Raw genomic sequence first — 45,526 nt, forward strand, 5'->3', positions numbered from 1 at the left:
CGCATTCCGACCTTGCGCGAGCTGTTCGCGCTGGTGCGCAAATCCGGCAACACGCGCGTGCGCTTTAACATCGAGACCAAGATCGATCCCAACCATCCGAACGAGACGCTCGATCCGCAAGCTTTCGTTACCAGGCTGCTCGGCGTGGTCGAAGCCGCAAAATTCTCCGACCGCGTCATGATCCAGTCGTTCGACTGGCGGACCCTGCAGCTGGTCCAGCAGCGGGCACCGAAGATGCCGACGGTGTACCTGACGCTCCAGCGCGGCTCGGGCCAAACGGTGGCGCTGGACAAGGCGACCAATTGGACGGCGGGATTCAGCCCGGCCGATCATGGCGGGTCGCTGCCCCGAACCATCAAGGCGGCGGGCGGCGCGGTCTGGTCGCCCTATTTCGGCGATGTGACCGCGGCGCTGGTCGCCGAGGCCCATGCGCTCGGGCTGCGCGTCGTGGTCTGGACGGTCAACAAGCCTGAGGACATGGCGCGCATGATCGAGATCGGCGTCGACGGCATCATCTCCGACAGGCCCGATTTGTTGCGACAGGTCGCGGGCGAGAAGGGAATTGCGTTGCCCGCGGGGACACCGGTGGAGCCTTAAGACCAGGTCTCGTGTCCCGGACGCGGTGCAGCGTGCAACGCTGCTCCGCAGAGCCGGGACCCAGAAGTTGCGATGGGCCCCGGCTCTGCTGCGCATCACTTCGTGCTGCGCAGCGTCCGGGGCACGAGACCATGAGTGGCGCGAAGCCTACTCCCCGTCCCGCAAGCGCCGGTACAGCGCGCCCAAAATGTTGGAGTAATCGTCGGTCCAGACCCGCACCCTGTCGTCGGCTTCGGTCTGCTCCCATGATTTCGACGATGCGAGCCTGCCGACGTCGGCATCCTCGCGGGCGGAGATGACGACGTCGGTCGAGAAGATGTAGTCGCCGTCGCGCCCCGAATCCTCGTTGTAGACCCAACTCTTGAGATCGTTGGCGTCGGCGATGCCGACCACGACGGTCTCGAGATCGAGGTGGCGGTTGGACACGTGCATCACCACGGCGCCGTGCGGAGCGAGCTTGTCCTTGTAGATCTTCATCGCCTCTTCGGTGGCAAGATGGATCGGGATCGCATCCGACGAATAGGCATCGACGATAATGAGATCATAGGCGCCGTCCGGCTCCTTCGCGAAGGTGAGACGCGCATCGCCGATCACCGGCTTCAGGCCCGGCATGCAGCTCGAGATGTAGCGGAAATTCTTCGGATCGCTTGCCGCGTCGACCATGGACTGATCGATCTCGAAGAAGGTCCAGCTTTCGCCCGGCTCGGCGGCGCAGGCGAGCGTGCCCGATCCGACGCCGATTGCGGCAACCTTCAGCGGCGCGCCCTTGCGCTCGCGGATCGCGGTGACGGCCTGACCGATGCCGCCATCCCTGTGATAGTAGGTGATCGGTTCGGGCCGGCCGGTGACGGGCGTGCCGTCATTGTTGAGGAAACGCTCGGCGCCGTGGATCGTGGTGCCGTGCATCAGCACATGGAAATAGCCGCCGGGCGTCACCACGATCTTGTGCACGCCGAAGAAGCTGCGCACCGTGGTGACGCGGCCTTCGTCCGCCGGATAAACCCGGATCAAGGCCAGCGCGAGCACGACGGTGGCGAATATCTTCCAGCGGTCGGCGTTGACCGCCAGCGCCAGCAGCGCGGCGACCACGCCCACGCCGCCGGCCGTCCAGACCCGGTGATCCTCGAACCATGTCGACAGCCCACCCGTCGTGGTGGACGGCACAACGAGCACGACGGCAAGCGCGGCAAGCGCCAGCCAGTACCATTTGACGATGCCCGCCAGCCGCTCGTTCGCGGGCGGCCGACACAGCGCGGCAAGCGCAACCAGGATCGGATATTCGGCGATCCAGGAGAATGTGAACGGCGCGACGAGCCCTGCGAACAGGCCGCCGACCATGCCGCCGAACGACAGCGCGACATAGAAACCGGTGAGATATTTGGCGGCAGGCCGGGTCCGCGCCAATTCGCCGTGGCAGGCCATGGCGATGACGAAGAAGCACAATTGATGGCCACCGAGCGTCAGCAGCAGGTTCTGCTCGCCGCCGAACGCCAGCAGGAAGACGATGCCCGCGATCGCGACCGGCTGGAGCATCAGCATCCATTTGTGCGGCAGCAGCGGCCGCGACTGGAACACCACTACCCAGGTCAAGAGGTACAGCGACAACGGCAGCACCCACAGCAGCGGCGCCGCCGCGACGTCGGTCGAGATGTGCGCGGTGACGGCGATGAGCAGGCCGGACGGCACTCCGGCGAGGAATATCCAGCGCAGCCGCGTCATGAAACCGGGCGCCGGCGCGTTGATATCCTCGGTGCGCGCATCGACCATGGCCAGCTTCGGCGAGCGCAAGAGCAGCACGCCACATGCCGCGATCAGGACGATCAGAATGCCGTAACCGCCGGTCCAGAGCCGGTTCTGCGTGTGCAGCGTGAACATCGGCTCCAGCAGGAACGGATAGGACAGCAGGGCGAGAAAGCTGCCGATGTTGGAGGACGCATAGAGGAAATAGGGATCATGTCCGGCAGGATGCCCGGTGCGGACGAACCAGGCCTGCAGCAACGGATTGTTGGCGGCGAGCGCGAAAAACGGCAGCCCGATCGAGATCACGAACAGGCCGAGCAGCCAGATCGCGTAGCCCGAGCCGGGCGGCTCGCCATAGGCCGAGGCGATGCCGAGCGGCAACGTGACGAAGGCTGCGATCAGCAGCAGCAGATGCACCACCACCGGAACGATGCGGTTCCTCACCTGCATCAACACATGCGCATAGGCGTAGCCCGCCAGCAGCAGCGACTGGAAGAACACCATCGCCACCGACCACACCGCCGGCGAGCCGCCGAGCCGCGGCAGGACCATCTTCGTGAACAGCGGCTGCACCGAGAACAGCAACAGCGCGCTGACGAAGATCGCGGCGGTGTAGACCGTCAGCAGCAGCCGGTTGCGTGACGAAGACGGCTGCTCCGTGGCGGCGGGTTGCACGATCGAATCCATGGAAGCTCCGGCATAATCCCGGCGGGCGCCGGGCGCGCGCAATGGAGCACAAGGCGCCTGAACGGGCAATAAAGGGTCTCGTGATGTTGCAGCGGGGAATGCTTGATATAAGACGGTCGTTCCGGAGCGATGCGACGGGCGCGAAGCGCGGCCCGGAGCATCGAACCCGGAACCTCGAGATTCTCCGGTGCGGAGCCCGCACCACAGTTCGCGCTTCGCGCACGCCGGAATGACACCACCAGGGACGCATGATCGAAACCGACGTCGTCATCATCGGCGCTGGCCATAACGGCCTCACCTGCGCGGCCTATCTCGCGATGGCCGGCTTGCGCGTGCGCGTGGTCGAGCGCCGCAAGGTGGTCGGCGGGGCCGCGGTCACGGAGGAGTTTCATCCCGGCTTCCGCAATTCGGTCGCGGCCTACACCGTGAGCCTGCTCAATCCGCAGGTGATCCGCGACCTCAAGCTGGCCGAGCAGGGCCTGCGGATCGTCGAACGGCGCGCGCAGAATTTTCTGCCCGCGGCGGACGGCAGCTATCTCCTCACCGGCGAGGGGCGGACGCAGGCGTCCGTCGCACGGCTGAGCGCGCATGATGCAAACGCGCTCGACGGGTTTTCGCGCGAGCTGGAAGAGATCGCCGACGTGCTCCGGCAGTTCGTGCTGCGCGCGCCGCCAAACCTGCTCGACGGTTTCGGCACGGCCTCGATCCGCGAAGCCGTGAACGCGTTCCAGAGCGCCAACATCCTTCGTGGGTTATCGCTGGAGCAGAACCGCAGCCTGCTCGATCTCTTCACCCGCTCGGCCGGCGAGATGCTGGATGAACGTTTCGAGCATGATCTGGTCAAGGCGCTGTTCGGCTTCGATGCCATCGTCGGCAATTATGCCAGCCCCTACGCCGCAGGCTCTGCCTATGTGATGCTGCATCACGCCTTCGGCGAGGTGAACGGCAAGAAGGGCGTCTGGGGTCACGCCATCGGCGGCATGGGCGCGATCACGCAAGCGATGGCGCGCGCCGCACGCGACCGCGGCGTCGTGATCGACACCGATGCGGGCGTGCGCGAGGTCATCATCGAGCGCGACCGCGCGGTCGGCGTGGCGCTGGAGAACGGCACGACCATCCGCTCGAAATATGTTGCAGCCAACGTCAATCCGAAGCTGCTCTATACGCGGCTGGTCGCCGCCGATGCGCTTCCCCAAAACTTCCTCGACCGCATCCGGCACTGGAAGAACGGCTCCGGCACCTTCCGCATGAACGTGGCGCTGGACCGCCTGCCCTCCTTCACGGCGCTGCCAGGCGACGGCGATCATCTCACCTCGGGCATTATCCTGGCCCCTGATCTCGGCTACATGGACCGCGCCTTCCTCGATGCCCGGGCGCACGGCTGGAGCCGAGAGCCCGTCGTGGAAATGCTGATCCCCTCGACGCTCGACGATACCCTCGCGCCCGCAGGACAACATGTCGCGAGCCTGTTCTGCCAGCATGTCGCGCCGGAGCTTCCCGATGGAAAGTCGTGGGACGACCATCGCGACGAGGTCGCCGACCTCATGATCGCGACGGTGGACAAATACGCGCCGGGTTTTGCGGCAAGCGTGCTCGGCCGCCAGATCCTGTCACCGCTCGATCTCGAACGGCAGTTCGGCCTGCTCGGCGGCGACATCTTCCACGGCGCGCTGACGCTGAACCAGCTGTTCTCGGCGCGGCCGATGCTGGGCCACGCCGATTATCGCGGACCCGTAAGAGGCCTCTATCACTGCGGCTCCGGCGCCCACCCCGGCGGCGGCGTTACCGGCGCCCCCGGCCACAACGCCGCGCAGGCGATCCTGCGGGATCACCGGTCGCTGTTCGGAAGCCGTGGATAAGCCCGTGGATAAGCTGTGGACAGGTTGTTGGCAGAGCTGTGGAAGAGGGGTGGGTTACGCCCGTCCATGCCTGGTACAAGTTGGTGGAAAATCCGGGGATGAGCGGCGGGACAATCTGTGGCCAATGTCCGGACAAGCGAGCGGATAGCCTGTGGGGCATTCTGTGAAAGCCACCCCCAAAAACGACGTCGCCCGCCAGGGGGCAATTCCCCCCGGCGGGCGCTGGTCGAAAGCAGTCGTATGGAGAAATGGCCCCGCCGGAAATGGGAGGCGGAAATTACTTCAAGGAGGTGCTAATCGAGGTGAACTTCTCGTTCATCGTGGTGCCCAGGCCGTTCACCACGGTGATGATCGCCAGCGCGATACCTGCTGCGATCAGGCCGTATTCGATTGCGGTTGCACCTGAATCGTCGGTCCAGAACTTCAAAATCATGCGCTTCAAGTCTCGCCTCCTATTCCATTTCGAGCTGTGTGGTTTGCCCAACATCCGCAAATTTACGTCCTACAACCTGCGGTCGGGTTAATCTCAAGAATGCAAGTTATGCGAAAAATTGGGAACAAAAGTTCCAAAAATTGAACCGGACGGAACCCTGAGAATGCAGCCCTCCACCCATCGCGCCAGTTTTTCGATTGGCAGCGAGATCGCCGCCAGGCGCATTGTCGACGTCCTCACCGAAATGTTCTTCGAGGACGATGCGGCGGTCGCCGCCTTCGAGCAGCCTAACGGACAGTGGGACGTCGCGCTGCATTTCGCGAACGCGCCGGACCGGGCGTGGCTTCGCGAACTCGTTGCAACCTCAGCAGGAAATGAGATCGCGGACACGCTGGCCTTCGACACCGTCGAAGCCAGGGACTGGGTCAAATCAAGCCTGGAAGATCTCGTCCCGGTGCCGGCCGGGCGCTTCGTCGTCCACGGCAGCCATGACCGCGACTGCGTGCCGCCAAACAAGCTCGCCATCGAGATCGAGGCCGCTCTCGCCTTCGGCACCGGCCATCACGGCACCACACGCGGCTGTTTACTCCTGCTTGACCATGTCCTGAAAAGCACCCGGCCCGGCCGCGTGCTCGACCTCGGCACCGGGACCGGCGTGCTCGGGATAGCGGCGGCGAAGGCGCTGCATCACGCGGTGCTGGCCTCCGACATCGACCCGGCCTCGGTCAAGGTGGCAGCCGAGAACGCCTTGTTGAACGAGGTCGGTCACCATGTGCGAGTGATCCGCGCCACCGGCTTCGCTGCGGCTGATTTCGGCAGATGCGGCCCGTTCGACCTGGTGCTGGCCAACATCCTTGCCAATCCGTTACGGCAATTGGCGGGCCCGTTGACGCGGCACCTCGCCCCTGGCGGGCGCGTCATCCTCTCCGGCCTGTTGACGCCCCAGGTCCCCGCCGTGATCGCCGCCTACCGCGCGCGCGGCCTCGTGCCTCTGAAGCACCTGCGGATCGAAGGGTGGAGCAGCCTGCTGCTGCGGAAGATGGGGTGAGTACGGGTGCTGCAGTAGATGCCGCTACTTTGCGGCCTTCTCGTCCCGGCGCATCGGGCGCTCGGCCTGCGAGGCGCGCCTCGCACGGCGCTCGGCAAAACGGTCGATCATCTGGCTGATGAGGCCGCGCGGTTTCTTCGGTGTCGCCGCAGCCGGAGCGCGGCGCACCGGCGGCGTAATCTTCTCAAACGTGAACGCTGGCATCGAGTGTCCCCTCGTCGTTGAGATGAACAACTTGCTCGAATTTCCCTGTTATCCGGACGAAGCGCAACTGCCGCATCCTGTACTCCACTCAATTCGAATGGAACTTGTTCAAGCACAGTCCATGCCAGATGCGACCTCAAATGCGTCTACATTGCGGACTGATCCGCATGATCCTAAAGTGATCCACCATGTTCGAAGCTCACTTCCAGACATTCGAGGAGCCCGAGGCCGGCGTCGCATTGACGGCCCGGCTGGCCGCGCTCCGTGAAGAACTCGCCCGCCGCAAGCTGACCGGTTTCGTGATTCCACGCGCCGATCAGCAGCAGAATGAGTATGTGCCGCCGTCGGAAGAGCGCCTGGCCTGGCTGACAGGTTTTACGGGCTCGGCGGGACTGGCGGTGGTGCTGACGCACGAGGCAGCATTGTTCGTCGATGGACGCTACACGATCCAGGCGGCCAAGCAGGTCGATTCAAGGGCCTGGGCCGTGGAATCTCTGATCGATCCCCCGCCGGAAAGCTGGATCTCGGCACACCTGAAGGCCGGCGACCGCCTCGGATTTGATCCGTGGCTGCACACTTTTGCGGCAGCCGAGCGTTTGTCCGCCGCCTGCACCAAGGCCGGTGCCGAGCTGGTCGCGGTCGACAGCAATCCGGTCGATGCGATCTGGCAGGACCGGCCACAGCCGCCGATTGCACCGGTCGCGGTGCATGGGATGCAACATGCCGGCGTGACTGAGGCCGAGAAGCTGACGCAGATCATGAGCGAAATCGTCAAGCTCGGCGTCGATGCGTTGGTGCTGTCCGACAGCCATGCCGTGGCCTGGACGTTCAACATCCGCGGCGCCGACGTCGCGCATACGCCGCTGCCGCTGTCCTATGCGCTGGTGCCGAAGGACGGCCGTCCCACCATCTTCATCGATCACCGTAAGCTCTCCAATCTGACCCGCGACCATCTCGAGCAGTCTGCCGACGTGCGCGAGCCCGATGCGATGGCGCCGACGCTGATGGCGCTCGCCAAGAGCGGTGGATCGATCGCGCTCGACAATGCGACCGCGGCCGACGCCCTCAGCCGGCTGATCACGGGTGCCGGCGGCAAGCCGGTGCGCGGCAGCGATCCGATCGCGCTGCTCAAGGCGGTCAAGAACATGACCGAGATCAAGGGCACGCAAACGGCGCACCGGCGCGACGCCGTGGCGCTGGCACGCTTCCTCGCCTTCATCGACCGCGAGGCGGCAAGCGGCAAGCTCACCGAGATCGACGCGGTCGAGGCACTGGAGACGTTCCGCCGCGACACCGGCGCGCTCAAGGACGTGTCGTTCCCGACCATATCGGGCACCGGCCCGAATGGCGCCATCGTGCACTACCGCGTCACCCGCAAGAGCAACCGGCGGATCGTGCCCGGCGATCTGCTGCTGATCGATTCAGGTGCACAATACGAAGACGGCACCACCGACGTCACCCGCACCATGGCCGTGGGCGAGCCCACCGACGAGATGCGCGACCGTTTCACGCGTGTGCTGCGCGGCCACATCGCGATCGCGCGGGCGATCTTTCCAGACGGCGCCACCGGCGCGCAGCTCGACACACTCGCACGGCAATATCTCTGGGCCGCCGGCGTCGATTTCGAGCATGGCACCGGCCACGGCGTCGGCAGCTATCTCTCGGTGCACGAAGGACCGGCGCGGATATCGAAGCTCGGCACCACGCCGCTGAAGCGCGGCATGATCCTGTCCAACGAGCCCGGCTACTACAAGACCGACGGTTTCGGCATCCGCATCGAGAACCTCGAACTGGTGGTCGCAGCCGACATCAAGGGTGCGGAAAAATCGATGAACGCGTTCGAGACGCTGACCCTGGCGCCGATCGACCGCCGGCTGATCGATGTGGCCATGCTGGGCAAGGACGAGCTCGACTGGCTCAACGCCTATCACGCGCGCGTCAGGACCGAGGTGCGGCCAGCGCTGGACGAGACGACGAAGGCCTGGCTGGACCAGGCCACGGCGGAGTTGAAGGCGTAAGCGCGTCGTCGCGAAGCCGCATGGCACTACGCGATTTGCGCAGGGCTGCTTCTCCACCCGCGCTGTCATTCCCCGCGAAGGCGGGGAATCCAGTATTCCAGAGACAGCAAACGTATGCGGAGAAGCCGCGGCGTACTGGATCGGCCGGTCAAGCCGGGCGATGACACCAACTTTCTGGCACGAACATCGCGCCCAATCGGTCGCCATCGTGCCCTCATCACAACCGTCCCGGAATCCGTATAGCCGCATTCCGAAACGCCGATATGCGTCATGTGCCAGCACGCTAGAGTCCGATTCGAATTTCTACCAGACGGACACGCATGCACGGCATGATCAGCACGCCGCCGGAAACGGCGAAGAGCCTCGCGACCTCGCGCGTGGTGTTGCTGCTGCTCGTCGTCATGACCGGCATCGCGCCGATCTCGCTTTACATGCTGGTTCCGGCGCTGCCGGTGCTGGCGACGACATTTGGCAGCGACATCTCGGTCGCGCAGATGACGGTGTCGCTGTACATGGTCGGCATCGCGCTGTCGCAACTCATCATGGGCCCGCTGTCGGACCGTTTCGGGCGACGCCCGGTGCTGCTCGGAGGACTGGCGCTGATGGTCGTCGCCAACGTCGCCTGCATCTTCGCGGAAACGCTGCCGCAGCTGATCGCCGCGCGCTTCTTCCAGGCATTGGGCGGCGCCGCCGGCATGGTGGTGAGCCGCGCCATCATCCGCGACATCTACGAGCGCGACCGCGTCGCCTCGATGATCAGCCTCGTCGTCGCGGCGCTGATGATCGGGCAGATGGTCTCCCCGCTCACCGGCGGCCTGATCGAAACCGCATTCGGCTGGCGCGCGATCTTCTACGCCATCACCGTCGCCGCGATCATCGTCGCCGTCGGCATCGCGATCGCGCTGCCCGAGACCCGCCGAGACCGCGCCGCCGGCAGCGGCTTTCGCGGCGACGTCGGCATCCTGATCCGCAACCGCGCCTTCGTCGGCTACGTGATGTGCCAGGTGCTGGCCTCGCAGATCATCTTCACCTTCGCCGGCGGCGGGCCCTATATCGTGGTGACGCAGATGGGCAGGACCAGCGCCGAATACGGCGCGTGGTTCGCGACGACGGGTTTTGCGTATCTCGTCGGCAATCTGCTTTGTGTGCGCTTTGCGCCCAGGCACTCGCTGGAGAAGTTGATCTGGTTCGGCCTCGCGCTCCAGCTTTGCGGCAGCCTGTTGAACCTGCTCTGGAGCTTCGCCGGCTGGAACGAGGCACCCGCCTGGCTGTTCGGCACGCAGATGATCGTGATGGTCGGCAATGCCTTCGTAATGGCGAACTCGGCCGCCGGCGCGATCAGCATCCGTCCCGAGGCCGCCGGCACGGCGTCAGGTGCGATGGGCTTCCTCCAGCAAGGCATCGGCGCGCTGATGTCGCAATTCGGCGCCTATCTCGGCGGCCATTCCGCGACCACGCTGCCGCTTACCGCCGCGGTGCTGGCGATCTCCCTGCTCTGCGCCTGCACGATGATCTTCGTCGTCCCCCGCCGCGAGATCATGGTGAGCGAGACGCTGATCGGGCAGGCGGAAGAGGAAGAGAGCGGGATGATGTAAGGGATGGCGATCGCCACGACCTCGGTGTCATCCCCCGCGAAAGCGGGGGATCCAGTACGCCGCGGCTTTTCCGTATCCTCGCACTGTCTCTGGAATACTGGATTCCCCGCCTTCGCGGGGAATGACAGCGGAGCGAGACGCGCCAGCGCGCCCTCCTCACTCCCCGATCAGCGCCAGCCACTCGTCCTCGGTCAGCACCTTGACGCCATGCTTGTTGGCTTCCGCGAGCTTCGAACCCGCGCCGGGGCCGGCGACGACGAGATCGGTTTTCTTGGACACCGATCCGGACACTTTTGCGCCTAACCGCTCAGCGGTGGCCTTGGCCTCGTCACGCGTCATCTTCTCCAGCGAGCCCGTGAACACCACGGTCTTGCCGGCGACGGCGGAATTGCTCTTCGGCTTCTCGGCGTCGATGATCTCGACCTCCTTGGTCAGCCGCTCGACGATGCCGCGATTGTGACTCTCGCCGAAATAATCGGCGATGCTCTTGATCACGGTCTCGCCGATCTGGTCGAGCGCATCCATCTCGGCCATCGCCTCCTCGTCGCCCCTGGCGACCTTGAGGCTGGCGTCGTGGAAGGCGTCCCAGGAGCCATAGCCGCGTGCCAGTGCCAGCCCCGTGGTCTCGCCGATATGGCGCATGCCGAGCGCGTAGATAAAGCGCTCCAGTGCAATCTTGCGACGGCTCTCGATCGCGCTGAACAAATTGCGCACCGACGTTGCGCCGTAACCCTCGATGTCCTCGAGCTTGAGTTTCGAATTGCGCTTTTCCAGCGTGAAGATGTCCGCTGGCTCCTTCACAAAACCCTCGTCGAAGAAATACTGGAGCTGCTTCTCGCCAAGACCGTCGATGTCGAAGGCGCGCCGCGACACGAACAGCTTCAGATGTTCGATTTTCTGATAGGGGCAGGCGAACTCGCCGGTGCAGCGGGCGCGTGAGCCCTCCTCTCCCGCCGCCGTTTCCTCGCGCGTGACATCGGTGTGCAGCGGGCACGGGCACTTCTTCGGAAACTGGAATTCCTTGGCAGCCTTCGGCCGCTTGTCGAGGACGACGTCGACCACCTGCGGGATGACGTCGCCGGCGCGCTGGATCACGACGGTGTCGCCAATCCTGATGTCGCGGCCCTCGCGCAGCACCTCGCCCTTGTTGCCGATGCCCTTGATGTAGTCCTCGTTGTGCAGCGTGACGTTCTGCACGATTACGCCGCCGACGCCGACCGGCTCGAGCTTGCCCACCGGCGTGAACGAGCCGGTGCGGCCGACCTGGATCTCGATGTCGCGCAACACCGTCATGGCGCGTTCGGCCGGGAATTTGTGGGCGATGCCCCAGCGCGGCGTGCGCGAGACGAAGCCGAGCCGTTCCTGCCAGTCGATGCGGTCGACCTTGTAGACGACGCCGTCGATGTCGTAGTCGAGCTTTGCGCGCTGCTCCTCGATCGAACGATGAAACGCCAGCAGTTCCTCGACGGAGTGACAGAGTTGGGTCAGTGGATTGGTCTTGAAGCCGCAGCGCTCGAACCAGCCGATCATGCCGCTCTGCGTACCCTCGGGCATCGCGCTCATCTCGCCCCAGGCATAGGCGAAGAAGCCGAGGGGGCGCGAGGCGGTGATGGTCGGATCCTTCTGCCGGAGCGAGCCCGCGGCCGAGTTGCGCGGATTGGCGAAGATGGTGCTGCCTTCCGCCTTCTGCCGCTCGTTGAGCGCGAGGAAGGCCTTCTTGGTCATGTAGACCTCGCCGCGCACCTCGCAGATATCGGGGACGTTGCGTCCCCTAAGCTTTTGCGGCACGTCTTCGAGCGTGCGGATGTTGGCGGTGACGTCCTCGCCTTCAGCGCCGTCGCCGCGCGTCGCGGCGGTGACGAGCTCGCCACCCTCATAGCGCAGCGACATCGAGAGGCCGTCGATCTTCGGCTCGGCGGAGAAATCGATCCTGTCGTCCTCGAGCTTCAGGAAGCGCACGATGCGGCCGACGAAGTCGCGCAGATCCTCTTCCGCAAAGGCGTTGTCGAGCGACAGCATGGGGACCGAATGCCGCACTTTCTTGAAGCGGCCTGACGGTGCAGCACCGACTTTCTGCGACGGCGAGTCCGCGCTGACGAATTCCGGAAAGCGCTTCTCGATCGCGTTAAAGCGCTGGCGCAGCGCGTCATACTCGGCATCCGTGACGGTGGGCGCGTCCTCCTGATAGTAGCGTTCGTTATGCCCCTCGATTTCGAGCGCAAGCCGCATGTGCTCGACCTTGGCCTGCGCCTTGGTGAGGTCGACGACGTCGCGAAGCGGTGTTGCTTTGGATTTTACTGCTCTGGCCATGGTGCTTGAATACGACGGAGCGGACGGGAGGGTAAAGGCAGGTTGAAGTCTCGCGCCCCGGACTCAGCGCAGCGCTTCTTTAGCGGTGCGCTGCAGAGCCGGGGCCCATCGGGGGCGACATTCTGGGTCCCGGCTCGCGCTACGCGCGTCCGGAACGACAAATCAAGCCGTCGCTGCCTTGAGCAGCCGGTCCGCGGCAGCCCTCGCCTCGGCGGTGATCTCGGCGCCGGCGAGCATCCGCGCGATCTCCTCGCGGCGGTGGTCGGCGGCGAGCGCATTGACACGAGTGGCGACGCGCTTGCCCTTGTCCAGGGCGTCCTTGGAGATCAGCAAATGCTGGTCGGCACGGGCGGCGACCTGCGGGGCGTGGGTGACGGCCATCACCTGGACCTTGCCGGCGAGCCGCGCCAGCCGTCCGCCGATGGCGTCCGCGACCGCGCCGCCGACGCCGGTGTCGATCTCGTCGAAGACCAGGGTCGGCGCCGAGCCGCGGTCGGACAGCACGACCTTCAGCGCCAGCAGGAAACGCGACAGCTCGCCGCCGGAAGCGACCTTCATCATCGGCCCCGGCTTGGTGCCCGGGTTGGTCTGCACCCAGAACTCGACGCGGTCGAACCCTTGCGGACCCGGCGTGGCCTCGTCGGTCTGGACCTGGGTCATGAACTTGGCGCGTTCGAGTTTGAGCGGCGCGAGCTCGACGTTGACCGCCTTGTTGAGCTTCTCCGCCGATTTCTGCCGCGCCATCGACAGCTTCTTGGCGGCCGCGGCATAGCGCGCATCGGCCTCGATCGCGGCCTGCTCCAGCTTCTTCAGCCGTGAGGCGCCGGCATCGATCAGGACGACATCGGCGGCGTATCTGGCAGCAAGCGCGGCGAGCCCATCGACCGGTGTGGAATATTTGCGCGAGGCGGCGCGCAACGCGAACAGTCGCTCCTCGATGCGTTCGAGCTCTGAGGGGTCGAAATCGGTCGCGGCAAGCGCCGCCTGGAGATGCTGGTCGGCCTCCTCCAGCGCGTTGATCGCGATGTCGATCGCCCTCACCGCGGGCTCGACCAGCGCCGGCGAGTTGACGCCGCGGCGCTCCAGCCGGCGCACGGCGGCCGACAGCGAGGCGACCGGCGAATGGTGGCCGCCGACCGCCTCCTGCGCCTCGCGCAGGTCGGAGGCGATCTTCTCGCCCTGCATCATGGTGGTCCGACGGGACGCCAGCGAGGTCTCCTCGCCGTCCTTGGGCGCGAGCTGCTTCAATTCGTCGGAGGCGTGACGAAGGTAATCGGCTTCGCGCGCGGCGCGCTCCATGCCGGCGCGATGCTCGTCCAGCGCTGTGTTGGCGGTGCGGCGGGCGTCCCAGAGCGCTTCGACCGCCGAGACGTCCTTTTCGAGGCCGGCGAAGGCGTCGAGGAGGCGGCGGTGGGTGGCGGCATCGACCAGAGCACGCTCGTCGTGCTGGCCGTGGATCTCGACCAGGGCAGCACCGACCGCCTTCAGCGTCTGCACGCTGATCGCCTGGTCGTTGATGAAGGCGCGGGTGCGGCCGTCGGCGAGCTGGACCCGGCGGAGAATCATCTCGCCAGTATCCTCCAGCCCGTTCTCCGCGAGGATTTTCGCTGCAGGGTGATTCTTGGGGATATCGAACACGGCAGTAACCTGCCCCTGCTCCACGCCATGGCGCACGAGGCCGGCATCGCCGCGGCCGCCGAGCGCCAACGCAAAGGCATCGAGCAGGATGGATTTGCCCGCACCGGTCTCGCCGGTCAAAACCGCGAGGCCCGGTGCGAATTCGATATCGAGCCGTTCGATCAGGACGATGTCACGGATCGACAGACGCGCCAGCATGGAATTCTATTTCCTAGCCGAGACCCATTTTCTTGAAGGTCTTGCTAATCCAGGACCCCTGATTCTCGCTCGGTTCGAGACCGCCTGATTTTACAAGATTATAGGCGTCCTTGTACCAGCGACTGTCAGGAAAATTGTGCCCGAGCACGGCGGCGGCCGTCTGGGCCTCGCCGACGATCCCGATCGCCATATAGGCCTCGGTCAGGCGGTACAGCGCCTCCTCGACGTGGCGGGTGGTCTGGTACTGCGTCACCACGGCCTTGTAGCGGTTGATCGCCGCCGTGTAGTCGCGCTTCTGCGCGTAGTAGCGGCCGACGTTCATTTCCTTGCCGGCGAGCTGGTCGCGCGCACCTTCGATCTTGGCCTTGGCCGAGGTCGCATATTCGGACGTCGGATATTTGCGCACCACCTCTTCCAGCGAGGCGATCGCCTTCTCGGTGCGGGTCTGGTCCCGGCTGATGTCCGGAATCTGGTCGTAATGCGAGGCGGCAATCAGATATTGCGCGTAGGCCGCATCCGGGCTGCCGGGATGCAGCGTGACGTAGCGCGTGGCCGCGCCGATGCAATTGTCATAATCGCCGCCCTGGTAGGACGCGTAGGCCGACATCAGCAACGATTTGCGGGCCCAGTCGGAATAAGGATGCTGGCGGTCGACCTCTTCGAACTTCTTGTTCGCCGCCTTCATGTCCTTCTTCTCGTTCATGAGGTACAGGCCCTCATTGTAGATCTTGTCGGCGGGCTCCTCGACGAAGGTGTCGTCCTTGGCGGTGAACTTGTCCCAAAGCGCACCGGTGCCGCAGCCGGCCAGCGGCAGCGCGAGCACGAAGAGGGCGACAGCCTGAATCAGCCCACGGGCTCGAGACGAGACTTCTCGAGACGGGACTTGAAGATATCCGCGCGTCATACGCTGTGCCGACATGAGTATTGCCCTGACGCCCTGTGGTGCGGTGTCCGCCAGCCCATGAACCCCGTCCTGGGCGCGAAATATAGCCGTGGTGCCTGCCATGCAGCCACGCCGGTGTAACCGAAAAACGATCTTCAACCAACCGGATAGGCAGGCATTCCGCCCGGATTAAGGCGAACGCGCCGCAATCCTAGCCGATCATCGTTACCAGGAGTTTCCCGGGGAAAGCCGCCGCCAAACGCCTATTGCAACGGGTCTCTTCAGGACCCGTCTCTCTTCAGGATCCGTCTCGCTTCAGGAAACGTCCGGCCCGTAGACCGCGGCGATCCGGCCACCGACGATGCCACGACCGGTTTCGGCCACCGGACGCGTGGTACGGCGGGCTGCTTCGCCCTCGACCACCCGCCAGGCGGTGCGGTCGGCGAGCAGCGTGGTCAGGACGGCGTGGTTGAGCTTGTGGCCGCCACGTACCGAGCGGTAGGCGCCGAGCAGCGGCAGACCGGCCAGCGCGAGGTCGCCGATCACGTCCAGCACCTTGTGGCGGGCGCATTCGTCGGCGTAGCGCAGGCCTTCGGTGTTGAGCAGCCGCTCCTCGTCGAACACGACGGTGTTGTCGAACGAGGCGCCGAGCGCATAGCCGGCGCTCCAGAGCCGCGCAACGTCGCACATCAGACCGAAAGTCCGGGCCCGGCCGACTTCGCGGCGGAAACGCTCCGGGTTGAGGTCGAAGGCGTAGCTCTGCTGGCCGATGACAGGATTGGTGAAGTCGATCTCGACCTCGGCGCGGAACCCGTCGGCATAGGGCCTGATCTCACCGAAGGAGTCGCCGATCTTGACCGAGATCGGCTTCAAAACCTGGATGAAGCGGCGCTGTGCCGACTGGGTCACGATGCCGGCCTGGTCGATCGCCGCAACGAAGGCTGCCGCACTGCCGTCCATGATCGGCACTTCGGGCCCGTCGATCTCGATGATGGCGTTGTCGACGCCCATGCCCCGCAGCGCAGCAAGCACATGCTCGGCGGTGGAAACCAGCGGACCGTTGCGATCACCGAGGACGGTGGCGAAATCGGTCGCGATCACCTGCTCGGCGGTGGCCTGAACTTCGCGGTCGCTTCCCTCAAGCCCGGTACGGACGAAAACAAAGCCCGCGTCGACAGGCGCGGGTCCAAGCGTAAGCGTGACGGGAAGACCGGAATGAACGCCGACGCCTGCCACACTGGCTTGCGCACGAAGCGTTGTTTGCCGGCTAAATTTCATCAGGAACCGCCCCACTACGACCATCGCGACTTATACTGAACCCGACTGAGCGGCCTAGACCGCTCGTTCCGAATCCGTATCCCCAAGTCACGGCAAACCATAGTCACTGCCTCAAACAGCGCCAACTCACGCTTTTTTACCGATTGTTACCCCAAACCCGCCGTATTCGCGCCAAGGCTTAACCAAATTGGACCGGAGTTCGGAGCCGTTTTCGGCAGTTTTACTGAACCATCGAATACGTAATTAACGATTTAAAATCAGTTGCTTGGCCACGCAATCCGGATATGCACGGGGCAAAAGAAAAGGTCCCGGCAAGCTTCCCGCCGGGACCTTTTTTCGTCTGCCTTATTGTAACAATCCTCAGGTCGCCTGCCGCCGCAGGAAGGCCGGGATATCAAGATGGTCGTCTCCCTGTGGCGCCGGGGCAACAGGCGCGGGACGGCCATGCATGTCCAGGCCCTGCGGCGCGGGACGACGGGCATACTCGGACACCGGCTCGGCGGACGCGATTTGCTGCGCCACGGTCTTCTGGGGGCGGCGCTCGGGCAGCGGCGGCATCGCGGGACCGGCGGTGCGGGCCGCGATCGGCGCCTCGCTCTCCTCGTCACGACGGCCGAGGCCGACATTGGCGAGGCGCTGGAGCAGCGACAGCCGGGTCTTCTGCGGAGTCTCCTCCTCGACCTCGCCGCGGGCCTGGCGAAGCTCGGCCTGGGCGGGCATCGGAAGTTCCTCGATCCGCGGCATCCGCGGTGTGCGGACCGGCGCACGCTCGGCCTGCGGCGGGATGAAGGTTTCCGGCGTCATCGGCTCATGCATGGCCATCGGCGCCTGCTCGGGCTCCGGAAACAGCGTGGGCTTCTGCGCGATCGGGCGCACGGTGACGTCGCCATAGGTCTGCATCGGCGCGGGAGCCTGCGGGACGTCCGCAACGGCGGCGGCGATGGCGGCAAGCGCAGCGCGCTCGACGTTCGGACGCGGAGCCGTGGGAGCGGCGGCAAACTGGCCCGATCCGGCGGCCGGGGTCTGCGCTTCGAACTTCTGGGCGCGCTCGGCCATGCGCTGATTGTCGGCGCGCAGCCGTGCGGTCAAATCGGCAAGACGGCTCTCGGCAGCCGCGGCCGGAGCAGCGGGAGCCTGCTGCGCCTGCGGTGCAGGGTTCGCGACGGGAGCGCTGGTGGCCTGGCTGTTGCGCGCGATCGCGGCCTGCTCGATGCCGGTGGCGACGACCGAGACGCGGATCAGGCCGTCGAGGGCTTCGTCGAAGGTGGCGCCGACGATGATGTTGGCGTCCTGGTCGACTTCCTCGCGGATGCGGGTCGCAGCTTCGTCGACCTCGAACAGGGTGAGATCCTTGCCGCCGGTGATGGAGATCAGGAGGCCCTTGGCGCCCTTCATCGAGCTATCGTCGATCAGCGGGTTGGCGATCGCGGCTTCGGCGGCGGTCAGCGCGCGCTTGTCGCCGGAGGCTTCGCCCGTGCCCATCATCGCCTTGCCCATCTCGCGCATGACGGCGCGGACGTCGGCGAAGTCGAGATTGATCAGGCCTTCCTTGACCATCAGGTCAGTGATGCAGGCAACGCCCGAATAGAGCACCTGGTCGGCCATCGCGAAGGCGTCGGCGAAGGTGGTCTTTTCGTTGGCGACCCGGAACAGGTTCTGGTTCGGGATGATCAGCAGGGTGTCGACGACCTTGTGCAGCTCGTTGATGCCTGCTTCCGCGGTGCGCATGCGGCGGCCGCCCTCGAAGTGGAACGGCTTGGTCACGACGCCGACGGTGAGGATGCCCATCTCGCGCGCGATCTTGGCGATCACGGGAGCCGCACCGGTGCCGGTGCCGCCGCCCATGCCGGCGGTGACGAACACCATGTTGGCGCCCGAGAGATGATCGCGGAGTTCGTCCATCACCTCTTCGGCCGCGGCGGCGCCGACGACCGGCTGCGAACCTGCGCCCAACCCTTGCGTGGCGGCCGTGCCCATCTGGACGATGCGCTGCGCCTTCGACATCGTCAGCGCCTGCGCGTCGGTGTTGGCGACCACGAAGTCGACGCCCTGGAGGCCCGCCGTGATCATGTTGTTGACGGCGTTGCCACCGGCGCCGCCGACGCCGAACACGGTGATGCGGGGCTTCAGTTCGTGAATATCAGGAACATTGATGCTGATGGTCATGTTTGCCTCTCGATCACGCGCGCGTGGGTTCGCCCCGGCCGACGGCCGCGGGAGTTGATGAAAATCGAATATTGCGGGAAGGAGTCATCAGAAGCCCTCGCGTAGCCATCGTCCGACCCTTCCGAAATACCCGCCGGTCCCCGTCCTGACCTGCTGCCGCGTATGCCGCGGTTCGACATGTTCGTGGTGAACATATTGCGGGTAGACGAGCAGTCCGGCCGGCACCGCGAAGGCGGCGTTCTTCGCCTCGTTGGGCAGCCGGCCGAAGCCGAGCGGACGTCCGACCCGTACGGGCCGGCCGAGAATCTGCGTTCCGAGCTCAACGAGACCGGTGAGCTGCGAGGCCCCGCCCGAGAGCACGACGCGGCCGTTGGGCTCTGAGGCGAAGGGCGAATCCTTCAGCTTGTCCCGAACCATTTCGAAGACTTCCTCGGCACGATGCTTGACGATGTTGGCGATGGTAGCGCGGGAGACGATCTGCGGCAGATCCTGCTCGTCACCGGCTGTCGGTACAGACATCAGCTCACGCGAGTCCGATCCGCCGGTGATGACGGTCCCGTATAACGTCTTGATTCGCTCGGCATCGGCAATGGTCGCGGAGAGTCCGCGCGCCAGATCCATCGTGATGTGTTGCCCGCCGACCGCAAAACCGGCGGCATGCACGAAGCGGCCGCCGGAAAAGACCGCGATCGTGGTGGTGCCCGCGCCCATCTCGACCACGGCAGCGCCTAAATCGGCTTCGTCATCGGTCAACACCGACAGGCCGGCCACATAGGGGCTTGCCGCCATGGCTTCGACATTGATGTGGCAGCGTTCGACCGCCAGCATCAGGTTCCGCGCCACGGTGGCGTCGCAGGTGACGACGTTCATGTCGATGCCGAACTGATGCGCAACCATGCCCCGGGGGTCGCGGATGCCCTTGACGCCGTCGAGCGTGTAGCCGACCGGCAGCGCGTGCAGCACGGTGCGGCCTTCGCCGGTGGCGTGGCGCATGCCGGTGGAGGTGACGCGGCTGACATCGGCCGGCGTCACGGCGCCGCCGCGGATGTCGGCAGCAGCTTCGACCAGCTGACCGGAGAGCCGGCCGCCGGAGACCGACAGCAGCACGGACTCGACCCGCACCTTGGCCATCTTCTCCGCAAGACCGACGGCCTGTCGCACCGCCTGCTCGCATTCGCCGAGATCGATCACGGCGCCGGCCTTCATGCCGCGCGACTGGATCTGGCTGTAGCCGATCAGCTCCACCGCATGGGTCCGGTCGCGCAGGGCTTCGCTCGGCGCCGACGGTTTCAGCCGCGCAATCATGCAGGCGATCTTGCTGGTGCCGATGTCGAGGCAGGCGACGAGGCCGCCGCGCTTGTGCGGCATCGGGCGTGTCTTCGGTGTCTGGGTGCGATCAAGACCGGTCATGCAGCGTCCCCGGCCTTTTTCTTCTTCTTGTCCTTGAACAAATCGTCGCGCGCCTTGGCGGCGTCCTCGGACAGCTGCACCACCAGCCGATCGGGCAGGCGCAGGTCGATGGCGACGATGTCCCGGGAGAACAGCCTGTCCTCCTTGTCGAGCCTGGACAGCATCGCAAGCGCGTTGCCGACGTCCTGCTCGGGCAGGCGGATGTCGAGGCCGTCCTTCAGCCTCAGGTTCCAGCGCCGCTCACCGACGAAGATCGCGGCCTTGGTGATCGAGTTGACCTGCGGATAGCGCGCCAGCAAAGCGAGGAAGTCGCGGGCCTGCGTCTCGGCACCCTTGCCGACCACGAGCGGCAGCGACAGGAACCGGCGCGAGACATAGGGCTCGAGCACGGCGCCGTCATCGGCGATGACTGAGAGGCGGCCGGCCTCCTGCCACAGCGCGAACGCCTTGCGCTCGGTGAGCTCGATCATGAGCTGGCCCGGATAGAGCTTCAGCACGGTCGCATCCGCGATCCAGGGATTGGCCTTGAGCTTGTCGCGCACGGCGTCGGCGTCGAGGAACAGCAGCGAGGATCGGCCGCTGACGCCGCCGATCGCGAGGATCTCGTCCTGGCTGAGCTGCTTGCGGCCGTTGATCACGACGGAGGTGATGCGGAAACCGGCGGAATTGGCCAGCGCGTTGCGGGTGTCGTTGACCGCCGTGATGAAATCCTGGAGATGGCCGCCCTTGACGATACCGAAGCCGCAGCTTCCGATCAGGAGCAGCACCGTCATGGTGATCCCGACCCGGCGCGGCAGATAGCGCTCGACCAGCGCGACCAGCCGCGGCGGCGGCTCGCGCTCGATGACGGCTTTGGCCCTGATCTTTTCCTTGGCTGCAGCACGCGCGCCGTGAACTCTTTCCTGGCGCTTGTCCAGCACCCACTCGCGCAGAAGCACGACCGCTCCGATAGCGGCCGCCTTCAGGTCAGCTTGGGGCCTCAGCGATCTGAAAAGCGACCGAGTGAGGCTTCCTGCTCCATCCATTGCACGAGCTCGTCAACAGTTTGCCCGCGACATCGCGCGGGTCCTGGCGAACATGACGTCTCGGACTTGCCGGGCCGGGTGCTGGTCTTCAGCAGAAGAAAACCTCTCCCCTTCAGAGCGTTCGCTGGAGGTGACAACACCCGCAACGGTCCACGCGCCGGCAGCCAAAGCGTCATATGCGCCGCCAGCGTTAACCTTCGGACGTCCTGGTAAACAAAAGGTAAAGTTCGTTAACGACGTGAGCTATTTGCCCAGGCCTGTGAGGCATTTATGCCGCAATATCCGGCATTTTACCGGTTTTGGGTTCCAAAACCGGCCGTTTCGCCGATTCGGCCGTTAACCAGTCCTAATTATTTTCGCACACCGGCCACGGCGAGCTCGACCAGGCCGCGCAGGAAGTCGACGAACTCGATGCCCTCGGCCTTCAGCGCCTTGGGGTAGAGCGAGGACTTGGTCAGGCCGGGCAGCGTGTTGGTTTCGAGATAGACCAGCCCCTTGTCCGAGACGATGAAGTCCGAACGGGAATAGCCGGTGCACGACATCGCCCGGTGCGCCAGCATCGCCTGCTGCTTCAGCGCCGCGGTGATCTCCGCCGTGAAGCGGCCGGGACAGATCTCCTGAGTCGACTTCAAAAGATATTTTGCCGCGTAGTCGAAACTGCCCTCGCCCGGAATGATCTCGATCGGCGGCAGCGAGATGATCGAGCCGTCCGGCCGCTCCAGCACACCGCAGGTCGCCTCGACGCCGGCGATGTAGGGCTCGATCACGTATTCTTCGTGCTTCGCCGCATTACGGACGGCGACGAGATCCTGCCTGGCGTTGACGAAGATCAGGCCGTAGCTCGAGCCATCCCTGGCGGGCTTTGCGATCAGCCGGCCGTATTCGGCGAAGGCCTCGTCGATCTGGTCCAGCGCAATGTTGGCCGGCGGCGTCACGCCGCCGAGCGCAGCGAAATGCTTGGCTGCGATCTTGTCGAACGCGAGATGCGAGGAGGCCGAGCCCGATCCGGTGAAAGGCACGCCGCGCGCCTCGCACATCACCTGCAATTCGCCGTTCTCGGCCCGCCCGCCATGCAAGCTGAGCACCAGCACGCGGTTCTCCGCCCTGGCCTGGTCGAGCGCCTGCTCCAACGGAATGCCTGACGTGCCCGGCTTGAATTCATCCTCGAACGGACGGGCATGTTCGAGCAGCTGTCTCGACTGCACGACATGCACCTTGTCCTCGACATCCCACCACCAGAGATCGGCCTCGGGCAGCGCCTGATGCAGCGCCTGGGCTGAGGCGACCGAAACCAGACGTTCGCGGTTGGAGCCGCCGAAGAGGATGGTGATGCGCATGTTCTTTGGTCCGTCACCTGTCTGTGTTCGTCATTCCGGGGCGATGCTAAGCATCGCCCCGGAATGACACTCACGCGGGAATTCCGATCCGCTTGATTTCCCAGTGTAGCTCAATTCCGGAATTCGTCTTCACCCGTTCACGCACGGTCTCGCCCAACGTCTCGATGTCGTGCGCGGTGGCATCGCCCATGTTGATCAGGAAATTGCAGTGCATCTCGGACACCTCGGCGCCGCCGACGCGCAAACCGCGGCAGCCGGCGGCATCAACCAGCTTCCAGGCGGAATGGCCGGGCGGATTCTTGAAGGTCGAGCCGCCGGTCTTTTCGCGGATCGGCTGCGCGGTTTCGCGATGGGTCTGCACTTCCGCCATGCGCGCGCGGATCGCCTCGGCATCCCTGATCTCGCCGCGGAAACGCGCGGAGGTGAAGATGATGGAGGGATCGACTCCGCTGTTGCGGTAGACGAACTTCATGTCGGCATTGGAGAAGACGTGCTTCGTGCCGTCGCGCCCGACGCCTCGCGCCTCGATCAGCACGTCCCTGGTCTCGCCGCCATTGGCGCCCGCATTCATGCGCAGCGCGCCGCCGACCGTGCCGGGAATGCCGAAATAGAATTCGAGCCCGCCGATATTGGCTGACGCGGCGACTTCCGCCACGCGCTTGTCGAGCGCGGCCGCGCCCGCGGTGACGACATCGCCACTCGCGCTCGCCTCGCCGAAGGCGCGCGGCGCCAGCCGGACCACCACGCCCGCAATGCCGCCGTCGCGCACGATCAGGTTGGAGCCGACGCCGACGACATGAACGCGAATGTCGCTTGCGAGATGCGCGAGGAAATAAGCGAGGTCGTCCTCGTCCGCCGGCGTGAACAGCACCTGCGCCGGACCGCCGACGCGAAACCAGGTCAGCTCGGCGAGCGACTGGTTCGCCAGCAGCCGGCCGCGGAGATCGGGCATCGCGGCTTTGAGCGAGGGTGTGATGTCGGGGAAGCTCACTGCCCTACCCCAGCGCCTTCAACTCGCCGGGCAAGGCATACGCCCATTGCGTGATGTTGCCGGCGCCAAGGCACACGACGAGATCGCCCGACATCGCCACGCCCTTGACGATGCCGGCGAGATCGGACGCCGCCGGCAGCGGGATCACCTCGCGGTGGCCGTGGGCACGCAGGCCCGCGGCGAAATGGTCGCGGTCGATGCCCTGGATCGGCGTCTCGCCTGCGGCGTAGACCTCGGCGACGATCACCGCATCCGCATCGTTGAAACAGGTGCAGAATTCTTCGAACAGCGACTGCAGGCGGGTATAGCGATGCGGCTGCACGACGGCGACGATCTTGCCGTTGGTGGATTCCCGCGCCGCCTTCAGCACCGCCGCGATCTCGACCGGATGATGGCCGTAGTCGTCGATGACGGTGACGCCGTCCCATTCGCCGGTCTTGGTGAAGCGGCGCTTGACGCCGCCGAAGCCGGCGATCGCCTTGCGGATCGCCTCGTCCGACACGCCGAGCTCGCGCGCGACCGCAATCGCGGCCGTCGCGTTCGAGGCATTGTGGCGTCCCGGCATCGGCAGCACGAGATCGGCGATCTCGTGCACGACGCCCGTCTTGCGGTCGTGGAACGTAACCTTGAACTTCGATCCGCCGCCCGTCGGGGTCAGGTCGACGAAGCGCACATCGGCCTGTGGATTCTCGCCATAGGTGATGATGCGGCGGTCCTCGATCTTGCCGACGAGGGTTTGCACCACGGGATGATCGATGCACATCACGGCGAAGCCGTAGAATGGCAGGTTCTCGACGAAATGGCGGAAGGCGTCCTGCACCGCCTCGAAGGTCTTGAAGTGATCGAGATGCTCGGGATCGACATTGGTGACGATCGCAACCTCGGTCGGCAGCTTCAGGAACGTGCCGTCGCTCTCGTCCGCTTCGACCACCATCCAGTCGCCCGCACCGAGACGCGCGTTGGAGCCATAGGCATTGATGATGCCGCCGTTGATGACGGTGGGATCGAGGCCGCCGGCATCCAGCAGCGTCGCAACCATCGTGGTCGTGGTGGTCTTGCCGTGCGTGCCGGCGATGGCGACGCAGCTCTTCAGCCGCATCAGCTCGGCCAGCATCTCGGCGCGGCGCACCACCGGAATGCGCCGTTCGCGCGCCGCCGTCAGTTCCGGATTGTCGCGCTTGATCGCGGTGGAGACCACAACGACCTCGGCACCATCGACGTTCTCCGCCTTGTGGCCGACCGAGACCCTCGCGCCGTTCTTGCGCAGACGGTCGAGATTGTAATTGTCGGAGGCGTCCGAGCCCTGCACGGTATAGCCGAGATTGAGCAGCACCTCGGCGATGCCGCTCATGCCGATCCCGCCGATCCCGACGAAGTGGATGGGTCCGATCTCGCGCGGCAGTCTCATGGCGTATCCCGCAGTTCCCTCGTCATGCCCGGGCTTGTCCCGGGCATCCACGAATCCTAGCGTCTTTCTTGCAAGACGTGGATGGCCGGGACAAGCCCGGCCATGACGGTAAAACTATGGAAATTCCACGTTTGGCGTCAGATTCCCGCGATTTTGGCCACCAGATCGGCCAGCCGCTCCGCTGCGTCGAGCCGACCGGCGCCGCGGGCGGCCTGCGCCATGGCGGCAAGGCGCGCGGGCTCGGCGGCGAAGGCGGAGATCTCGCCGGCGAGGCGATCGGAGGAAAACTCGGTTTGCGGAATGCGGATCGCACCGTCGACCTTGGCCAGCACGCCGGCATTGGCGAACTGGTCCTGGTCGATCGCGCCCGGCAGCGGCACCAGGATCGAGGGCCGCCCGATCGCGGCGAGTTCGGCCACGGTGCCGGCGCCTGAGCGCGACACCACCAGATGATTGGAGGCGAGCCGTGCCGGCAGATCAGTGAAAAACGGCGCAAGCTCGGCCTTGATCTTCAGCCTGTCGTAGACCGCACGCACGCGCGCCATGTCCTCGTCGCGCACCTGCTGGGTGAGGACGAGCCGGCTCCACAGCGCGGGTTCGAGGCGCTCGATCGCGCCCGGCACGATGTCGGCCATGATGCGTGCCCCCTGGCTGCCGCCGACGACGAGCAGGCGCAGCGGACCGTTCGCTTCAGGCGCAGCATATGGCACGCCAGCTGCGGCGAGGATTGCCGGACGCATCGGCGTACCGACCGTCGTGGTCTTGCCCGATAGCGCCGGATCGCGATCGAGCACGCCGGGCAATGACGTCGCAATGGCGCGCACGCGGCTCGACAGGAATCGGTTGGCGCGGCCGAGCACGGCATTGGCATCATGGATGATGCCGGGCACGCCGGCGAATTTTGCGGCGACCAGCGGCGGCAGCGTCGGATAGCCACCGAAGCCGACGACGGCGACCGGCTTCAGTCGCTTGATCAGGCTGTAGGCGGACAGCGTGCCGGCCGCGAGCGTCAGGCCGGCATAAGCGAGCTGCAGCGGATTGCGTCCACGCGCAGTCTCGCTCGAAACGACGTCGATCATGTCCTTGGTGAACAGGCCGCTGTAGCGCAGCGCGCGCTCGTCCGTGACGAGGCGGACGCGGAATCCGCGCCGGATCAGCTCGACGCCGAGCGCCTCGGCCGGAAACAGATGGCCGCCGGTGCCGCCCGCGGCGAGAAGAATCAGGGGGGAGGTGTCCATGGCAGGGACTTTTACAGTGTCTCGCCCGTCATTGCGAGCAAAGCGAAGCAATCCAGACTGCCACCGCGGAGGGATTCTGGATTGCTTCGCTTCGCTCGCAATGACGAAACTACGCGTAGCTGCGCATCGCCTCGGCGTGGCCGCTCGCCTCGACTTCGGTGCGCGGGCGCAGCCGCGTCAGCGCCAGCATCATGCCGACACCATAGGCCAGCGACACTATCGAGGAGCCGCCATAGGAGATGAAGGGAAGCGTCATGCCCTTGGCCGGGATGAGCTGGAGGTTGACCGACATGTTGATCGCGGCCTGCACGCCGAACAGGATTGCAAGACCCGAGGCAGCGAAGCGCGAGAACATGTCCTCGTTGGCATAGGCGCGCGACAGCGTGCGGATGACGACGAAGGCAAACAGTGCCAGCATCGCGAGGCACAGGATGATGCCGAACTCTTCGGCGGCAACCGCGAACACGAAGTCGGTGTGGCTGTCCGGCAGGCTGCGCTTGGCGATCCCCTCGCCCGGTCCGAGCCCGAACCAGCCGCCGTTGTAGAAAGCCTCCATGGCTGTATCGACCTGGAAGGTGTCGCCCGAGGCCGGATTCATGAAGCGCTTGATGCGACCAGCGACGTGGGGAACAAAAAGGTAGGCGCTGAACAGCCCGGCGGCGCCGAGGCCGGCTAGCCCGAACACCCAGATCATCCGCATGCCCGCGATGAAGAACAGCGACCCCCACACCATCAGGATCAGCATGGTCTGGCCGAAGTCGGGCTCCATCACCAGCAGCGAGACCAGCATCAAGAGCAGCGCCAGCGCCATCGATGTCGCCGGCATCTCCGGCCGCCTGGTCGATTCCGCGAAGAGCCAGGCGGCAATGACGACGAACGACGGCTTTGCGATTTCGGAGGCCTGAATGTTGACGCCGATCAGCGTGATCCAGCGCCGCGAGCCCTTCACCTCGGGGCCGATCGCGAGCGTCAGCACGATCAGAACGATGCTGGCCGCGAAGATGATCAGCGCCGATCGACGAATCGCCCGCGGCGACAGGAAGGACACCCCGAGCAGCACCAGGCCGGACGGCACCAGGAACATCACGTGGCGGCTGAAGAAATGGAAGGGATCGAGCCCGATGCGGGTCGCAACCGGCGGGCTCGCCGCCAGCGACAGGATCACGCCCGTCAGCATCAGCGCCAGGATGGCCCCCATCAGCGGCTTGTCGACGGTCCACCACCACTCGGAAAAGGGGGTGCGTTCTTCACGGGAGAGCATGGCGGCCGCTTTCGGACAGAGGTCGGTCCATTGGTCGCCGAGGTTGGTTACCGGGGGGTTAAGGAATCGCGGATGATTGGAGACAGAAGGAGAGTGCCACCTCAAATGCTCGTCATGCCCGGCGAAGGCGGGGCATCCAGTACGCCGCGGCTTCTCGATGAACCACAGCTGTCACGGAGTACTGGATCGCCCGCCTGCGCGGGCGATGACAGCGGAGAACGAGGAGGCTACGGCGCCTCACACCACCGGCTTCACGCCAGGCAGCGCCTGCACCAGCTCGCGGAATCTGGTGCCGCGGATCTCGAAATTGCGGTACTGGTCGAAGGAGGCGCAGGCGGGTGACAGCAGCACGACCGCGTCGGTGATCCCCGACGCTTCCGCATCGCGTGCGGCTTGCTCGACCGCGACGTCGAGGGTCTGGCTGATCTCGTGCGGCACTTGCGTGCCCAGCGTCCCCGAAAACTCCTGCGCGGCCTCGCCGATCAGATAGGCTTTTCGGATGCGCGGGAAGTAGCCGGTGAGGCCCGTAATGCCGCCGGCTTTCGGCTTCCCGCCGGCGATCCAGAAGATGTCGGAGAAGGACGACAGCGCATGCGCGGTGGCGTCCGCATTGGTGCCCTTGGAGTCGTTGACGAACAGCACGTTGCCGCGGCGGCCGACCTGCTCCATCCGATGTGCAAGGCCGGGAAAGCTGCGCAGTCCGTTCTGCAAGACATCCAGGCCGATGCCCATCGCGAGCGCGGCGGCGGCCGCGCACGCCGCGTTCTGCGCATTGTGCTGGCCGCGCAGCGAGCCGATGCCGCCGAGCTTGGCGACTTCGCTGCGCGCGCCACCCGCGGTGCGCACGATGGTGCCATGCTCGACATGGATGCCGCTGGCCACCGGATTCCTGACCGAGATGCGCACCACATTCTTGCCGGCACGATCGAGCCGGTCGGCGATATCGCGGCAAAAACCGTCATCGACCCCGACGATCGCCGTGCCACCCTGCTGCACACCGGCAACAAGGCGCTCCTTCACCGCGGCGTAGTGCGCGATGGTGCCATGGCGATCGATGTGGTCCTCGCTGACATTGAGCAGAATACCGACGGAGGGATCGAGCGAGGGCGTGAGGTCGATCTGGTAGGACGACATCTCGATGACGTGGACGCGGCCCATGCCCGGCGGCTCCAGCGACAGGATCGCGGTGCCGATATTGCCGCCCATCTGGGTGTCGTAGCCGGCGACTTTGGTCAGGTGCGCGATCAAAGCCGTCGTGGTCGATTTGCCATTGGTGCCGGTGATGGCGACGAACGGCGCATCCGGTGCGTGCCGGCGCCGTTCGCGGCAGAACAGCTCGATGTCGCCGATCACCTCGATTGCGGCCTCTCGCGCCTTCAGCACGCTCCAATGCGGCACCGGATGGGTCAGCGGTACACCGGGCGCGAGCACTAGCGCGGCGAAATTCGTCCAGGAGACGTTGCGCAAATCAGCCGTGATGAAGCCCGCTTGCGCGGCCTTGGCGACATTCTCGGCATTGTCATCGGCGGCGATCACCTCGGCGCCGCCCGCTTTCAACGCGTGACAGGACGCGAGCCCCGAGCCGCCGAGGCCGAACACCGCGACCGTCTTGCCGGCAAAGGACGTGACGGGGATCATCGACCGGTCACCGCAGCTTCAGCGTGGACAGGCCGGCGAGCGCCAGCATCACCGAAATGATCCAGAACCGGATCACGATCTGCGGCTCGGTCCAGCCGAGCTGCTCGAAATGGTGATGGATCGGCGCCATCCGGAAGATGCGTTTTCCCGTCATCTTGAACGACACCACCTGCACGATGACGGAGACTGCCTCCAGCACGAACAGGCCGCCGATCACCGCGAGCACGATCTCGTGCTTCACCGCGACCGCGATCGCACCCAGCATGCCGCCGAGCGCGAGCGAGCCGGTGTCGCCCATGAAGATCGAGGCCGGCGGCGCGTTGAACCAGAGGAAGCCGAGGCCCGCGCCCAGCAGGGCGCCGCAGAGCACGGCGAGTTCGCCGGTGCCGGCGACATATTTGATCTGGAGGTAATCGGCGAACACCGCGTTGCCGGCGAGATAGGCGATCATCGCAAAGCTCGCGGTCGCGATCATCACGGGCACGATGGCAAGGCCGTCGAGACCGTCGGTGAGGTTCACCGCATTGCCGGCGCCGACGATGACGAAGGCGCCGAAGATGACGAAGAACCAGCCGAAATGCAGCACGGTGTCCTTCAGGAAAGGAATCGTCAGCGCGGTCGACGCCGGATCGCGGTTCAGCCGCACCAGCGCGTAGCAGGCAACCAGCGCGATCGCCGCCTCGATCAGCAGGCGAAGCTTGCTGCCGAACCCGGTCGTGGTCTGCTTGGTCACCTTGAGATAATCGTCATAGAAGCCGACGAAGCCGAAGCCGAGCGTCACCGCCAGCACGATCCAGACGTAAGGATTGAGCGGATTGGCCCACAGCACCGTGCCGACCGTGAGGCCGGACAGGATCATCAGCCCACCCATGGTGGGCGTGCCTTTCTTGGCGAGATGCGATTGCGGACCATCGGCCCGGATCGGCTGGCCCTTGCCTTGCCGGATGCGCAGATGGTCGATGATCCAGGGTCCGAACAGGAACACGAACAGCGCGCCGGTGACGACAGCGCCGCCGGTGCGGAAGGTGATGTAGCGGAAGACGTTCAGGAAGGTGCGAACGGCACCGAAGCCCGGAAATGTGTTGGAGAGCTCGATCAACCAGTAAAACATTCAGACGGTCCTATGGCGCCTTTGCACGCGCCTTGATCTTGGCCTTGTCAACCTGCCTCACGCGCATTCGCTGGTCTTCATCCTGGGGTCGGGCGACCTCTAAAGAAAACGAACGGCTTCGCGCCGGAAACGGTGGGATTCGGGAACAGCGCCTTCCAAGCAGTTTACGCCCTTGCCTGCAAGGCGGCCACTAGGCCCGGCACAAACTTGTTGACCCAGAACATCTTCTTGCTGCCCTTGACAACCACGACATCGCCTGCCCGCAGCAGATTTGCGACCTCGCCCGGCTTCAGCGTGACGGGGTCGCCGTGCCAGCCGAGACCCTTGCCGGCTGGAAGCACCTCGAACAGGTGACGCATCAGCGGCCCGACGCAATAGACCCCGTCAATGCCGTCGAGATGCCTGGCGAGGTCGGTGTGGTAGGCCGGCGCGCCGTCGCCCAGCTCCAGCATGTCTCCGAGCACCGCAATGCGGCGGCCGCCGGTCGTGTTGCGCGCCTGCAGGCTTTGCAGCGCGGCAGCCACGCTGGCCGGATTGCCGTTGAAGCTGTCGTCGATCACGGTGACGCCGCCGACCGCCTGCTCGACGCCACGGCCGGTCATGATGCCGACGCGGTCGAGCTTGATCGCAAGCGTGGCCGCATCGAGGTTCGCCGCACGGATCGATGCGAGCGCCGCGAGCGCATTCTGGACGCGGTGCGGCGCGCCGGGCGTCAGGCTGAACGCGATCTCCTTCTTGCCGAGCGCGGCCACGACCTGCCAGCTGTCGCCATGCGGCGCGTGCGCGACCTCGTGCACCTCGGCTTTCTCGCCGAAGCGTATGACCTTGCCTTTCCAGTCCGGCGCCTTGATCCCGGCGGGCAGCACCAGCACGCCTTCCGCCGGCAGACCGAGTGCAATCGACACCTTCTCGCGACGGATGGCTTCGAGCGAGCCGAGCTTCTCCAGATGCACCGGCTGGACGTTGACGACGAGCGCGACTGTCGGCCGCGTCAGTTCGCTGAGCCGCGCGATCTCCCCGGCCTGGTTCATGCCCATCTCGACGACCCAGAGACTGGCATCGGGCCGCGCATTGCACAGCGTCAGCGGCACGCCCCAGAAATTGTTGAAGCTCGACGGGCTGGCATAGGCATTGGGGTAGGCCGCGAGGAATTCTTTGGTGCTGGTTTTGCCCGCGCTGCCGGTGAGCCCGATCACCGGCCCGTTGAAGCGCGCACGTGCCGCGCGCGCAAGGCCCCAGAGACCGTCGATCAGCGTGTCCTTGACCACGATCTGGGGAATGCGGATGCCCGCGATCTCGTGCGGCACGATCATCGCGACCGCGCCGGAAGCCTCCGCCTTGTCCGCGAACTCCCAACCGTCGCGCGCGCTGGCGAAGGCCGAGATGAAGCCGCCGCTCGGCGTGCCGCTGAGCGCCACGAACAGGCTGCCCGGTTTCACCAGCCGGCTGTCCTGGGTGACGAAGTCGATCGGCGTATCCGGGAACGATCCGGCAGCGCCCAGCGCGCGCGCCACTTCGGCCACCGTCCATATTGGCGCGCTCATGCAATCCTCGACGCTAGTGCGGCGGCGACCGCCTCGTGATCACTGAAGGGCAAAACCTCTCCGCCGACGATCTGCCCGGTCTCGTGGCCCTTGCCGGCGATGAGCAGCGCATCGCCATCTTGCAATTCCTCGATCGCGGTGCGGATCGCCGCAGCGCGGTCGCCGATTTCGCGGGCGCCCTTCGCAGTGGCCAGGATTTCGCCGCGGATGGATTCCGGTTTCTCGCTGCGAGGATTGTCGTCGGTGACGATGACGCCGTCGGCGTTGCCGGCCGCGATCTCGCCCATGATCGGACGCTTGCCGGCATCGCGGTCGCCGCCGGCACCGAACACGACGACCAGCCTGCGCCTGGCGTAGGGACGCAGCGCCTGCAGCGCCTTGGCCAGCGCGTCGGGCTTGTGCGCGTAATCGACGAAGATCGGCGCGCCGTTGCGCTCGCCGACACGCTCCAACCGGCCCTTGGCGCCTTCGAGACCTTCGAGGGTCGCGAACACGTTTGCGGCGTCGCTGCCTGTGCCGATCGCAAGACCGGCCGACACCAGCGCATTCTCGATCTGGAATTCGCCGACCAGCGGCAGCCGGATCGCATACCGCTTGCCGCGATGTTCGAGCGCGAGCACTTGCGAAAACCCTTCGACCTCCGCACCCGCGAGACGAATGCCCTCGCCTGCCCCGTCGCCGTTGCGACCGACCGCCATCACGCGCAAGCCGCGCGAATTCGCAGCACTGATTGCCTCCGCCGAGCAATCATGATCGGCGGAGATCACGGCCGCGCCTCCCGGCGGCACAAGTTCGCGGAACAGCCTGAGCTTGGCCGCGAGATAATGCGCGACGGTCGGATGGTAGTCCATGTGGTCGCGCGAGAGATTGGTGAAGCCGCCGGCGGACACGCGCACGCCGTCGAGGCGATACTGATCGAGTCCGTGCGAGGAGGCCTCGAAGGCGAGATGCGTGACGCCCTCGCGCGCGATCTCGTCGAGTTGCCGGTGCAGCGCGATCGGATCGGGCGTCGTCAGCGAGCCGTAGACGGTACGCTTCGGCGAGACTAGGCCGATGGTTCCGATGCTGGCGGAAGCGTGCCCGAGCCTCTCCCAGATCTGCCGGGTGAATGCGGCGACCGAGGTCTTGCCGCTGGTGCCGGTCACCGCCGCAATGGTCGCGGGTTGCGCGGGGTAGAATCTTGCCGCGGCGAGCGCCAGCGCGCGGCGCGGATTGGCGACTGTGATGAACGGCACCTTGCAGCCATCAGGCGCATGGTCGCCGACGACCGCCAACGCGCCTGCGGCAATCGCGGCATCGATGAAACGCGCACCGTCGGTCTTGCTGCCCGCAAGTGCGAAGAAGAGATCACCCGGCTTGACCGCGCGGCTGTCGAGGGCAACGCCGCTCACGTCGAGCGCCGCGACCGCGGGCTCAATTGCGGCATCATTACCCTGAACGTCCTGATCGAGGAGGTCGCGCAGCTTCATGGTCTTCCAGTCGACATGCCGGACCGGATCGCCGAATCTCCAGGGAAATCCCGACTCAGCAGCGGCAACGGCCCACCCGGTTGATTACTGGGTTGTCCTGGATGCTGCAAGAATAAGGCGCTCAGACGGCGGCAGGTCGAACCGCGGTTCGACGCCCAGAAGCGGGGCGATCCGCTCGATCACCTTGCCGCCGGTCGGCACCGCGTTCCAGCCCGAGGTGATGAAACCCTTTGTTTCGGGAATCGCCTGGGGCTCGTCCAGCATGATCAGGATCTGATATTTCGGATCGTCGCAGGGCATGATCGCGGTGAAGGAGTTGAGCACCCGCTTCTTGGCATAGCGGCCGTTGATGACCTTCTCGGACGTGCCGGTCTTGCCGCCGACGTAGTAACCCTTGACGTCAGCGGTCTTGGCGGTGCCGATTTCGGCATTGAGCCGCATCAGGAACCGCATCTTGTCGCTGGTCTCGGTCCTGATGACGCGCTTGGCCATCGCCGCCGCTTCGGACTCGCTGCGCTTCATGAAGGTCGGCGGAATCAGATAGCCGCCGTTCACCAGCGCATTGATGCCCATCACCGCCTGCAGCGGCGCCACCGACATGCCCTGGCCGAACGCGATGGTCACCGTGTTCAGCTCGCCCCAGCGGCGCGGTATCAGCGGAGCCGCGCTTTCCGGCAGTTCGGTGCGCAGCCGCGTCAACTGGCCCATCTTGGCGAGGAAGGCCTTGTGAGCCTCGACGCCCTGACCGAGCGCGATCCGCGCGGCGCCGATATTGGACGAGAACGTGAACACTTCCTTGGTGTTGATGAAGCGTCCGAGCGGATGGCTGTCGTGGATGGTGAACTTGCCGTAGTGCAGGTTTCCGCGTGCATCCCACGACGTGTTCAGATTGATCTTGCCGGAATCGAGCGCCATCGCCAGCGTAAACGCCTTGAAGGTCGAGCCCATCTCGTAGACGCCGGTGGTCAGGCGATTGATGCGGTCGGGGTCGTGCGCTTCCTTCGGATTGTTCGGGTCGAAATCCGGAAGCGAGACCATCGCCACGATCTCGCCGGTCTTGACGTTGGAGACGATGCCGGAGGCGGCCTTGGTGTGGTATTTCTCCTTGGCCTTCAGCAACTCGTCACGCAGTGCGTGCTCGACGCGCAGATCGACCGAGAGCTCGATCGGCTTTTGCAGCCGGTCGGTGGCAAAGCCCGCGCGGTGGAGATCGGCCAGCCCTTGATTGTCGAGCCAGTTCTCCATGCCGGCGATGCCCTGGTTGTCGATGTTGACGAGACCGATGAGGTGGGCAACCTCGTTGCCGGTTGGATAAACGCGCTTGTTCTCGCGCAGGAAGCCGATGCCGGGAATGCCGAGCTTGTGGATGTCCTGCTGCTGCTTCGCCGTAATCTCGCGCTTGAGCCAGACGAAGCCCTTGCGCGTCTTCAGGCGCTCGCGCACCTCGGCCTCGTCGAGGTCGGGCACGGTGGCGGTCAGAAGCTCGATCGCCTCGTCCTTGTCGATGATGCGGCGCGGCTCGCCGAACAGGCTCGACGCCTTGACGTCGGTCGCGAGGATCGCGCCGTTGCGATCGACGATGTCGGGCCGCGCGGTCGCGACCACCTCCTGCGACGCGGCGCGGCGCGCGCCGTGGGCGTCGGCGCCGATCGCGAACATCACGAGGCGACCGCCGATCAGAGCGTAGACCGCGCCGAAGGCGAGCATCGCCAGACCGACGCGCGCCCGCGCCTTGGCCGCGCGATCGACATTGCGCCCGTAAAGCAGGCTGCGGATCAGCCGCTGCCGCCAAGGCTCGGTCCGCTTTTCTGCAGGCTTGGCCGGGGTCACGGCACTCATGGCTTGTCCTCGGGCTGAGGCACGGAGCCCGTCACATTATCGGGATCGCTGGCGGCTTCGATGGTATTGAGCATGGCGCCGATCGGATCCGGCTCGCCCGGCCTGAACATCCGCGGCGGACGCTCGGGCAAATTCTTCAGTGAATCATACTGCGTGCCGTTGACCGGCTTGAGCTGCAGATGGCGGTCGGACAGGCCTTGCAGGCGCAGGGGCGCATCGAGCTTGGCCCATTCGGAGCGCAGCGCCGCGATCGCATCGCGCTGCTCGCGGATCTCCGCATGCAGCCGCAGAACCTTTTCGGTGCGCGCCGTGGAGTCCATCTTGATCCGGTAGACATGGGCCGCCGCGAAGATCAGCGCACCGATGACGAGGAGGTGGATGAAGCGCATGCGCTAGCCACCTCTCATGACGTCGGAGAGTTTTGGCCAGGACGATTGCTCGCGATCGTCATGCGCAGGCGCCGAGGTGCGCTCGGCAGCGCGGAGTTTTGCCGACCGCGCGCGCGGGTTATGCGCGACTTCGTCCTCGCCTGCGATCACCGGCCGCCGCGTCAGAAGCTGGAAGCTCGGCACCGCCTGCGACACTTCCGGCAGATGGCGTGAGCCGCCACCCGTCTTGGACCGATCGGCGAGGAAATTCTTGACGATGCGGTCTTCCAGCGAATGGAATGAGACGACCACGAGGCGACCGCCGGGCTTGAGCACACGCTCGGCAGCGATGAGTGCGTTCTGGAGTTCCTCGAGCTCTTCGTTGACGAGGATGCGCAGGGCCTGGAACGTTCGCGTCGCCGGGTGAATATCGCCCGGCTTGGAACGGACCACCCTGCCGACGAGCTCGGCGAGCGCGCGTGTGGTCGTGAACGGCGTCTCCTGGCGGTCCGCGACGATGGCGCGGGCGATCCGGCGCGACTGCCGCTCTTCGCCGAGGAGATAGATGATGTCGGCGAGATCGCCTTCCGATGCGCGCGCCACGACATCGGCCGCAGTCGGGCCTGCCTGCCCCATCCGCATATCGAGCGGACCATCGAGGCGGAACGAGAAGCCGCGGCCGGCCTGGTCGAGCTGCATCGAGGATACCCCGACATCCATCACGACGCCGTCGACGCCATCGACGCCTTGAGCCGCGCAGACTTCGGCGAGGTTGGAGAAGCGATCTTCAACGAGGGTCAGCCTGCCCGCGGAGCGTTCGACCAACTCGGCGCCGCCTGCGATCGCAGTGCGGTCGCGATCAATGGCAATCACCCGGGTTCCCGGCATGTCGAGGATCGCGCGGCTGTAGCCGCCGGCACCAAAGGTCGCGTCGATATAAAGGCCGCCTTCGCGTGGCGCGAGGTGGTCGATGGCCTCACGGCCAAGAACGGGGATGTGCGGAGCCGAGCTCATGCGCCAGGCCTGCCGATCGCCTCGCCGGACTCCCAAGTGAGATCGGGGACGAACAAGCTCATAACGCCTCGAATGATTCCGCGTCGCGGCGGTTCCACGACCCAACCCCCGTCCAACATAGTTACCGAGCCCGGTCGTCCCGGGCCACCAACCCAGTATTCCCCTTGGAATTTGTCGGGCAGCCATGGGATTTCGAGCCAAAATACGCTTTGGCCGCCTCCGGACGCGGGTCGGCTCTTCATCTCTCAGTAACGGCCCTTAGCGTTAAGAAAGCGTTGATCGGCTCGCGACAAGTCGAAAAGCTGACGCGGCGGTGATGCTTCATCCACACACATGCGCCAAAATGCATCCGTTAACCCCGTCGCCGGATTGCGCGCGATCGAGGGTAAAGGAATAGTAAAGAGAAGGGCTTGGCCCACTCTCTGTCTGTCTCGAGCTGTTTATGTCGTCCGGTTCGTCCACGCCGTCTGGATCTGATTCGAAGCGTCAACGTGTTCTCCCGGTTCCCAAGGCCGCCGCGAACATGCGGACGTTCGAGCCGGATTCCTCGATCGTCTCCGACATCATCCCCTCACCGAACCATGGCGACCGCAACAAGGGCCGGCAGCCCGATATGATCGTGCTGCACTACACCGGCATGCCCGACGTCGAAGGTGCGCTCGCGCGGCTCTGCTCCGCGGGCACCGAGGTGTCGGCACATTATGTCGTGCTGGAAGACGGCCGCATCGTGCAATGCGTGCCGGAGGCCAGGCGTGCCTGGCACGCCGGCGTCTCGTCCTGGGCCGGCGAGGATGACATCAACTCCTGCTCGATCGGGATCGAGATCGTCAATCGCGGCCACGACTGGGGCTATCCGGAGTTTCCGCTGCGCCAGATCGCCGCCGTGATCGCGCTGTGCCGTGGCATCATGCTCCGCCGCAAGGTGCCCGCGCACCGGGTGCTCGGCCATTCCGACGTGGCGCCCGCGCGCAAGAAAGATCCCGGCGAAAAATTTCCGTGGCATTCGCTGGCCAATTCCGGCGTCGGCCACTGGGTCACGCCCGCGCCGGTCGTGCGCGGCGAGAGCCTGATGCTCGGCACCATCAGCGACGAGGTGCTGAGCCTGCAGCAGGCGCTCGCCAGATACGGCTACGGCGTTCCCCTCACCGGCAAATACGACGCCGCGACCATGGAAGTCGTCACCGCGTTCCAGCGCCATTTCCGCCCGGCGCGACTGGATGGGGTCGCGGATCACTCGACGCTGTCGACCTTGCAGGCGCTGTTGGGGAGTCTCCCTCAGGAGACAACGACTATCGCGACGAAGTGACGGCGACTGCCACACCCCGTCATTGCGAGCGAAGCGAAGCAAGTGCTCCTCGCAATGACGGAGATGTGGCGACTATTCCATCTCTCTCATCCTTCGCGCATAAAGCCGTCGCAGCGGCTCGAGCTGCGTCGCCTCCGTCGCCGCGCGATAAGCCTCGCGCGCCTCCTCATTCCGGCCGAGCCGCCGCAACAAATCCGCCCGTACTGCTGGCAACAGTTCGTAACCATGAAGCCCGCCACGCGCGGCGGTCGCATCCACGAGATCGAGCGCACGTGCGGGACCATCGACCATCGACACTGCCGCTGCGTGATTCAGCTCGATCACCGGCGACGGATTGATCCGCAGCAGCACTTCATAGAGCCCGGCGATCTGCGACCAGTCTGTCTGCTCATAGCTCGGCGCACGTGCATGCAGCGCGGCGATTGCGGCTTGTACTGCATAAGGCTGCGGCCGACCGGGCACGCGCAGTGCGTCGTCCACCAGACGCAGCCCCTCCTCGATCTGTGCACGGTGCCACCGCGAACGATCCTGCTCTTCCAGCAGCACGATGTCGCCGGCGGCGGTCTGGCGCTCTGCGCGGCGCGCATCGTGCAGCAGCATCAGCGCCAGCAGGCCCTTGATCCCGGCGCGATCGGGTAGCAGCCGGTCGAGCAAACGGCCAAGCCGGATCGCCTCGGCCGCAAGATCGGGCCGCATCAAATCCGCACCGGATGTCGCCACATAGCCTTCGGTGAAGACGAGATAGATCACGGCAAGGACACCGTCGAGCCGCGGCACCAGCGTGTCGCGCTCGGGGACCTCATAGGGAATGCCGGCGAGCCTTATCTTTTGCTTGGCGCGGACGAGACGCTGCCCCATCGCCTCCTCGCTGACCAGGAAGGCACGCGCGACCTGCGCCGTGGAGAGCCCGCAGACGGTGCGCAGCGTCAGCGCGACCTGGACTTCGGGCGCGAACGCAGGATGGCAGCAGGTGAAGATCAGCCGCAGCATGTCGTCGTCGAGCATCGTCGGCGGCTCGTTGGGCGCTTGCGCGTTCAGCTCGAGCTCGTGCACGAGCGCCTGCTCCTTGCCGCGGAAGACGGCCTGGCGCCTGATACGGTCGATGGCCTTGTGCTTGGCGACATTGACCAGCCACGCACGCGGATTGTCGGGGACCTCGCACGCCGGCCAGCGCTCCAGTGCCACCGCAAAGGCGTCCTGAAGCGCGTCCTCGGCGAGATCGAAATCGCCGACGAGGCGGATCAGCGTGGCCAGCGCCCGCCCCGCCTCGTCGCGGAAGACCTTGTCGATCTCGGACAGTGTCATGCCCCGATGCGCGGCTGCGCCATCACTTGTCGTAGACCCAGATCGGCCGCACCTCGATCGAGCCGATGCGCGCCGACGGAATCCGCGACGCGATCTCGATCGCAGCATCGAGATCCTTGGCCTCCACGAGGTAGTAGCCGCCGAGCTGCTCGCGTGTTTCGGCAAACGGGCCGTCGGTCGTCAGCGTCTTGCCGTCGCGCACGCGGACCGTCGTCGCGGTCGTGGTCGGCTGCAGCCGGTCGCCGGCCTTGAAATTGCCGCTCTGAATGATGTCTTGCGTGAAGGTCTGATATTCCGCCGTCATCTGCTGGCCGGCAGCCGGACGCATATTCGCGTACTCGGCTTCGTTCTGGTAGATCATCAGCAAATACTGCATCGCTTAACTCCTGTTGCACGGCTGGATCGCCGATATCCAGTCGAACGGGACACACGCCCAACGACATCTTCAGGATAAATTATTTCGGGCGAACCGTGCATGGCGTTATCGGCTTGCGGAACCGACACAAATGCTTCATGCGTAAGCCGTCAGTCGGCCGGACGGCCGCTCCGGCAAGTGCCGAAAGGCCGCCGGGGAGGAAAGTCCGGGCTCCCTTGACATACGGTGCCGGATAACGTCCGGCGGGGGCGACCCCAGGGAAAGTGCCACAGAGAACGAACCGCCCGCCTTCGCAGCGCAAGCTGCACAGGCAGGTAAGGGTGAAAAGGTGCGGTAAGAGCGCACCGCGGCTGCGGCAACGGAGCCGGCATGGTAAACCCCACCGGGAGCAAAACCGAATAGGGACGGCGTAGCGGGCTGTTCGCGAAAGCGATAACGCCGCGGGGCGATGTCAGGCCCGCCGTCCGGGTAGGTTGCTCGAGGCCATGTGCAAACATGGTCCCAGAGGAATGGCCGTCACGTATCGTTCGCGCAAGCGGACGGTGCCCTACAGAACCCGGCTTACAGGCCGGCTGATATCTTGCAACGAGGGGTTCGATGCTGACCGCATCGAGCCCCTCACCATTTGGGCGCTCACTATCCGGCGATCTCTTGCAACACGCCCATCAGCGCGTCCGGCGCTGTCACGTTCGGCGCGTGGCTGGCGTCGAGCTCGACATAACGCCAGCCATCCTCGCTCTTCGTGCGCTTCGCAAACTGCCCAAACACGTCGCCCGGCGGAATGCGCGTGCAATAGATGTAGCTGCGCGGCACTTTCGGCTCGCCATGTTCGAGCTTCAGCTTCGTCTCGAAAATTTGATCGGCATGTTGATCCGGCGTGCGTTGAGCCAGTCGAGATCGGCCTGCGGCGTGTCCGGCGGCGGCGGGTTCGGCGGGATGCGGTAGCCGTCGCCTGAGCTTGCTGCCTTGCGCATCGGCTCGCGCCCGCCCTCATGGAGATCGAACAGCGATTGGCCGTCACGCGGCACGAAGGCGTCGAGATAGATCAATTGCGTCACCCGCTCGCGCGCGCGATCGGCGACGCCGGTGGCGACCATGCCGCCATAGCTGTGACCGAGCAGCACGATGTCCTCGAGGTCCTCGAACCTGATGACGTTGAGAATGTCCTGGATGTGCGTGTCGAGATCGATCGCGGGGCTGGCCAGATGGGCGCGCTCGCCGAGCCCGGTATAGGTCGGCGCAATGAAGCGACGGCCGGCCTGCGCCAGCAGCGGATGCATCTTCTTCCAGGCCCACCCGCCGGACCACGCACCGTGACAAAGCAGGAAGGTTTTTGAGCGTGCGGCCATCGGCGTTTCCATCGTTCTTGTTTGTACGACGGAGTGTAGCGGGCGACCGCGCGATGTAAACGCTCTGGCCCCTTAGGCCGCGCGCGTGTTCACCTTCACGAGGACGGGTGCACCCTGACCAGCTTCGCGCCGCAGCTTGCCCGCCTCAAAACCGTGCATGCCGATCTGCCATTGCAGCCCGACGATGGCACCCTTGGTCGGCTGCAGCAGCGCGAGCGATGCAAATAACGTCACGGGCAGCCACACCGCCAGTTGCAGCCAGACGGCCGGCGCATAGGCGGTTTCGACCGCGAGAATCGCAGGGACCACGAGATGGCCGACCACCACCATCACGAGATAAGCCGGAAAATCGTCGGCGCGCTGGTGGAACAGCTCCTCGCCGCAATGGTCGCAGGTATCAGCCACCTTCAGGAAACGGCCGAACGCATGCCCTTCGCCGCAGTTCGGGCATTTGCCCAAGAAACCGCGCCACATCGCCTTTGCCAGAGAGACTGAACCGGTCGCCATGACCCCACCTCTTCCTTTTCTACGACCCATACAATAATATCTTGCATCCATACATTCAAAGGATATGGACGTTAATTGCATGGACTGGACCCCTACAATCTCGGAGCTGAGCGGGCCGCGCTACCAGCGCATCGTCGAGGCCATGGAGGCGGATATCGCCGCCGGCCGGCTGGTGCGCGGGCAGCAATTGCCGACGCAACGGGCCCTGGCAAAGGCGCTCGGCATCGACCTCACCACGGTGACTCGCGCCTACACCGAAGCGCGGCGCCGCGGCATCATGGAGGCCCGGGTCGGCCAGGGCTCGTTCGTGTCGGAGACCAGCGCGCGCCGCGCGGTCGATCTGCCGCATCCCGTCGCGATCGATCTCTCGATGAACGTGCCGCCGCAGCCACTCGAAGCGCAACTCGACGAGCGCATCATCGCCGGGATGGAAGCCATCCGCGCGCAATCGGGCCTGACGGCGCATCTCAACTACCAGCCGCCCGGCGGCAGCGCCCACGAGCGCGAGGTCGCGGCGCGATGGATGCGCGCACGCGTGCCGCATGCCCACGCCGACAGGCTCGTGATCTTTCCCGGCGCGCAGACGATCCTGTTCAATCTGCTCGCCCACCTCGCCCGGCCCGGCGACATCGTGCTGACGGAGGCCCTCACCTTTCCCGGCATCAGGGCCGCCGCCGCGCGGCTCGGCGTCAAGCTTGTCGGCGTCGCCATGGACGACGGCGGCATCCTGCCCGACGCGCTGGCAAAGGCTTGCCGCACGCATAAGCCGAAGGCCGTCTATCTCATTCCGACGCTGCACAATCCCACCACCGCGACGCTTCTTCCCGACCGCCGCAGCGCCATCGCAAAGATCATCAACGATTCCGATACGGTTCTGATCGAAGACGACGCCTACGGGCTGCTCGATCGCTCGGCATCGCCGATCGCCAATCTCATTCCGGAACGGACTTATCTCGCAACCACGCTGTCAAAATGCATCGCGCCCGCGCTACGCGTCGCCCATCTGGTGACGCCCGACGGCGGCTCGCAGCGGGAGATGCGCAGCTATTTGCAAGCGACGGTGCAGATGCCGGCGCCGCTGATGGTCGCGCTGGTGACGCATTGGATCGAGACCGGCATCGCCGACCGCATCATCACCGCCATCAGGAGCGAGGCGATCGGCCGCCAGCAGCTCGCGCAACGCGCGCTCAAAGGATTCGAGTTCGAGGCCGAGCCCGCCGCTCACCATCTGTGGCTACGGCTGCCGGAGGGCCGTCCCGACGTCGCGGCGCATCTGCTGCGGAATGGACTCGCAGTCGTCGCCGGCGAGGCCTTCACCGTCGACGGAACGCCGCCACACGCGGCACGCGTCTCGCTTGGCGCGGCGCGCAACAGGGCGGAATTGACGGAAGCGCTCCGCATCTTGGTCAACGCGCTGCACAGGCCCGCCGACATCAGACAGATCGTCTAGAGCATGATCCGGAAAAGTGTGCAGCGGTTTTCCGAAAAGATCATGCTCCAAAAAATAGTTATCTATGCTGACGGCGATGCCGCGAGCGCACGACTGGCGCAACAGCCGATGGATAAGCTTGCGATGCGTAGGCATCGCTCGGCTGGCCGAGAGCCCCGCGCGCGGCGGGCGTGAGCTGACCGCCATTCAGGACGTCGCGGTCCGGATGGGCAGCCTGATAGGCCGCAGGCTCGGAAAACTGGGCCTCCGCCATTGTCGGCATCAAGGCCGCCGCCGACACTAGCGCGGCCGCGACGGCAATCTTCGTGCGAGTCATCGTCCTTCTCCATATGCTCATTCGGGAGACTGGCCGATCGAACCGCATGATCGCGTCGAGCGGGCCCTACATTGAAGTACGAGCATCATGTAGGCCTGTCTTTCGCGAACGCCCGCCGCTGGGGATCACGCTTGCGTGCGGTTTTGAAATTGACCTGCACGGCCGCAGCTGTGCTATGCGAGCGATGGCGATCAACAGTTCGGGATCGTCCAAATAACAGGGACAATCTGTTGGAAATACTCACCTACGCGCTGCTGCTGCTCGGCGCACTCGCCGGGGGCTTCGTCTCGGGCCTTGCCGGATTCGGCACGGCGCTGATGGCACTCGGCATCTGGCTCTACGTGCTGCCGCCCTCGCTCGCGGTGCCCCTGGTGCTGATCTGCTCGGTGATCGCGCAGAGCTCGACGCTGCCGTCCATGTGGAAGAGTTTTGATCTCTCGCTGGTCTGGCCGTTCCTGATTGGAGGACTGATCGGCGTGCCCTTGGGCACCATGCTGGTCGCCTCTGCCGATCCAAAAGTGTTCAAGCTGAGCGTCGGCGTGCTGCTGCTGATCTTCTCGACGGCGCTGTACCTCAACAAGAAGCCGCTCGCCATCACGTTCGGCGGTCGCATCGCCGACGGTGCGATCGGCTTTGCCGGCGGCATTCTTGGCGGTCTCGCCGGATTGTCGGGGCCGCTTCCGATCCTGTGGGCGAACATTCGCGGCTGGAACAAGCACGAGCGGCGCGGCATCTTCCAGCTCTTCAATTTCACCGTGCTCGCCACCGCTTTGGTGTTGCAGACGGCCTCGGGCCTCGTCGCGTTCAAGGTGGTCTGGCTCGCGGTGGTTGCCTTTCCGGGCACCTTGATCGGCGCATGGGCCGGCGCGCGCGTCTATCACGCGCTGAGTGACAAGCATTTTGGCGATGTCGTGCTCGGTCTCTTGTTCCTGTCGGGCCTCGGCCTGGTCTGGAACAGTTTGGGCACGCACTAGCTCCGTCTTTTTTTCGCGGCAAGCGCCGTGCCGCCGGCAATTCCGACGCCAAGCACGCAGATAAGCGCTCGCTACGCGGGCGCGCGTGCAGGAGACGCCACGGGCTTGGGCACGGCCGGCTCGGGGGACTCCTCGTGCCGGAGCATGACAAGGCGCTTCCTGAATTCACGTCGTAGCAGCCACACGCTCAAGGCGGCCTGCAGCGTGGTCGTCGCGATCGACAGGTACCAGACATGCTCCATCCGGAAGCCCGGCCACGTCGAGAGCCAGATCGACGGCAGGGAATAGGTGAGGACCCGCGTTGCCGAGGTCCACAACACCGGCTTGGTGTTGCCAAGCCCCTGAAACAGGCTGGAGCAGGTGAAGATCAGCCCCTGCGCCACCATGTTGAGCGAGACGATGCGCAGAAAAAGCGACGCAACCGCCATCGTCTCCTGATCCTTCGAGAAGCCGGTTAGCAACAGACCAGGCGCGAGTTGCGCCGGGATCAAGAAAACGATCATCACGGCGGTCGCGATGAGCGCCGCCTTGACAAAGGTCTCTCTCACGCGCGCTCCGTTGCCGGCGCCGAAGTTCTGGCCGGCGATCGGCCCTGCAGCAAGGGCGATGGCGAGCGCCGGCATCTGCATCAGGCCGAGCAGACGCGTTCCGATGCCAAATCCGGCCTGTGCCGCCGAGCCGAAAACGCTCAGCACGTAATAGCCCACGGCCATGATGATGAAGACCATCGCGAACTCGCCGCCTGCGGGCAGGCCGACATTGAGAATCCTCTTCCACTGCTGAAGCTGCGGTCGCCATTGCGTGGGATCAAAGGCGACATAGCGTTCCAATTTCAGGAAATACACCAGCAGCATGAGCACACCGATGAAGACGGCAATCGAGCTTGCGAGGCCCGCTCCGGCAACACCGAGCGCGAGCCCGGTGCCCCAACCCGAGATCAGGACCGGCGCCAGCGCGATATTGATGGCCACTGCAAGCGCTTGAACCAGCATGCTCGGCCGCACGATGCCTGTCGCCCGCAACGCAGACGCCATGACCTGCGACGCAAACTGCAGCGCCAAAGCCGGCATGAACCAGAGCAGATAAACCGCGCCGGCTTCGACCGTGGCCTCATCGGCCGCGACCGCGCGCATATATGGACGCGACAATGCGAAGCCTGCGCCGAGGGTCAGGAGCCCGAACAGCACCGAGAGGACGACCGACTGGTTGAAGACGAGGTTCGCGTCGCCGCGATCCTTGCGCCCCACGGCGTGCGCCATCAGCGCCACCGTGCCGACGCCGAGCACCTGCATCAGCGCATTGACGAGAAAGCCGGCATTGCCGGCCGCGGCGACGCCCGCGATTGCCGCATCGCCCAGTCCCGACACGAAATACAGGTCGACCAGCTGGCAGATCATGATCGTGATCATGCCGACCACGATCGGTGGCGCCATGCTCAGGATGTGGCTCACGATGGAGCCGCGCGTCAGGTCCTTCATGTCGTTCCATCCTCTGGCGCCGGGGGGGGGGGGGGGGGGGGGGCCCCGCCCCCCCCCCCCCCCCCCCCGGGGGGGGGGGCGGGGGGGCCACCCACCACCGGGGGCCCAACGCCCGCGAGATTTGGCGCGGCGGGGGGGCGCGCGGGGGGGTGGTGTGG

35 protein-coding genes, 1 other RNA gene and 1 pseudogene (1 of these 37 running past the window's edge) are annotated in these 45,526 nt (G+C 65.4%); 9 read left to right on the plus strand and 28 right to left on the minus strand.

Annotated features, from left to right (window positions below; all coding sequences use genetic code 11):
* Positions 1 to 597 carry the 3' portion of a glycerophosphodiester phosphodiesterase gene (locus ABIB66_RS34440; protein ID WP_502917381.1) on the plus strand. 411 nt of this gene lie to the left of the window's left edge, so only the last 597 of its 1,008 coding nucleotides appear in the window; its start codon lies off the left edge, out of view; the stop codon is at positions 595 to 597.
* Positions 598 to 744: 147 nt separating this feature from the next.
* Here the strand turns inward: ABIB66_RS34440 and ABIB66_RS34445 are convergent, their stop codons facing one another.
* Entirely contained in the window at positions 745 to 3,024 is a 2,280-nt protein-coding gene (locus ABIB66_RS34445) for a spermidine synthase (RefSeq protein ID WP_354205340.1), read from the minus strand.
* Between the two features lie 248 nt (positions 3,025 to 3,272).
* Here ABIB66_RS34445 and ABIB66_RS34450 point away from each other — a divergent pair, with 248 nt between their 5' ends.
* Entirely contained in the window at positions 3,273 to 4,883 is a 1,611-nt protein-coding gene (locus ABIB66_RS34450) for a phytoene desaturase family protein (protein WP_354205338.1), read from the plus strand.
* Between the two features lie 277 nt (positions 4,884 to 5,160).
* Here the strand turns inward: ABIB66_RS34450 and ABIB66_RS34455 are convergent, their stop codons facing one another.
* Positions 5,161 to 5,316 carry a Flp family type IVb pilin gene (locus ABIB66_RS34455; protein WP_456769831.1) on the minus strand — a complete coding sequence of 52 codons (156 nt, stop codon included), beginning with the start codon at positions 5,314 to 5,316 and terminating at the stop codon, positions 5,161 to 5,163.
* A 163-nt stretch (positions 5,317 to 5,479) separates the two neighbouring features.
* Between ABIB66_RS34455 and ABIB66_RS34460 the strand changes: the two genes are divergently transcribed.
* Positions 5,480 to 6,364 carry a 50S ribosomal protein L11 methyltransferase gene (locus tag ABIB66_RS34460; protein ID WP_354205336.1) on the plus strand — a complete coding sequence of 295 codons (885 nt, stop codon included), beginning with the start codon at positions 5,480 to 5,482 and terminating at the stop codon, positions 6,362 to 6,364.
* 24 nt (positions 6,365 to 6,388) lie between these two features.
* Here the strand turns inward: ABIB66_RS34460 and ABIB66_RS34465 are convergent, their stop codons facing one another.
* On the minus strand, positions 6,389 to 6,568 hold the full coding sequence (locus tag ABIB66_RS34465; protein WP_354205334.1) for a hypothetical protein: 180 nt from the start codon (positions 6,566 to 6,568) through the stop codon (positions 6,389 to 6,391).
* A 188-nt stretch (positions 6,569 to 6,756) separates the two neighbouring features.
* On the opposite strand from ABIB66_RS34465, the gene ABIB66_RS34470 reads away from it, so the two are divergent.
* On the plus strand, positions 6,757 to 8,586 hold the full coding sequence (locus tag ABIB66_RS34470) for an aminopeptidase P family protein (protein ID WP_354257700.1): 1,830 nt from the start codon (positions 6,757 to 6,759) through the stop codon (positions 8,584 to 8,586).
* Between the two features lie 320 nt (positions 8,587 to 8,906).
* Complete coding sequence (locus tag ABIB66_RS34475) at positions 8,907 to 10,181, plus strand: multidrug effflux MFS transporter (protein WP_354205330.1); 1,275 nt, start codon at positions 8,907 to 8,909, stop codon at positions 10,179 to 10,181.
* A gap of 156 nt (positions 10,182 to 10,337) precedes the next feature.
* Here the strand turns inward: ABIB66_RS34475 and ligA are convergent, their stop codons facing one another.
* From ligA to rsmH, 19 genes are all read right to left on the minus strand, one after another.
* On the minus strand, positions 10,338 to 12,491 hold the full coding sequence (ligA, locus tag ABIB66_RS34480) for an NAD-dependent DNA ligase LigA (protein ID WP_354205328.1): 2,154 nt from the start codon (positions 12,489 to 12,491) through the stop codon (positions 10,338 to 10,340).
* Between the two features lie 162 nt (positions 12,492 to 12,653).
* Positions 12,654 to 14,327 (minus strand): DNA repair protein RecN, encoded by a 1,674-nt coding sequence (recN, locus tag ABIB66_RS34485; protein WP_354205326.1) that lies wholly within the window; start codon positions 14,325 to 14,327, stop codon positions 12,654 to 12,656.
* 13 nt (positions 14,328 to 14,340) lie between these two features.
* Positions 14,341 to 15,246 (minus strand): outer membrane protein assembly factor BamD, encoded by a 906-nt coding sequence (locus ABIB66_RS34490; RefSeq protein WP_354205324.1) that lies wholly within the window; start codon positions 15,244 to 15,246, stop codon positions 14,341 to 14,343.
* A 279-nt stretch (positions 15,247 to 15,525) separates the two neighbouring features.
* The gene (lpxC, locus tag ABIB66_RS34495) at positions 15,526 to 16,488 is read right to left on the minus strand and encodes a UDP-3-O-acyl-N-acetylglucosamine deacetylase (RefSeq protein ID WP_354205322.1); all 963 of its coding nucleotides are present in this window, start codon (positions 16,486 to 16,488) and stop codon (positions 15,526 to 15,528) included.
* A gap of 360 nt (positions 16,489 to 16,848) precedes the next feature.
* Positions 16,849 to 18,654, minus strand: coding sequence for a cell division protein FtsZ (gene ftsZ, locus ABIB66_RS34500; RefSeq protein WP_354205320.1), 1,806 nt, complete (start codon positions 18,652 to 18,654; stop codon positions 16,849 to 16,851).
* An 87-nt stretch (positions 18,655 to 18,741) separates the two neighbouring features.
* Positions 18,742 to 20,064, minus strand: coding sequence for a cell division protein FtsA (gene ftsA / locus ABIB66_RS34505; protein WP_354205318.1), 1,323 nt, complete (start codon positions 20,062 to 20,064; stop codon positions 18,742 to 18,744).
* Entirely contained in the window at positions 20,061 to 21,089 is a 1,029-nt protein-coding gene (locus tag ABIB66_RS34510) for a cell division protein FtsQ/DivIB (RefSeq protein ID WP_354205316.1), read from the minus strand. Before ABIB66_RS34510 ends, ftsA begins: the two co-directional genes overlap by 4 nt.
* Positions 21,090 to 21,439: 350 nt before the next feature.
* Complete coding sequence (locus ABIB66_RS34515) at positions 21,440 to 22,426, minus strand: D-alanine--D-alanine ligase family protein (RefSeq protein ID WP_354205314.1); 987 nt, start codon at positions 22,424 to 22,426, stop codon at positions 21,440 to 21,442.
* A 70-nt stretch (positions 22,427 to 22,496) separates the two neighbouring features.
* On the minus strand, positions 22,497 to 23,417 hold the full coding sequence (murB, locus tag ABIB66_RS34520) for a UDP-N-acetylmuramate dehydrogenase (protein ID WP_354205312.1): 921 nt from the start codon (positions 23,415 to 23,417) through the stop codon (positions 22,497 to 22,499).
* Positions 23,418 to 23,421: 4 nt separating this feature from the next.
* Entirely contained in the window at positions 23,422 to 24,825 is a 1,404-nt protein-coding gene (murC, locus tag ABIB66_RS34525; protein WP_354205310.1) for a UDP-N-acetylmuramate--L-alanine ligase, read from the minus strand.
* Positions 24,826 to 24,962: 137 nt separating this feature from the next.
* On the minus strand, positions 24,963 to 26,063 hold the full coding sequence (gene murG, locus ABIB66_RS34530) for an undecaprenyldiphospho-muramoylpentapeptide beta-N-acetylglucosaminyltransferase (protein WP_354205308.1): 1,101 nt from the start codon (positions 26,061 to 26,063) through the stop codon (positions 24,963 to 24,965).
* A 109-nt stretch (positions 26,064 to 26,172) separates the two neighbouring features.
* Positions 26,173 to 27,324: a putative lipid II flippase FtsW gene (ftsW, locus tag ABIB66_RS34535; RefSeq protein WP_354205306.1), complete on the minus strand. Its 1,152-nt coding sequence runs from the start codon at positions 27,322 to 27,324 to the stop codon at positions 26,173 to 26,175.
* A gap of 237 nt (positions 27,325 to 27,561) precedes the next feature.
* Positions 27,562 to 28,962, minus strand: a complete 1,401-nt coding sequence (murD, locus tag ABIB66_RS34540) for a UDP-N-acetylmuramoyl-L-alanine--D-glutamate ligase (RefSeq protein WP_354205304.1) — start codon at positions 28,960 to 28,962, stop codon at positions 27,562 to 27,564.
* Between the two features lie 7 nt (positions 28,963 to 28,969).
* Positions 28,970 to 30,073, minus strand: a complete 1,104-nt coding sequence (gene mraY / locus ABIB66_RS34545) for a phospho-N-acetylmuramoyl-pentapeptide-transferase (RefSeq protein WP_106945343.1) — start codon at positions 30,071 to 30,073, stop codon at positions 28,970 to 28,972.
* Between the two features lie 164 nt (positions 30,074 to 30,237).
* Positions 30,238 to 31,617 carry a UDP-N-acetylmuramoyl-tripeptide--D-alanyl-D-alanine ligase gene (locus ABIB66_RS34550; RefSeq protein ID WP_354205302.1) on the minus strand — a complete coding sequence of 460 codons (1,380 nt, stop codon included), beginning with the start codon at positions 31,615 to 31,617 and terminating at the stop codon, positions 30,238 to 30,240.
* Positions 31,614 to 33,086 (minus strand): UDP-N-acetylmuramoyl-L-alanyl-D-glutamate--2,6-diaminopimelate ligase, encoded by a 1,473-nt coding sequence (locus tag ABIB66_RS34555; protein WP_354205300.1) that lies wholly within the window; start codon positions 33,084 to 33,086, stop codon positions 31,614 to 31,616. The genes ABIB66_RS34550 and ABIB66_RS34555 overlap by 4 nt, the downstream gene beginning before the upstream one ends.
* 84 nt (positions 33,087 to 33,170) lie before the next feature.
* A complete protein-coding gene (locus tag ABIB66_RS34560; RefSeq protein ID WP_354257705.1) occupies positions 33,171 to 34,925 on the minus strand; it encodes a peptidoglycan D,D-transpeptidase FtsI family protein in 1,755 nt (584 codons plus the stop codon).
* The gene (ftsL, locus tag ABIB66_RS34565; protein WP_027570696.1) at positions 34,922 to 35,314 is read right to left on the minus strand and encodes a cell division protein FtsL; all 393 of its coding nucleotides are present in this window, start codon (positions 35,312 to 35,314) and stop codon (positions 34,922 to 34,924) included. Before ftsL ends, ABIB66_RS34560 begins: the two co-directional genes overlap by 4 nt.
* Before the next feature lie 3 nt (positions 35,315 to 35,317).
* Positions 35,318 to 36,307 (minus strand): 16S rRNA (cytosine(1402)-N(4))-methyltransferase RsmH, encoded by a 990-nt coding sequence (rsmH, locus tag ABIB66_RS34570; protein WP_354205297.1) that lies wholly within the window; start codon positions 36,305 to 36,307, stop codon positions 35,318 to 35,320.
* A gap of 523 nt (positions 36,308 to 36,830) precedes the next feature.
* Between rsmH and ABIB66_RS34575 the strand changes: the two genes are divergently transcribed.
* On the plus strand, positions 36,831 to 37,613 hold the full coding sequence (locus ABIB66_RS34575) for an N-acetylmuramoyl-L-alanine amidase (protein ID WP_275173891.1): 783 nt from the start codon (positions 36,831 to 36,833) through the stop codon (positions 37,611 to 37,613).
* Between the two features lie 72 nt (positions 37,614 to 37,685).
* On the opposite strand, the gene ABIB66_RS34580 is transcribed toward ABIB66_RS34575, so the two are convergent.
* A complete protein-coding gene (locus tag ABIB66_RS34580) occupies positions 37,686 to 38,918 on the minus strand; it encodes an RNA polymerase sigma factor (RefSeq protein ID WP_354205295.1) in 1,233 nt (410 codons plus the stop codon).
* Between the two features lie 22 nt (positions 38,919 to 38,940).
* Positions 38,941 to 39,294 carry a YciI family protein gene (locus tag ABIB66_RS34585; RefSeq protein WP_354205293.1) on the minus strand — a complete coding sequence of 118 codons (354 nt, stop codon included), beginning with the start codon at positions 39,292 to 39,294 and terminating at the stop codon, positions 38,941 to 38,943.
* Between the two features lie 149 nt (positions 39,295 to 39,443).
* Between ABIB66_RS34585 and rnpB the strand changes: the two genes are divergently transcribed.
* Positions 39,444 to 39,874: RNase P RNA component class A (gene rnpB, locus ABIB66_RS34590), an RNA gene on the plus strand.
* A gap of 56 nt (positions 39,875 to 39,930) precedes the next feature.
* Here rnpB and ABIB66_RS34595 read toward each other — a convergent pair.
* Together ABIB66_RS34595 and ABIB66_RS34600 are read right to left on the minus strand one after the other, a co-directional pair.
* Positions 39,931 to 40,643: pseudogene (locus ABIB66_RS34595) on the minus strand (alpha/beta fold hydrolase).
* Between the two features lie 72 nt (positions 40,644 to 40,715).
* Positions 40,716 to 41,180: a DUF983 domain-containing protein gene (locus ABIB66_RS34600; RefSeq protein WP_502918345.1), complete on the minus strand. Its 465-nt coding sequence runs from the start codon at positions 41,178 to 41,180 to the stop codon at positions 40,716 to 40,718.
* Positions 41,181 to 41,229: 49 nt separating this feature from the next.
* On the opposite strand from ABIB66_RS34600, the gene ABIB66_RS34605 reads away from it, so the two are divergent.
* Positions 41,230 to 42,600, plus strand: coding sequence for an aminotransferase-like domain-containing protein (locus ABIB66_RS34605; RefSeq protein WP_354205289.1), 1,371 nt, complete (start codon positions 41,230 to 41,232; stop codon positions 42,598 to 42,600).
* 58 nt (positions 42,601 to 42,658) lie between these two features.
* On the opposite strand, the gene ABIB66_RS34610 is transcribed toward ABIB66_RS34605, so the two are convergent.
* Complete coding sequence (locus tag ABIB66_RS34610; RefSeq protein WP_354205287.1) at positions 42,659 to 42,916, minus strand: hypothetical protein; 258 nt, start codon at positions 42,914 to 42,916, stop codon at positions 42,659 to 42,661.
* A 230-nt stretch (positions 42,917 to 43,146) separates the two neighbouring features.
* Here ABIB66_RS34610 and ABIB66_RS34615 point away from each other — a divergent pair, with 230 nt between their 5' ends.
* A complete protein-coding gene (locus ABIB66_RS34615) occupies positions 43,147 to 43,890 on the plus strand; it encodes a sulfite exporter TauE/SafE family protein (RefSeq protein WP_007600830.1) in 744 nt (247 codons plus the stop codon).
* A 71-nt stretch (positions 43,891 to 43,961) separates the two neighbouring features.
* On the opposite strand, the gene ABIB66_RS34620 is transcribed toward ABIB66_RS34615, so the two are convergent.
* On the minus strand, positions 43,962 to 45,368 hold the full coding sequence (locus tag ABIB66_RS34620) for an MATE family efflux transporter (protein WP_354205284.1): 1,407 nt from the start codon (positions 45,366 to 45,368) through the stop codon (positions 43,962 to 43,964).
* Between the last annotated feature and the right edge of the window lie 158 nt (positions 45,369 to 45,526).

The sequence above is a fragment of the Bradyrhizobium sp. F1.13.3 genome, from assembly GCF_040548265.1.
Taxonomy (GTDB): Bacteria; Pseudomonadota; Alphaproteobacteria; order Rhizobiales; family Xanthobacteraceae; genus Bradyrhizobium.

Excerpts from the sequence above, each read along its gene's own strand:
- lpxC (WP_354205322.1), bottom strand. The coding sequence starts at position 16,488 with ATGAAATTTAGCCGGCAAACAACGCTTCGTGCGCAAGCCAGTGTGGCA.
- ABIB66_RS34470 (WP_354257700.1), top strand. The coding sequence starts at position 6,757 with ATGTTCGAAGCTCACTTCCAGACATTCGAGGAGCCCGAGGCCGGCGTC.
- ABIB66_RS34575 (WP_275173891.1), top strand. The coding sequence starts at position 36,831 with ATGCGGACGTTCGAGCCGGATTCCTCGATCGTCTCCGACATCATCCCC.
- ABIB66_RS34510 (WP_354205316.1), bottom strand. The coding sequence starts at position 21,089 with ATGGATGGAGCAGGAAGCCTCACTCGGTCGCTTTTCAGATCGCTGAGG.
- ligA (WP_354205328.1), bottom strand. The coding sequence starts at position 12,491 with ATGGCCAGAGCAGTAAAATCCAAAGCAACACCGCTTCGCGACGTCGTC.
- ABIB66_RS34555 (WP_354205300.1), bottom strand. The coding sequence starts at position 33,086 with ATGAAGCTGCGCGACCTCCTCGATCAGGACGTTCAGGGTAATGATGCC.
- mraY (WP_106945343.1), bottom strand. The coding sequence starts at position 30,073 with ATGTTTTACTGGTTGATCGAGCTCTCCAACACATTTCCGGGCTTCGGT.
- ABIB66_RS34445 (WP_354205340.1), bottom strand. The coding sequence starts at position 3,024 with ATGGATTCGATCGTGCAACCCGCCGCCACGGAGCAGCCGTCTTCGTCA.
- murG (WP_354205308.1), bottom strand. The coding sequence starts at position 26,063 with ATGGACACCTCCCCCCTGATTCTTCTCGCCGCGGGCGGCACCGGCGGC.
- recN (WP_354205326.1), bottom strand. The coding sequence starts at position 14,327 with ATGCTGGCGCGTCTGTCGATCCGTGACATCGTCCTGATCGAACGGCTC.
- ABIB66_RS34515 (WP_354205314.1), bottom strand. The coding sequence starts at position 22,426 with ATGCGCATCACCATCCTCTTCGGCGGCTCCAACCGCGAACGTCTGGTT.
- ABIB66_RS34455 (WP_456769831.1), bottom strand. The coding sequence starts at position 5,316 with ATGATTTTGAAGTTCTGGACCGACGATTCAGGTGCAACCGCAATCGAA.
- ABIB66_RS34465 (WP_354205334.1), bottom strand. The coding sequence starts at position 6,568 with ATGCCAGCGTTCACGTTTGAGAAGATTACGCCGCCGGTGCGCCGCGCT.
- rsmH (WP_354205297.1), bottom strand. The coding sequence starts at position 36,307 with ATGAGCTCGGCTCCGCACATCCCCGTTCTTGGCCGTGAGGCCATCGAC.
- murD (WP_354205304.1), bottom strand. The coding sequence starts at position 28,962 with ATGATCCCCGTCACGTCCTTTGCCGGCAAGACGGTCGCGGTGTTCGGC.
- ftsW (WP_354205306.1), bottom strand. The coding sequence starts at position 27,324 with ATGCTCTCCCGTGAAGAACGCACCCCCTTTTCCGAGTGGTGGTGGACC.
- ABIB66_RS34450 (WP_354205338.1), top strand. The coding sequence starts at position 3,273 with ATGATCGAAACCGACGTCGTCATCATCGGCGCTGGCCATAACGGCCTC.
- ABIB66_RS34620 (WP_354205284.1), bottom strand. The coding sequence starts at position 45,368 with ATGAAGGACCTGACGCGCGGCTCCATCGTGAGCCACATCCTGAGCATG.
- ABIB66_RS34550 (WP_354205302.1), bottom strand. The coding sequence starts at position 31,617 with ATGAGCGCGCCAATATGGACGGTGGCCGAAGTGGCGCGCGCGCTGGGC.
- murC (WP_354205310.1), bottom strand. The coding sequence starts at position 24,825 with ATGAGACTGCCGCGCGAGATCGGACCCATCCACTTCGTCGGGATCGGC.
- ftsZ (WP_354205320.1), bottom strand. The coding sequence starts at position 18,654 with ATGACCATCAGCATCAATGTTCCTGATATTCACGAACTGAAGCCCCGC.
- ABIB66_RS34580 (WP_354205295.1), bottom strand. The coding sequence starts at position 38,918 with ATGACACTGTCCGAGATCGACAAGGTCTTCCGCGACGAGGCGGGGCGG.
- ABIB66_RS34600 (WP_502918345.1), bottom strand. The coding sequence starts at position 41,180 with ATGGGTCGTAGAAAAGGAAGAGGTGGGGTCATGGCGACCGGTTCAGTC.
- ABIB66_RS34490 (WP_354205324.1), bottom strand. The coding sequence starts at position 15,246 with ATGTCGGCACAGCGTATGACGCGCGGATATCTTCAAGTCCCGTCTCGA.
- ABIB66_RS34605 (WP_354205289.1), top strand. The coding sequence starts at position 41,230 with ATGGACTGGACCCCTACAATCTCGGAGCTGAGCGGGCCGCGCTACCAG.
- ABIB66_RS34560 (WP_354257705.1), bottom strand. The coding sequence starts at position 34,925 with ATGAGTGCCGTGACCCCGGCCAAGCCTGCAGAAAAGCGGACCGAGCCT.
- ftsL (WP_027570696.1), bottom strand. The coding sequence starts at position 35,314 with ATGCGCTTCATCCACCTCCTCGTCATCGGTGCGCTGATCTTCGCGGCG.
- ftsA (WP_354205318.1), bottom strand. The coding sequence starts at position 20,064 with ATGACCGGTCTTGATCGCACCCAGACACCGAAGACACGCCCGATGCCG.
- ABIB66_RS34460 (WP_354205336.1), top strand. The coding sequence starts at position 5,480 with ATGCAGCCCTCCACCCATCGCGCCAGTTTTTCGATTGGCAGCGAGATC.
- ABIB66_RS34475 (WP_354205330.1), top strand. The coding sequence starts at position 8,907 with ATGCACGGCATGATCAGCACGCCGCCGGAAACGGCGAAGAGCCTCGCG.
- ABIB66_RS34585 (WP_354205293.1), bottom strand. The coding sequence starts at position 39,294 with ATGCAGTATTTGCTGATGATCTACCAGAACGAAGCCGAGTACGCGAAT.
- ABIB66_RS34610 (WP_354205287.1), bottom strand. The coding sequence starts at position 42,916 with ATGACTCGCACGAAGATTGCCGTCGCGGCCGCGCTAGTGTCGGCGGCG.